This window comes from Mesobacillus maritimus (assembly GCF_023715205.1).
In the GTDB taxonomy this organism is placed as follows: Bacteria; Bacillota; Bacilli; order Bacillales; family Cytobacillaceae; genus Mesobacillus_B; species Mesobacillus_B maritimus_C.
The window spans coordinates 57,672-107,008 of the sequence record NZ_JAMBNR010000018.1 but is presented as its reverse complement, the minus strand read 5'-3'; the positions used below and the strand labels follow the sequence as shown (position 1 = coordinate 107,008).

The window sequence follows — 49,337 nt, the reverse complement described above, 5'->3', positions numbered from 1 at the left end:
GATGAGATTTCCTTTTAGCATTAGCTAAGTAAGATCCCTGAAAGATGATCAGGTTGATAGGTCAGAGGTGGAAGCGCGGTGACGTGTGGAGCTGACTGATACTAATCGATCGAGGACTTAACCAAAATAGTTATTTCGCTAACGCGAAAAAACTTAGATACTCAGTATTTACTTTACTTCTTACAAACATTATCTAGTTTTGAGGGAACAAAGACTTTTGCGAAAGTAAAAGATCTATCCTTAATTAAATAGTCTGGTGACGATGGCGAGAAGGTCACACCCGTTCCCATGCCGAACACGGTAGTTAAGCTTCTCAGCGCCGATGGTAGTTGGGGGATTCCCCCTGTGAGAGTAGGACGTCGCCAGGCATTACCCCTTACGGGGTATTTATTTTGGATTATCTCATTGGTAAATATTTCAATTGGCCCGTTGGTCAAGCGGTTAAGACACCGCCCTTTCACGGCGGTAACACGGGTTCGAATCCCGTACGGGTCACCAAAGTTTTTTCGCACTAGCGAAAATAACTCATAATGTGGAGGATTAGCTCAGCTGGGAGAGCATCTGCCTTACAAGCAGAGGGTCGGCGGTTCGAGCCCGTCATCCTCCACCATAATTTTTTCACAAAGTGAAAAAATATTGCCGGCCTAGCTCAATTGGTAGAGCAACTGACTTGTAATCAGTAGGTTGGGGGTTCAAGTCCTCTGGCCGGCACCACTTATTTTGAGCCATTAGCTCAGTTGGTAGAGCATCTGACTTTTAATCAGAGGGTCGAAGGTTCGAGTCCTTCATGGCTCACCAAAGTTTTTTCGCGGTAGCGAAAATAACTTACCACTTTTTTCACGATAGTGAAAATAATCATCCATTAATTCGCGATAGCGAAAATAACTTACCACTATTTTTCGATAGCAAAAATAACTTTCCATTGATTGTTATTATGCGGGTGTGGCGGAATTGGCAGACGCACTAGACTTAGGATCTAGCGCCGCAAGGCGTGGGGGTTCGACTCCCTTCACCCGCACCAAGATTTTTTCACGTTAGTGAAAATAATCTTCCTATAAATTGCGATAGCAAAAATAATCATCCTTCATTGTAATATAAAAGAATTAATCCTATATGCGGAAGTAGTTCAGTGGTAGAATACAACCTTGCCAAGGTTGGGGTCGCGGGTTCGAATCCCGTCTTCCGCTCTTTGTTCTAAGCCGGGGTGGCGGAACTGGCAGACGCACAGGACTTAAAATCCTGCGGTAGGTGACTACCGTACCGGTTCGATTCCGGTCCTCGGCACCATCATTTTTTTCACTTAAGCGAAAAAAATATAGAGTGTTTTCCAAATAGATTTATGCGCCCGTAGCTCAATTGGATAGAGCGTTTGACTACGGATCAAAAGGTTAGGGGTTCGACTCCTCTCGGGCGCGCCATTTCTTACGGGAAGTAGCTCAGCTTGGTAGAGCACTTGGTTTGGGACCAAGGGGTCGTAGGTTCGAATCCTGTCTTCCCGATATCTGTAAGAATTCCTTTTATGATGGGGCCTTAGCTCAGCTGGGAGAGCGCCTGCTTTGCACGCAGGAGGTCAGCGGTTCGATCCCGCTAGGCTCCACTTTTCAATATTTAAAATGGCGGTGTAGCTCAGCTGGCTAGAGCGTACGGTTCATACCCGTAAGGTCGGGGGTTCGATCCCCTCCGCCGCTATATATTTAATGGAGGAATACCCAAGTCTGGCTGAAGGGATCGGTCTTGAAAACCGACAGGCGGGTTAAACCGCGCGGGGGTTCGAATCCCTCTTCCTCCGCCATTAAATTTTAATACGATTATCGCGGGGTGGAGCAACGAGCGTTACTTCATTGAAACAACTGCGAGTTGTACCGGTCGAGCTTCTACTTGATTTAGCTTTCTGAGACCGGGACAGTTAGTGCTAACATAGAGCATGATCAAATCTATGTAAAATAATATTATCGCGGGGTGGAGCAGTTCGGTAGCTCGTCGGGCTCATAACCCGAAGGTCGCAGGTTCAAATCCTGCCCCCGCAACCAAATTTTTTAAACTATATATGGTCCGGTAGTTCAGTTGGTTAGAATGCCTGCCTGTCACGCAGGAGGTCGCGGGTTCGAGTCCCGTCCGGACCGCCATCATAATAAAACTTCAGCATGGTTTTTTTGCTGTTGATATAGATTATGCTGTGTGGCTCAGTAGCTCAGTCGGTAGAGCAATGGACTGAAAATCCATGTGTCGGCGGTTCGATTCCGTCCTGAGCCACCATTTTTATGGAGGGGTAGCGAAGTGGCTAAACGCGGCGGACTGTAAATCCGCTCCCTCAGGGTTCGGCGGTTCGAATCCGTCCCCCTCCACCATTTTTATTTTTAATCGTTAGTGCCATTATGGCGGTCGTGGCGAAGTGGTTAACGCATCGGATTGTGGCTCCGACACTCGTGGGTTCGATTCCCATCGATCGCCCCATAATATTGGGCTATAGCCAAGCGGTAAGGCACCGGACTTTGACTCCGTCATGCGCAGGTTCGAATCCTGCTAGCCCAGCCATTTTTTAGGCAGCATAGCCAAGTGGTAAGGCCAAGGTCTGCAAAACCTTTATTCACCGGTTCGAATCCGGTTGCTGCCTCCACTCATTTGTAGGACTTTGTTGCGGAATGAATGGTTTGTCAGTATGTTAACTTTTAAGTCATATCTTATAAAATGCGGGTGTAGTTTACTGGTAAAACCTCAGCCTTCCAAGCTGATGTAGTGGGTTCGATTCCCATCACCCGCTCCATTTTAAAATGGGCCTATAGCTCAGCTGGTTAGAGCGCACGCCTGATAAGCGTGAGGTCGGTGGTTCGAGTCCACTTAGGCCCACCATATATAGAATATTCTTTGTTCCGCAGTAGCTCAGTGGTAGAGCATTCGGCTGTTAACCGAACGGTCGTAGGTTCGAATCCTACCTGCGGAGCCATTTTTTTGTTTTCTGGGGAAGTACTCAAGAGGCTGAAGAGGCGCCCCTGCTAAGGGTGTAGGTCGGGCAACCGGCGCGAGGGTTCAAATCCCTCCTTCTCCGCCAGGAACTTTTGCGCCTTTAGCTCAGCAGGATAGAGCAACGGCCTTCTAAGCCGTGTGTCAGAGGTTCGAATCCTCTAAGGCGCGTTTGAACCATTACGTTTACCATAACAAAAAGGGAAGTCATCTTTTCTCAATTAAGAGAAAAAGAATGGCTTCCTTTTTTGTACGGGCGCAAGAGTCACAGCGACCCCCCGAATTTTCTTGTTTCACAAGCAAAATGTTCCATGAGTTTAGGCTCGGTCCTTCATTCGCTCGGGTAGGTCTTGGATGGATTGGACGACATTGTCGAGCTTAGCTTCAATTCGATATAGCAAGTACAATGTGACGACAATCGGAAAGCCTACTTCACTGATTAGGGGGATGAGCTCATCCATTTTTCTTTCCTCCTTTTGGGGTTCTTTTATTTAGAGAAAGGCCGGTTCCTGTGTAGAGGAACCGGCCTTTGCTGATTACACAATTTCGTATTCGGTGACATTTCGTTCTACGACGCGTGCACGGTCAACTGCGATTAAAGTGCCATTGGAATAGAAAGCATTTGATGCAATGATGGTTTCCATCGCAAGCTTAACAGCTGCTGGGTCAACCGGCTCAATTGGGTTGTCAACCGTGATTTTTGTCGTTTTCCCAAGGTCTGTAACGAACTGGAGTTCAAGGACTTTTGCCAAAAGAATCACCTCCTTTCTACTTTAAAGCTGGATAAAGATTAAAATACGTCGTGGTTGTCGGTACGCTCGATGGATGACAATACATGGGCACATAATCCACTAAGTGCAACTGCCGCCTGATGAAGTTGATCTGGTGTCACACTCATACGGATGGATGAATATGATTTTCCTTTAAAAATCGGTTCGCCTTTTTCGTCCAATCCTGTTTCATACATGAGGGTAAGGCGGGTATTCTTGATTACTTGTTGGGCCATGTTGCTCACCTCCTTTCACCTTCTATATAGAAGGAAAGGAGAAAAAAGGACAGGGTAGATCGTACTTTTTTCAAAGAAAGAACTGAAATTGCTTTTCTAGAGAAAGGTCAACTCAGCTACCCCTAAAGGCAGAACTCATAAGCCAGTGTTGTTTGTTTAAGGCTATTGCGGGTTTAAACGGTTAGTTGTTAGTCTATTAACTCACTTAAGCAAAGCAGGGGGTCTTTGCGGAGCTTTTCGAGTGCTCCCACTCGCCAGCCTTTGACAGTCGATACGCTAACGTTTTCGATTGCAGCAATCTCTTTGTTTTTTAGACCATGATGGCTGTAGTACAAAACCCACTTCGTTTGATTCTCGGTTAGCTTGTGATTCTGGCATAACGCGAGAATGGTATCCTCCTCATATAAAGGTGGGGTGTTTGTTGCTTCAAATGGTTCAAAAACTTCATCAGTGGCATAAAAATAGTGCTCGGTGTCTTTGGTCTCTTTGGTTAACTCTTGCATGAGTGACCCTCTGATGTAGGCATATGCGAATGCAGAGAAGCTTCCTTTCGCTGGATTAAAGCGTTGGTGAGCCTGCCAAAGAGCGATGAGGCCAACCTGAAAGAATTCATCTCTATTCTTATAAATCGATAACTTGCGCATGATGTGGTGAATCATCGGGGTAAAGGTTGTTTGCAATTCTTCAAAGCTTTCCATGTGGTTGTGGTTCCTTTCGGAAAGCGCGCTTTTTTGTTATATTCCCGGGTACCTTTAAAATACCGGGAAACTAGGCTGGCAGCGAACGAGGGAAAATCAGCTTTAAAGCGAAAATAGGGGGGGAGGTTTTTTTAGGGAGCTCATAATGACAAGTTGAGGCTGAAAATGCAAATTTGAGCAGGGATCCTGGTAATTTTTTAGAAATTCATTTGTTGTGACACCCCGGGTGGTGGTGGGACAAGGGACCTGTCCCTCTGTCTCATTCAAAAAGGGTGCCGGTTAATCCCGACACCCTTTCCTTATTTTTGGTTAGCGATAACAAACGGCACCAATGATAATCAAGAGGATAAACAACACGACAATTAGTGCAAATCCTCCTGCAAAGCCGCCACCGTAGCCATAGCCGCCATATCCACAACCTCCAAAGCCCATTGACAACTCTCCTAACTGAATTTTATGATTAGTAACCCCACCAAGATGCTCCAATGATGATCAGTAGAATAAATAATACGACTAACAAGGCAAAGCCGCCACCGTAGCCTACTCCTCCGCTCATAAATATCACCTCCATCACATTTAACATAGTATGCTAGATGACGATTAGGTGAATGGTTAGAATCATAATTTTTTTCAATTTCTCATAAATTTATCCCTCACCCCGCGAAGGAATGCCTTTTGACAACGCTTTTTTCGTAAAGGGTGTTGTTAAAAAATGAAAACCGATTTAACGAGAAATAAGCTTTTCTCTGCAATACTACTTAGTTTGTAAGCTCTTTTCTCACCTTGTAAACGATCTTTGGGCCCCATGAAAACATACTTCCGCAGAAACACTAGGGTGTCTGTCCACTCCTGATTTTTACCAAGAACTTGTGATTAAAATGAGTGGAGGGAAGAACGATGTCAATTGGTTATGATCAAGGGCAGCACCACGCCCAGTTTAGGAGGGGAAACACCGAAGAATACAATGGCCTTTTACACCTCGATTTAGGGACAAGGGCGGAGGGATTAGGCCTGTCCTTCCGCACCTTCGTCTTCCTCATCCTCAATAAAAATCTCTGTATATGGAGTGTTTTTCTCAGAAGGGCCCGAATCTACATCTGAGGAGGACTCTTCATCGAAAAAATCCTCTGAGTGACTTGTACCCGGTTGGTCCTTTTTCATATCCGCTTTCATATCCTTCATTTTTTCCATATCCTCTTTTACTTGATCGGTCACTTCTTTTGGGACGGCTCCTTTTCCATATGTCGCTCCGATATTTAACTCCCCACTCAAACTCTTAATTCCAAGCTGAGCAAAGTTATTGTTTTGCTCATATTTTTCTAAATAGAGCTTATCCACATAGATCGTTTGTAAAATTGGTTCTTCCTGCTTTATTGATTCTATCGTTTCGTCGGTGGAGTCCGGATCATTATGATTTTGTTGGAGCAGGTCGTCTAACCGTTTTAGCAGATCGGTCTGCACTTCATTGATTAATAATAAATTACGCTCTAACAATTGTACCCTCATGTCAATCTGCTGATAAAAGTCTTCCTTCTCCGCCCTTTCTTCATTTGGATGTTCACCTGTTGAAAAATCTTCAGATTCTATGTTGGGGGAAGCTACGGGGGGACTGAATCGATTTTCATGTAGGCCCGAAATCTGATGTTCTAAAATGTGAATTTTTTCAACCAACTGCTTTTCCCGTTCAAGATCAACCGCTCTTTTTTCTAAAATCAGTTGTTCGATAAACTGGATCATCCGTTCATCCAATTCCTGCGCAGGAGGGGTGACGGTAGTCTGATCATCGCGCTGTAGACCATCTTCCAATTGGGACACTCTTTGCCCCAGTTCGGTTATTTTGTTGTTGAGCATCTTAATCTTATGGGCAGTTTCGACGTTAGAATCCTTTTCTTTCGGCTTTCCTCGCTGTTGGGTTCTTTTTTCCTCACTGTTGTTTTGATACATCGTGTTTCGAACCTTTTTCTCAAACTCCAATAAGGATCTCATTTGAACTTCAAGCGAATTGATTCGTAAAATGTGCTTTTCCCATTCCGCTCGGTTTTTCTTTTGAGCTTTTTGATTGAACATTTTTTATCGACATCCTGTCTGCCAGATTAAATCAAATGGTCCCTTCATAAAACTTACTTAATAATTCCCGGTCCTTGATTAGACTTCTTCAATCATTTCTGAGTTCCTCAAAGACGATTACTCAATGTTTACCTGCTCTTCTTTCAAAAACTGCCGTTGGTAGGAAACATATAAAAGCCCATTCGTAAATTTAGCTCGAATCTGATCAGGAAACGTAGGCTCCGGGAGCTGGATTACCCGTTCAAAGGGGCCGTGATATCGTTCTTGTTGGATCACCTCTCCGGCCATCAGTTGGTGATTGTTTCCTTTGATTAAAAGCTTCGTTCCGGATACAGATAAGTGAATATGTTCCTTTACGTAGCCAGCTAAATCGAATAGGACTAAAATTTCTCCATCTGTGACGATAATATCGGTTGGAGGAAAATTTTTTCGTTTCTCTGATTTTCTAGCGGTATCACTCGACTGATTTGGATCAAATTGAGTTTTCATCCACTCATCAAAGGAGGATTGATCAAAGATCCCATCCCAAAAATCCCCGGTTTGGTATTTCTTTGCTAAATCCATCCATTGTGAGAACTTGTTCATATCCATGGTGGATCGTCCCCCTTGTCGTCTCGGTACATGTCTTCATCTATAACTAATCATATTTATGATTAAAAAAATCATTCATATAAAATGCTGGCAACATGGGAAGGTTCAAACCGTTTCCGTCTTGTCCAGGTTCTGAGAAATCATATTTCTTTGTTATCAGTCATATAGTGAAATAGTCTCGGAACAGGTAAAACTCCAACGAGGAAAGGGTCGTGATTTATGTTCTTTCTCCCAACCAACATAAATATTGCCGATATCAAACTTAATAATCTGGATCATGGTAGTTCGCTGTCTCTTAGTTCTACACTGAAACAAAATAGGAATGTAGCCGCAAAGAAAAATCAAGCTTTTGGTCAGCAATTCGGGGATGAGTGTTTAAGAATCTACACAAAAGGCACTACTTTCGATGATGACGTCGAGGATGCAAACGCGCAGAAGGGGATTGGTAAGCCTTTTTAAGATGGCTAGTTTCGTAAAGTTTGTTGTTAAAATCGTAAGGTTCATTTTAACGGAAAAGCAGCTATTTCTAGTTAGCAGGCTTTTTTCTCATTACTGATCGCAAGCAACCTTGTTTGGGTAAAAGCCTAAGTAATAAAAATGAGGAGGAAGTGAATGGTTGGTCCTGTTCCATATATTAATATCAATATCAATATCATAAAGGTGAATTCATTTGAGAATGCATCTGCGATCAATGTCGGTCAAAACCTTTTAGCAGAGTGGCATAATTCAGATAAAAAAAATCAGGGTCTCGGCCAAAATATGGGGGATGGAACCAATTTTATGGGGACGAGAAGCGCTGTCGATGACCGCGACCAAATTGATTCCAATTCTTCTTTTGAGACAGCGAATCTTCCTCGGCCATAAGGAGAGAGCATATGTCATTTGCACCGGTATCACTAAATATTTTAGGAATAAAGATCAATGCGGTTGACCATGCAGGGGTAGTCAATCTCGGCCCAAGTCAACATTTGGATCAATTTGTTTCCTATAAGCGGAATCAAGGGATAGGTGAACAAAACGGGGACCGTTCCCCCACGATCCTGTCGACTTCCTGGGTCAATGACCCGGATGTGTCAGATAGTAATGCCGTTAAAACAAGTCTCTTATAGCGCAAATGAAGGGTATGGTTGGCGAACAGTGCGAATGAACAAAAAGACAGGGGGATATACATGTTTTTTGTTTCACCAGTGGTAATCAATGCTCTTGGAATCAAGGTGAACACAGTTGATAATGGTGCCGTTGCCAATATGGGAACACTGCAAATCATTGACCAACTCGTCACCTATAAGCGAAACCAAGCCTTTGGCGAACTAAACGGGGATCTCTCCCCAGTAGCCGTTCCAGCCGCAACCGTCATTGACCCAGATGTGAGCGAGAGCAACTCCGTCAAAAACAGCGTCGTATAGTGGCGGGGGTGGTTTCCTTCTATGTCCCTGCTGCTTGTGGTGGGCTAAAGGAACCTTATCTAAGAGGGAAGCGGTGTCGGTAAAACTAGATCGTTCAGAGTTAGCCGGAATCTGCCAGAAAGTACAATAAGATACCATCTCTAAAAGGGGCAGGCATGTGCACTGTCCTTTTCGTCGTGGAAGGATTTCGGTTTCCCCACGAAGCAAGAATCCGCCGTCCTTAGTAGTCTTCATTAGGGAGGTCTGAGCAACAAAACCTGTCCCCGTGTCCCCCAAGCACCCAGTCTGACTGTATTTGTGTTATAATATTCTCATAATTTCCTATTTTAATAATGGAGGAATTGCATGGAGAATTCACTGACGCGAGAGATCGTTTTGGCGGAAGATTATAACGCTTCTGTTCATCAAGTCTGGAAGCGTTATCAAGAGCTCGGGCAATATACGGGGAGTGGAATTCGTGAGAGTATTATTGATTCATGGGAGGATTCTAAAAAACTTGGAGTCTGTCCTTTTCAAAATCGAAATCATGAGGTTATCCATGGGAATGACCTGGAAGAACGGCTGGAACGAAATGAGGAGTTGCTTTCGTTTGTAAAGCCTCAAATCAACCATTTAGCACCATTTTTTAATGAAACGAAAACGATGATTTCCATTGCTGATCGTCAAGGAACCGTTTTACAATCTTCTGGGGAACGGAATGTGCTAAAAAAGGCAGAGAAAATTCAAATTTATGATGGGGGCATTTGGACAGAGAAATCAGCGGGGACAAATGCAGTGGGGCTTGCTCTGAAAACGAAGCAATACGCCCAAGTGTTGTATTCCGAGCATTTCTGTGAGAAAAACCATGACTGGTTTTGTGCCGCATTTCCCATTCTATACCCTTATACGAATGAATTACTAGGCGTCATTAATATTGCCGGCGCCAATCATCAACTGAATCCAAACACCATACAGTACATCTTCTCAGAAGCAAATCAAATTTCGAAAACCATCCAACAATATTTTTCTAAACAAGCTTTACATAATCATTTATTTTTAAACACAGCGCTGGAAGGGATCACAGATGAAGTCTTAATCATCGATCGTGGAAAAAACGTTGTGGGAAAAAATCATGCCGCAAAGTCCCATCCAACCTTTAGTAAACTTGATACCACAGCAACAATCCCAACTTTAAACCACTTTGTTGAAAAAGTCCTACAAACAGGACAACCGATCATAAGGGAAGAAGCGAAGGTCGATCAGCAAAAACAAACATTTATTTTCTCAATTTATCCCGTCACTTACCAATCCAATCCACTTGGAGCGGTTGTATTTTTTAGAAAAAACACCGAACTCCCTGCTTTATCAAAGAAAACAACGAAATCGTCTCGACTAACGAAATCAAAAACAACACGCTATAGTTTTGATGATATGATCGGTTCTTCAAGCGAATTTGGCGCTGTTGTCAAGAAAGCGCAGAAAGCAGCGCGGATTGATTCGACTCTGTTTCTCTGCGGGGAAACCGGGACAGGGAAAGAAGTCTTTGCTCAATCGATTCATCAAGCAAGCGATAGGTGCCAACACCCATTTATCGCAATTAACTGTGGAGCGGTTCCGCACGGATTGCTTGAAAGTGAATTATTCGGCTATGAACCAGGCGCGTTTACCGGTGCGAAATCAAAAGGTCAACCTGGGAAATTTGAAATGGCACAGGGGGGAACCATTTTTCTTGATGAAATTGCCGATATGCCGTTAGAGTTGCAAGTTCATCTTCTTCGCATTCTCGAAGAACGGGTTGTGACCAGACTAGGCAGCGAAAAGACGATTCCACTAGATGTTCGTGTCATTGCCGCCACCCATAAAAATTTGGCGCAACTCGTTGATAAAGGTGAGTTTCGCGAGGACCTCATGTACCGCCTTCAGGTGATTCAATTAGAAATCCCGGCATTGCGTGAACGAAGCAGCGATGTTCCGGAACTGGTCCATCATTTTCTGCAAGAAATGGGCGGTGAGTTTGGGAAACAAGAGATCTTCGTTCAGGAAAAAGCAATGCAGTGCCTTACACAATATCCTTGGCCTGGAAATATTCGCGAACTCCGGAATGTAATTCAGCAGGCTCTTTTTAATATGGAGGGAAATGAGCTTTCATCTTCCGACCTTCCCTTGGAAGTTATTAACCACTCAGGAAAGGGTGAAAAGGAAAGGCTAATCGAAGCGCTCAGCCAAGAAAAAGGAAATGTCACAAGCGCAGCGAAGCGATTGAAGATTTCACGAGCGACGATGTATCGGAAAATGAACCAGTATCATCTGAAGTCGGAAGATTGGAAGGGGTAAACATCGGGATTTCCATGTATGTGCTCTGTACAGGATAAAGGTTGAGTGCCTTGAATTTATAATCAAGGCTGTTTTCGTAAAATTTGTTGTTAAAATCCTAAAGCCGATTTTAACGCGAAATAAGCTTTTCTCTACGTACTACTTAGTTTGGAAGCTCTTTTCTCATCTTATAATAAATCTTTGGAATAGAATCATAGCAAAATGATTCTTTATTTCCTTTAAAAAACAACAATCTCTGAGAAAAGAGCTATAAACAAAAAAGACGAACAAACCGGATGTCGATTTGTTCGTCTTTCGATTGTTTTACTTTTCGTTCGTTAACGTAGAAATATATTCTTTCACCACTTCATACACATAGCCTTGGTTCGCTGCTGCTGTATTTGGATTGTATTCCCCGTCATTTGTTTTGTTATTAGAGAGTACACGAATGCCAAGGAATGGTACCTCATAAGCGCCCGCGATTTGGGCAGCGGATGCCGCTTCCATTTCTTCTACACTTGTGCCAAAGTTGGTGTGGAACCAGTTGATGCGATCAACTTCGTTGTTCCAGAAATCGGCGGAACCAATTGTTCCTTCCACAACTTTCCCTTTTGTATAAGTGTCTTTCACTGCTTTGGCAGCTGCTAGTAAGTTTTCATCGCCTTCGAAATAACGAGCTTTCTCCGCATTTGGATCTTCGCCAGCGCTTCCTTCAGAAGCCATTAAATCCATCGGAATCCATTCGGTAGGAACAATTCCTTCGCCTTCTTCTTTAGTAGGTGTTTTTAATGCCCCGATATTTACGGTTCTTTCTCCTAAAACGATATCAAACACATTGAGACTTGGGTCGTGTCCGCCAGATGTTCCTTGGTTGATGATCGCGATTGGATCATACTTTTCAATTGCAAGCATCGTAGCGGCTGCTGTATTTTCCATTCCTTTTCCAGTTTTCGCTACAATTACTGGATAATCTTCAAGCGTTCCAATCCAAAACACAAAGTTTCCGGATGTTTCTTCTGTTACGTTTTCTAGTTTTTCAACAAGCTTTTCGCCTTCGATTGGCATTGGAGCTTGAATTAGAATTGGTTTCTGTGATTTTTCCTCTGTTGTTTGCTGTGTCTCATCTGTTGTAGCTTCTTCTGTTCCTTCAGACGCGGAAGAAGAACTGCACCCTACGACCGCAAATAATAGTAGTCCGATAATCAATAGAGTAAAAGATGATTTTCTTTTTAAAAATGTTTCTCTCATTCTGATCTCCTCCTGCTGTTTAGGTTTCTCTATTTTCTCAATATAAAAAGGTCCGGAAAATGTAGAATGTTTCTACCTTCCAGACCTACGAAGTCAAAGTATAAGCATAATTAAGCATCGGAAATATGCTAAATCATCCCGGGATGCTAGTTGCTCACTACCATCTTTATACTTCAACTCGTAGTCTAGTTCTTTCAATGGGAACCAGGTAGAAACACTCAGACCATATTACTGAGAATATACGAGTCATGATATGAAGAATGAATACGTTGTTACTATAACAAAGATAGAAACGGGAATCAACCCAAATATCGAACGTTATTTTAAAGATACAATAAAATTGTTCGTGTTTTTAGTAAAAAAGTCCCCGTTTTTCAGAAGGTAACTTATCTTTTTAAGGGAAATAGCCTTTTTTAGTGTTTAAAATGGTTCCCAAGCCTCAATTAATAAAATTCCCGCTATCACAACCATTCAATCTATTAAACTAGCCATCTGTTTTGAAAAGCAAGTTAACTCTATTTACCGTTATCTCACTTGAGACACTTGAGACACATGAGACAATCTGCGTCTCAATGAGACAGTTTGCCAAAGAGAAGGGATGTAAATGGGAGGAGCCAAGTGTTGAATTAACTGGATTTCTATTTTTTAAAAAAGTTGGCACGCTTCTTGCATCTTAAATCAGTGTAATCAACTTTCACTTTAAGACGAAAGCAAGGTGATGAAACCAAATGAAGGAATTTGACCTCATTGTCATTGGAGCAGGACCAGGGGGATATGTTCCCGCGATTCGTGCTGCCCAACTGGGTAAAAAGGTGGCCATTGTCGAACGGAAGAAGCTCGGTGGAACTTGCTTGAACGTCGGCTGCGTTCCTTCCAAAGCTCTTTTGAAACATAGTGAGCTTGTGGAAGAAATTCAAAAAGCCAACTCTTGGGGCATTCATACCGGCGAAGTTTCTATTGATTTTCAAAAATTAATGAAGCGAAAAGATCAAGTGGTCCGGACTTTGGCCGGCGGTGTGGAACATCTTTTAAACAAGAACAACATCGAGATTTTCCAAGGTGAGGCGTCGGTCACAGGTGATTTAATTGTCACTGTTGGCGCCGAAACACTACGGGGAAAGGACCTTTTGTTGGCAACAGGGAGCAGACCATTTATCCCGCCGATTAAAGGCTTGCACCAAGTTAACTATTTAACAACTGATACATTCTTTGATTTGAAAGAATTGCCGAAACAGTTGGTCATCATCGGCGGCGGAGTGATTTCCGTAGAGCTCGCCTTTGCGATGGCTCCACTGGGGACCAACGTTACCATCATCGAAGTGGCTCCTGACATTCTCTTAACCGAGGATGAGGATGCGCGCAAAGTAATTAAAAAGCATTTGAAGAAGAAAAAAATCAAGGCCATCACACTAGCGGAGATTCAGGAAGTGACAGACGGAAAAGTTCTGTTAACCGATCAAGAGATATCTTTTGATACCCTGCTCGTTGCGACAGGCAGACAGCCAAACCTTGAAGTGGCGACTGATTTGAATCTGAAACTAGATAGTGCGAACAAGTTTGTAGAAGTGAATGAGTTTTATGAAACAAGCAAAAAGCATGTATATGCCGTTGGGGATTTAATCGGTGGCTATCAGTTGGCACATGCGGCGAGTGCGGAAGGTCTCGTTGCGGTTCATAGGATGAATGGAGAAACGCCGCAACCGCTGAATCAAACAGAAATTCCACGCTGCGTCTATACCCATCCAGAAATTGCTTCGTTCGGACTGAGCGAAGACCAAGCGAGAAAAAGCTATGCTGATGTCCAAGTTACCGTCACGCCGCTAGCTGGAAATGCAAAAGCGATTGCCGAGGGAGAAACGGATGGCTTTGTGAAAATCATTTCGGACCAGCGCTACCAGGAAATTCTCGGCGCAGTGATTGTCGGGGCGAAAGCGACAGAGCTGATCGGCGAAATTTTAGCTGTGAAGCATGCGGAAGGTACAATGAGTGAGCTCGCAAGCCTTGTTCATGCCCATCCAGCGATATCCGAAGCAATCGGTGAAAATGCAAATGCTTTATATAAACAAGCGATCCATGCGTAGGTCACAAGTTTTACGGAGACAGGTTGTTGAAGTTTCCCACCATCTGCTTTTTTATAAAAGAAATGCCCTGTCAGAAAGCAAGATTGGTTTTATAAAAACGGCAAATACCTGAAATAGGCAGACTTCTAAGTTAGTGTCCACCCAGAAACCCAATCTGATTTTATATCAGCATGTGTTCTACCAGAAAGCGAATCTGCTTTTATAAATAAGTAGCTTACTAGAAAGCCAATCCAATTTTATCAAGGGAGGAATTATCAATGGAAAAGAAAGAAGTCCTTTGGATTTATCAGAAGATGAATGAAATCCGCTTTTTCGAAGAAGAAGTTCACCGTACGTTTGGAAAGGGATTGATTCCAGGGTTTGTTCACTTGTATGCCGGTGAAGAAGCGGTGGCGACAGGGGTTATGGCTTTGTTAGACGATGAAGATTATATTACCAGTACGCACCGTGGTCATGGTCATGCGATTGCAAAAGGCTGTGATATTCGAGGCATGATGGCGGAAATCATGGGCAAAAAGGATGGCCTTGGCGGTGGAAAAGGCGGCTCGATGCACGTGGCCGACGTGGAAAAAGGCATGCTTGGGGCCAATGGAATTGTTGGCGGTGGCTTCGGTTTAGCGGCAGGGGCAGCGCTTAGTATCAAAACATTAGGACGCGACAATGTTGCGGTTTGTTTCTTCGGTGATGGTGCTTCGAACGAAGGCACTTTCCATGAAGGCTTGAACCTTGCGTCAATTTTAAACTTGCCGGTTATTTTTGTATGTGAAAACAACCAATTTGGAGAAGGAACGCCGTTCAGATACGCGAGTGCTTCTGAAACGGTTGCGGAGCGAGCATCTGCTTATAATATGCCTGGCGTTCGTGTCGATGGAATGGATGTTGAAGCCGTTTATAACGCTACCAAAGAAGCGATTGTGAGAGCAAAAGCGGGGCAAGGTCCAACCTTAATTGAATGTGATACGTACCGGATGTTTGGCCACTTTGAAGGCGATGAACAAAAATACAAAACCGATCAAGATCCAAACCGTGATCGCGACCCGATTGTCGAACTTCGTGCAAAAGCGATTCAAAAAGGCTGGATGACGGAAACAGAAGCAAATGACATTGAAACAGCGGCAAAAGCAACGATTAAAGACGCTGTCGAGTTTGCGGAGGCAAGTCCATTACCAGACTTATCATCTTTATATACCGATATTTTTGCATAAGAATAGGAGGAATGAAAAATGACCAAAAGAGAAGTAACCTTTATGACTGCTATTACCGAAGCAATGGCACAAGCGATGCGAAAAGATGAAACCGTTATTTTAATCGGAACCGATGTAGCTGGAGGAGCAGAAGTCGACCATTTAGTCAAAGACGATGGCCGCTACGATGATGCTTTTGGTGGAGTTTTCGGATTATCAAAAGGATTGGTGACCGAGTTCGGGCGCGGACGCGTGATTGATACTCCAATTGCGGAGCATGGTTATTTTGGCGCAGCTGTTGGGGCAGCGGCGACAGGCTTACGCCCAATTTCGGAATTGATGTTTAATGATTTCATCGGGTTTGCGCTCGATCCAATTTTAAACCAAGGCGCAAAAATGCGTTATATGTTTGGCGGCAAAGCGAAAATTCCACTAACTGTTCGCACGGTCCACGGCGCAGGCGCAGGAGCTGCGGCACAGCATTCGCAAACATTATATGGATGGTTCGGCTCGATTCCAGGCGTGAAAGTGGTCGTTCCATCGAACCCATATGATGCCAAAGGTTTGATGTTGGCGGCGATTGAAGATGATAACTTGGTTGTTTTCTCTGAAGATAAAATGCTTTATGGCATGAAAGGGGATGTGCCAGAAGAATATTACACCATTGAAATTGGCAAAGCGAATGTTGTTCGTGAAGGAACGGACTTGACGATTGTTGCGATTGGGAAAATGGTTCAAGTGGCACAACAAACAGCGGAAACTTTACAGAAAGACGACATTTCCGTTGAAGTGATTGATTTAAGAACGGTTGCGCCATGGGATCAAGAAACAGTATTGAATTCAGTGAAGAAAACGGGTCGTTTGATCGTGATCGATGAATCGAATCCGCATAACAACACGGCAACCGATATTGCTTCTGTTGTCGCTGATAAAGCGTTTGATTATTTGGATGGTCCAATTAAAACCGTGTGCGCACCAAATACACCGGTGCCATTTGCGCACAATTTAGAGCAAGCGTATATTCCGGATGTGAAAAAAGTGTTAACCGTGGCAGAAGAATTAATTATTGATTTGCAGAAAAAAGCAGTTAGAGTTTAGGGGGTGAACTAGATGAGTGAAGTCATTGTAATGCCGAAGTTGGGAATGACCATGACAGAAGGAACGATTGTGGAGTGGCATAAAGAAGTCGGGGAACCAGTAAGTGAAGGCGAACCGGTTTTAACGATTAGCTCGGAAAAATTAACGCAAGAAGTCGAAGCGCCTGTTTCGGGAATTTTGCTCGTGAAAAATGCCGAAGTAGATGAGCAGTTAGAAGTTGGCGCGGCGATTGCGGTGATTGGGGAAGAAGGGGGAGCCGTTCAAGAAGTCGCGGCTGCGGCATCGGTAGCCGTTGTTGACAAGGTCGAAGCTGACACAGCTGTTGCGGCGCCGGCTCCTGTGCGAGAGGCCGCAACAAAGGTGCAAGGTGAACGTATTTTTATCACCCCATTGGCGAGAAAAATGGCGAAAGAACATCAACTAGATATTGCTTTAATTGAAGGAACAGGTGGAAACGGTCGGATTACGAAGCATGATATCGAGCGGGCATTGCAAGAGGGGACGGCGGCGAAAGCGGCAGTCGAAACAAAAGTTGAGGCTGCGCCGGCACACGTTTCTGTTTCACCAGTTAACGATGAAACCATTGGTGCTGGGCTTAATCCGATGCGAAAAGCGATTGCGCGGAACATGCGGAGAAGCTTAGGGCAAACCGCTCAATTGACGATCCATCGCAAGGTGAATGCCAATGCCTTAATCGACTTCCAAAACAGTTTGAAAAAGCAAGTTGCGGCGGCTGATTTAGACGTTAAGCTGACGATCACAGTTTTGGTCGCAAGAGCGGCTGTGCTCGCTTTACAAGAGATGAAACAAGTGAATTCTCACTATGTGGACGGCATGTTAACGGAATTTGATGAAGTGCATCTCGGGATTGCGACTGCTTTAGATGATGGCTTGGTCGTCCCTGTGGTCAAGAATGCGCATCAGAAAACGATTGGCACGCTTGCCAAAGAAATCAAAGACGTATCTGTAAAAGCAAGAAACGGCGAAGCAAGCGGCGACTTGCTGACAGGCTCCACATTCACGATTACCAACCTCGGTGCAAGTGGCATCGAATACTTTACGCCAATTTTAAACACACCAGAAACAGGCATTTTGGGCGTAGGTTCATTCCAAGACGAATTGGCTTTGGATGAAGAAGGCCAAGTGAAAATGATCAAGAAAATTCCATTCAGCCTTACGTTCGATCACCAAATCGTCGACGGCGCCACTGCAGCAGAGTTTCTTAACAAGCTGAGCAAGTATATCGAAACGCCTTATTTATTGGTGCTTTAAAAACTTTAGGTGATAGAGGATTGGTAGAGCGCACTTTTTGGGGAAAACACTTTTAGAGGATCGCATTGCTGCAATCCTCTTTTTTCTGTTATGAGAAATCTAGGTGTATCTATACCCAACTCGTTTTTATTCGTCATACACGGTGGCAACCCTACAAATCTCCTATTCAATGGAATACCAATAGGGTGCTCGCATGAAGCTTATGGCCTTCCTTTTACTAGAATAACTGACCATTCGCTTGGATAAAGAACTGCGATTGTTCATAGTTATACGAGACTTTAGAAAAGTCAAAAGGCTGACCATTTGTTAAGTGGAAAATAGATTCCACATAAAGCTTTGGTGCCCCTGTTTTCAGTTGCAAAAACCCAGCTTCTTCCTCGGTTAGCGTCCCAACATGTAAGTAAATATCTGAAAATCCAACCTTTAACCCTAACGCATCGCTAATATAGTTAAAAATCGAATCTTTGACGATTTCATGATTTAAGTAGGGAATAAGTGATTTATTGTAAAAGGATTCTTCGAGACAGAGCGTTTTCCCGTTCATAAACCGAACTCTTTTTACATAATAAACATCCTCTTCAAGGTTCATATTCAAATTGAGGGCAACCTCTTCTGTTGGCTTTTTTACCTCTAATTCAATGATTTCAGATGTTAAATCAAATTCCTCAAGGTCCCTGGCAAAGCCTTGGTTTGATAGCAGACTGATGTAGCCTTTTCGTTTATGGCGTCGAACGAAAATGCCACTTCCTCTTACTTGAAAAATAACCCCTTTTCTTTCCAATAAGTCCAAAGCCTTCGTAATCGTGCTTTTGCTTACCTGAAATTGAGCTATTAACGTTTCTAAAACGGGCAATTTTGTTCCTTGTTGAAGTGCATGATCTTCAATATATTTTTCAATGTCATTGGCAATTTGCTGATATTTTAACATGCTCATTCCTCTTTACTGTTTATTCCAAACATCAACCGAATTATAGCATTTTTAGGCTGAAAAATCACAAATGGTAAAAATTATTACGTCATTGATTAATTGTACCGGTACAATTATAATATGAGTGTACAAAATAAAAACTTATTCAGACAAAATGGATAGGATCATTCTTGACGTTAGGAATGTGGAACAAGGGAATCCTACATTGAAGAAATTACTTGCTCTTAAAATAAGGAGGAGTTCATCATGGCAAAATTACCAAAAGACTTTTTATGGGGTGGCGCGTTAGCAGCACACCAATTTGAAGGCGGTTGGAATGCTGGCGGGAAAGGGCCAAGTGTGGTCGATGTGATGACAGCGGGTGCCCATGGCGTGCCAAGACAAATTACCGAAACAATTGAATCCGACAAATTTTATCCAAACCATGAAGCCATTGATTTCTATCATCGCTATAAAGAAGATATTGCACTATTTGCTGAGATGGGCTTGAAATGTTTAAGAACCTCAATCGGCTGGAGCCGGATTTTTCCAAAAGGCGACGAAGTGGAACCGAATGAAGCAGGATTGCAATTTTATGATCATGTATTTGATGAATTATTGAAGCATGGAATTGAACCTGTTATTACACTGTCTCACTTTGAAATGCCGTTACATTTAGCAAGAGAATATGGTGGATTTCGAAACAGAAAGCTTGTTGACTTTTTTGTGAAATTTGCTGAGGTTTGCTTCGACCGATATAAAGATAAAGTGAAATACTGGATGACGTTCAATGAAATTAATAACCAAATGGATGTAAGCAATCCAATCTTTTTATGGACAAACTCTGGTGTTGTGGTTAAAGAAAACGAAAACGCAAGGGAAGTGATGTTCCAAACCGCTCATCATGAATTAGTTGCCAGTGCCCTAGCGGTTGCCAAGGGGAAGGAAATCAATCCTGATTTCCAAATCGGGGCGATGGTGTCACACGTGCCGATTTATCCTTATTCATCGAACCCTGAAGATGTGATGTTAGCGGAAAAATTAATGAGAGAACGCTACTTCTTCCCAGATGTACAAGTGCGCGGGTATTATCCAAGTTACGCTCTGAAGGAATTTGAGAAAGAAGGATACAACATCAAGTTCGAAGACGGCGACGAAGAAATTTTACGGAATGGAACTGTTGATTATCTAGGTTTTAGCTATTATATGTCTACGACGGTCAAGAGCGAGGTCGAGACAAAATATACAGGAGATATCGTGAATGGTGGATTGCCGAATAGCATCGAAAATCCGTACATTCGTTCCAGTGATTGGGGTTGGTCAATTGATCCAACTGGACTTCGTTATACATTAAATCGTTTTTATGATCGCTATCAAATTCCATTATTTATCGTCGAAAATGGCTTTGGTGCGGTCGATACATTGGAAGAGGACGGCTCTGTTCACGATTCAGAAAGAATTCAATACTTAAAATCTCATATTGAAGCATTAGAACAAGCGGTGAATGAGGACGGTGTCGACTTAATCGGTTATACACCATGGGGAATCATTGACATCGTGTCCTTTACAACAGGTGAAATGAAAAAACGCTACGGCATGATCTATGTAGACCGTGACAATGAAGGAAACGGAACTCTCGCAAGAAGCAAAAAGGATTCTTTCTATTGGTATAAAAAAGTGATTGAGAGCAATGGACAGGAGCTTTAAAAGGGACAAGGGACTTTTGGAGGCAGAACTTACTAAGCTTTTGGTGACGAGCTCAACTAAAGATAAATAACCAAACAGCCCGCTAATCTAGCGGGCTGTTTGGTTATCAAAACATTGTCGTAACATTCCGGATCTTTAGCGGAGATTTTCACTTGGTTATGGAAAAAAGCGAGGCCCTCCAACATGCTGATCAAAACGGTTTGCTCATTATTCCTAGTTAGACATTGTCGAAACGTCACAGGGACACCCCGGATTTTGTCGAACGAAGGAATATGATTGCACAGGGTGCTAGCGAATCACCACGGTAACCATGAACATGATGTAAAGACTCATGACAAAGAGGCAACTAAAAAGAAAGGTTAGAAGGATAGGTGCCTTTTTGAAAAACGATAAGCCTATGAGTCCCAGACATAAAATGGAGAGAAAGAAAAAGCTTACAGTACTTGAGTTCACAACAAAGCCAATGGTGCTCCCGGCATCAATGATGTCGCTATGAAAGAACCGGAATAATGGTGACACAGCCTCACTTGTTTTATAATGGCCATGTGGAGGTGATTGTTGGGAAAAAAACGCTGTAATCGCGAAAATCACAAATAAAATGAAGCCTTCTCCACGTATCCAAGGGATGGGGTTAAAGGAATCATCCTTAGTAAGTTTATATTTCACAATAAATCCATTGACCAAGGCATAAAAAACAAGTGGCAGCAGGAATAAATGTTTGATCAATAGCCCTTGTCCATACGAAACCATCCAAGAATCAATGTATCCTTCCACCAATATATCCATCAAAAACAAACCACTAAGAGCAGTAGCGACTAAACAGCCAATCGCAACCGTTGAAAACCAGCTTAAAAATTCAAGCCAATTTTTTTGATTGAGCGAGCACCAACCGATAATCAGCAAAATTCCAACCCAAACACTCACCGCTGCTAAATGAATAAAGTCACTGATGATGCCTAAGATGGGATCCATTGTGCTGGCATGGCTTGACCAAGCAACCGTAATGATTAATCCGGATGTTAAGAGAATCCCTAAGAAGGCGAAGGTGCGCTTTTCAGTAGACTTCGCCAAGGCAATGAGCAGCACTAACAGAATAGAACCAAGAAGAGTGAAATCCCACGCGGTTCCAACTGTATAAGTAGTTAAAACAATTTTTAACGATTCAAATAGACCCAGTCGAGGGGCTATATAGAGCGTAAGGTCAAGCACCGGGAAAAAGGCGAAAACAGGCAGTGCCAGGCTGGGAATCAGTAATAAAACTTTTGAAATTTTTAAATCTGGACGATAGTTGCTTGGGACTAATAGAAGAATAAAACTTCCTGTTAAGACAGAAAAGCATAAATATAACAGCGTTTGGCTAATGATGACGAAGATATCCATTCTTTATTTCTTTCTTTTAGTAAGAAAGAAGACACCACCTGCTACAACGATCACTAAAAGAACAATGAAAAGGATAGACATAGAAGATGATTCTTCCTCTGTTTCATCTGCTGCAGCCGCTTCTTCTTGGTCTTCTATTGAATGCTCAGCTGGTTCTGTTGTTTCTGATGGATCCGCTGTTTCTTCCACAGATTCAGGAGTTGCACGATCGACAGTGAACGAGAACTCGCCCTCTAATGGATGACCGTCTGCGCTAATAATGCTCCAATTTACTTGATAATCGTCATTTGGAAGTGTTTCGGCGAGCGTTCCTGTTAATGTCCCCTCACCAATGATTAAATCTTGTACATCAACAGCTTGTCCCTCTGACGTTGTAACGTCTATAAAACTACCTTGTTCAATATCACCATCAAATTCAAGAATAATTTCATTTAAAGGCTCCGTGACCACCTCACCATCTGTGGGATGGGTTCCTGATAAATGCGAGTGAGCAGATGCGCTCGTAGAAATCGTCATGGCTAGTAAAAACGCGACTGTTGCGGTAAAAATACGTTTCAACATCAATTCCTCCTTCAAGTCGGGTTGCTTATCCATTTTAACAACCTTCTTTTTTGATAAAGTCTCAAGCATTATGTTACCTTTTCCTAAAAATGATAGGCTGCCCTATTGATAGGAATGAACATGATTGCTCTGCCTTTAAAACATTATAATTACAATGAAAATATTAAATAATACCTCGAAAGAGTGATTTCATCTAAAAATGGTTAACAATATTTGAATAGATGTTAAAATATAGACACATTTTCGATTGAGAAAAAGGTGAAAGCTTGAAATACAAACAAATTAAATGGCTCATTTTGCTCCTTCCAACGATTACCATCGCTTTATGGGAATACATTCGTCATGAGTTCCTCCTTCCGTATATTTCAATGGAGATGGGAAATTATCTGTCTCCGATTTTCGTCTTTATCGTTACACTCGTTTTCTTACGACGCTTGTTTACTGTTTTAGAAAGAATGCAAGAAGAGCTTCGATCGGAAAAAGCGAAGAAAGCAGCGTTGATTGAACGAGAAAAGCTGGCAAGGGAACTTCATGACGGAATCGCCCAAACCCTCTTTCTCTTATCTGTCAAAATGAATAAGTTTGGGAGAAAGAATCAACTCGAACATGATCCGGACTTTCAAAAAATAAAACAAACCTTCCAGCATGTTCACGAAGATACTCGTCAAGCAATTACAAACTTAAAATACTTACCTATTGAAGAGCCTTTTAGTTGGACAGAAAGCATCTTTCAATATGTTACAGAACTGAAGAATCAGCATTTGGTGGATGTACACCTGCAATGGAATATTCAAGAGGATACGTTATCCCCAAAGGAAAAAGTGGAGTTGTTCGCCTGTATAAAAGAAGCCGTTGTGAATGTCATCAAACATGCAAAAACAAATCAAATCTGGATTGCCGCGACAGAACTAGAAAATGGATGGATTTGTCAGATTAAAGACCAAGGCATTGGTTTTACGGATGACGAGATTCAGTTGAGTAAGGGCTATGGATTACAAATCATTCGAGATCGAGCGAAGGATATGGAATGGGCATTCTCGATCAAGAGAATCGAGAATGAAACCATTATTACAATAAAAAAGGAGCGCAAGTAATGCAGCCTTTTCGAATACTTATTGTCGACGATCACTCACATGCAAGAGAAGCTATCCGAGAAATTTTAGAAGACTATAAGGACTTTCAAATCATCGGGGAAGCGAAGAATGGAGAAGAAGCGATTCAGCTTACCGAACAATACATGCCGGATATTATTTTGATGGATATTGACATGCCTGTAATGGACGGGTTAGAAGCAACGAAAAGAATCAAACTCAAATTCCCTTATGTAAAAATAGTGATGACCACCGTATCAGATGATATCACCGATTTATTTGATGCCTTAAAAAAAGGAGCTCAAGGCTATTTATTAAAAAACATTCAATCGGAAACATGGTGTGAACATTTACGAGCATTTGCTCTAGATGAAGTCCCGATGTCCAAGGAAATTGCCTTTCAAATCTTAAAGGAATTCCCTCAAAGGAAGGCTAGAACAGAAGAGAACGTTCCTTTGTCTACACGTGAATTAGAAGTCCTCCAATTAGTAGCCAAAGGTTTGTCAAATCGAGAAATTTCCGAGACGCTAATCATCTCGGAACATACGGTTAAAAGCCATCTAAAAAACATCTTAAGCAAACTTCATTTAGATAACCGAGTGCAGCTAACCTTATGCTTTTCAGCGGGGGATTGGTTTAGAAGCACTTACGTTCCAGTGGGAATGGACATGGTTAGTAGGGCCGGTCTATGGAGGGCGTCTATTTTCCGTGTGGGAGGAAAAAGGGTTTAGACCAGTGATAAAGAGTGCGTCTACATTTCCATGGCAGCATAAAAAGGTTTAAGACCGGTAACCAAGGAAGCGTTGATGTTTCCATGGAAGTGCAAGAGGTGTGAACAATGGTCACATAGCATGTCACTCTAGGAAGGGCAACTAGGGCAGAAGCGTTATCAAAGATTGATAGAAATTCACATTTTTGCAGGGTACTACGAAATATTTAATCGAAAAAGGGACAGCTCAGTGTGGATGATGAGCTGTCCCTTTTTTGTAGGGAGGGAATCGGTGATCGGAGCTAAAGCTTATCGCGGGAAAAGGCGTCGACTGTACCGTACAGGATTTGCCTGTGGAGAGATAGCCTAAAGGGAAAAGTGGCTTCCGCAACCTCCAATAAATAGCGCATAGAGCGGCTCCAAGTGTGCTGCTAAATCGGACGGGGGAATTTTTGCCCTCATTCATTCTTATTTATCTTGATTCATTTGGATGTTGCTAGGTTCACTGGCCAATATTATTCCTAGTTGTATAGTGTGAATTGGGGTGTCATCATCTGGTATAATATAGAGACAGAAAATAATAAGCATTCTATTTTTAGAAATCAATGCCTGGAATAGGATTAAAAGGAAGTGTTTGGTGTGTCAAAGTCATTGTTTGTGAAAACCGATGCCCAAAAAGAATGGCTGGAAAGATTAGCGGAGTATAAGGATTCTTTTCAACGTTATTCAAAAGAGGTGGATGAACAATCTCGTTTTCCAAAAGAGAATGTGGAAGCACTTGTTAAGCTAGGATACACGAAACTGACGGTACCGAAGGAATATGGCGGTGAAGGGCTGCGTGTGACGGACATGGTCCTGCTTCAGGAGACGATTGCAAGCTACGATAGCTCCACCGCTTTGGCGATTGGCTGGCATCAAAGTGTTGTTGGGGAACTGTATGAGAGTAAGCTTTGGGAAGAAAGCAAGCTTGATCTGTTTGCGAAGGAAATTTTAAAAGGTGCTTTGGTGAACCGAGCGGCGAGTGAGGCACAAACAGGCAGCCCAACGCGCGGGGGACGACCAGGAACAAGCGCAGTGAAGAAAGATGGGAAATGGGTGATTACTGGGCAAAAAACGTTTACGACGATGTCTCCAGTGTTAACGCATTTTCTTGTCTCCGCATGGGTCGAAGAGAAAGAAGCGATTGGGTTCTTTTTAATTGATCGTGACAGCAAAGGCTTATCCATTAAAGAAACATGGGACGTGATTGCGATGCGGGGTACGGAAAGCCATGACCTTATCCTCGATCACGTGGAAGTAGCCGAAGAACAGTTTGTGGAATTAAACCAAGGACCACGAGGCAACAAAATCAATGGCTGGCTCTTGCATATTCCAGCGTGTTATTTAGGGATTGCTCAAGCGGCACGGGATTATGCCGTTCACTACGCGACCGAATATTCGCCGAATAGCATTCAAGGGACGATCAGTGAATTGCCGAATGTGCAAAGTTTAATCGGTCAAATGGACTTGGAATTAATGAAGGCGCGCCATTTCCTTTATAGTGTGGCGGAAGCCTATGATGACGAAGCCCGCCGTCCGTTGCTCACCAACGAACTCGGCGTTGCCAAACACATCGTCACCAACTCCGCCATCACCATCGTCGACAAAGCCATGCGAATCGTAGGCGCCAAAAGCCTACAACTGTCTAATCCATTACAAAGACACTACCGCGACGTCCGCGCCGGACTCCACAACCCACCAATGGACGACATGACCATCTCCAAGTTGGCGCAGGCAGCAATCAATCAAATAAAGTCACAGTGACGCCCCGGATTTTGTCGAAAGGAATCCCCGGTTTTACGAAGAAAGCCTGGGTTTTGTCGAAAAAGTCACAGGGACGGCCCGAATAATCTTGTTTCACAGGATGTTCCACAAACAGAGGAAGAAGAGGGTTCTTCCTCTGTTTTTTTTGAACGGTGGAGCCTTCTTATGTAGATTAAAAAGTTTTTCTGCTGATTGGAAATCTAGTATTATTTAACAACTTGTTAACATCTATGACGCTAATCGTTTATATTTATAGGGTAGTCTAGTAACTAGTGGGGATAGCATGTGTGGCTATCATGGTACTTGGCGTAGGAGGAGCCGGTGCTATTAGGGAAAGGGTCCAATCCCTTTGCCCCTAAATCTAGGATGCTTTTGTCGGTAGATTTTTACGAATCTACTAGGAAGGTTTAAACAGGATTGTAACGTGAGTACATAGGATAAGCCCAGAGTTTAAAACTCTGGGCTTATTTATATGTGCGATGCCGCAATCCGTTGAGAATTTTGGCCAAAACTCTTTCGCTAGAGTTTGGTTTTCACGTTCATTAACTAGCTTTTCGTTTAAGAGCTGCTTCGGAAACTGGCAGCTTCTTTTTAGAGTAATTCATAATGATAATCCCAAATGCCACAAATCCAATTGCAACAATGATCATGAAATTCAAGCTCTCTCCTGGAACGAGCCACGCGGAAAGAATGGTCCCGAAAACTGGCGTAAGAAAATTGTAAATGCTCACTTCGCCGGCTTTGTTGTATTTTAAGACCGTGGTCCATAGAGCAAACGCGATGGATGAGAGGAAGGCAGCGTAAATTAACAATCCCCAGCCAAAGCCTGTAAACGTCATGGCGTTCTCGCTTAGCTGCGGGACGCCGATGAGAAGCAGGAGAATCGCGCCAATTGTCAACTGCCAGCCTGTCAAAGTAACCGGTGAAATATCGGTCGCTAATTCTTTCGTCATGATTGTCGCGATGGCACTGGTCAAGCCTGCTAGAATCATATAGCCTTCACCAGTCAATTGAAAACTAAACTGAAATTCTTGGCCCCAGTTGGCAATGATAATCCCCGCGAATCCCGCAAGAATCCCGATCGTTTTCTTCCAATTCATATGGTCATTTTTATAGTAAAAATGCGCTAAAATCACGGCAAGGAAGATTCCGCTTGATGAAAGAATCGCGCCTTGCATGCCAGACACATTCGATAAACCAATATAAAAGAAGTAATATTGCACGGCTGTTTGAATGATGCCGAACACAATTAAAAGCAACAGATGCGAACGTTTCACTTTTAATTGATGGCGGTTTGTGAAGAACAAAAAGACTAAAAGAATCAGCCCTGCTAATAAAAACCGCATCCCCGCAAAAACGATTTGTGCAATCGGGTCATTAGGTGCAATCTGCAGCTCCGTATTGCTTAATTTTAAAACAGGGAACGCACTCCCCCATAAGAATGTACAAATCACGGCGATTCCCAAAACGCCCCATTTATTTTGAAATAAAGATATCCAATTCAAACGAATCCATCTCCTATATAGAACTTAAACACAATGAGTAATCATAGCACAGCAACCATGAAAAAGAATAGCGGAAAGTTTAGGTAGGAAGTTGTTTGCGTGAAGTCGGCTTTTGTCGAAAAAGTCACAGGGACGCCCCGGGTTTTGTCGATAAAAAAAGGTTTATCGTTTGCTTGATTGTGGTAAAGGAGTATACTAAAAAATATCGTACGAAAAGGCAGCGCCGTTGAAAGATGGCTACGCAAAGCTATAGGGGCTAAGGTCTGTAGACTAAGCCAGCCAGTTACCGAATACTTTTCCCTCCGTACGGTGAACAAGGAGGAGCCATGGAGAAAATGAATCAAAACAACGGATTTGGGTTGATGACTAGCGTCCTACTCATTTGGTATCAATTGAACATCAAATACCATCAATTATGTTTACGAGGATGTATGTGTCCAACCTTAAGAGAGGAAATCATCAACAAAGTTGAGCAACACAGTTTTAAATTTAATGAGCTGAGAAGGGAGAATCTTCCTTCTTGATTACACATAGGACTAATAAAAGGAAGACCATTTTAACTGAAAAGTTGGATGGTCTTCCTTTTTTATTTGGATCAATACTAACCAGAATGATTTATTGTAGAGGGGAGGGGATGCAGGTCGCCAAGTAGTTGTTTCATTCGTAACAAATGAGTAGAAGGATGAGAGAATCTTATTAATATTCCACTACACATATTTGGAGAGCAATTGTTAAGTTTTACAGCTATTGACAGTTAGGCTGGCGATTGGTATTTTTATAGTAACGTTCTTAATATAGAACAGTAACTCTTCGAAAATGTACCGGTCTATTTGAGCAGAAAACAGGCGTTGGGACTGAGAGAACGATTAAAAAGGTAACTTAAATTCAATTAATCCGGGAGTGGTCATTCGTGGCATTTCAACAATTACCTAAGTCAGTCAAACGAACAATCCGTTATATTCATCAGGATGTTGATTCAATTGAAAAATTAGAGGAGTTACAAAAAATCATTAATTACTCTATCAATAAAAAGAAAAAGCGGTTAACGCTGGGGACTAAAAAGCTTATTTAATAGATAGGCAGGTTTGAAAGTGATTACCAGTAAGCAGGCCGCTGGGTGATTTGGGAATAAGTAAATGAACGATGAACGAAACTTTATGCCGGCCACTCGCTATAGCATAACAAAGCCCTATCCACTTAAAAGGCTTAGGGGATAGGGCATTATTAGTAGTACTCAGTCATAGGGATGGAGTTTTTATATAATCGATCATTGGTTATTTTAACGATTTTAAAAAATAGTCTTCTTCAATCGGTTTTATTTCCGAATCAAGCTATAAATCGAAGCTCCTACTAAATCGCCTGCTTCTTTTAGACGTTCGGCACTTAAATATTCCATCGTGTCTTGTGGTGTGTGGTAGTATGGCTCGAGTGCAGCTGTACCTGGTTCACGACGGATAAAGTTTACCGCAGGAATGCCTGCTTCATGAAATGCTTCATGATCAGAAGCGCCACGTTGATATAAAATCAACTCTGAAGGTGTTCCGATGCGTTCAGCGGTTTTTAAGGCCGTATCAGTCACGATATTGGCTTGACCATCAAGGGTGTTCATATAAATGGCGCTTGCATTTTCCCAAGATGTCCCGACCATGTCCATATTAAAGTTGGCGATGCTGCGCTTAAGTTCATCCTCACTTAAATTCTCCGCATAGTATTTCGACCCTAACAAGCCAATTTCCTCAGCCCCAACAAAGACAAACCGAACTTCTTTGTCGATTGGATAGCTCTTTAAGACGCGTGCCAATTCGAGTGCCACCGCTGTTCCGGAAGCATTATCACTCGCACCTGGCGCAAATTGAACGCTGTCGTAGTGGGCGGAGACGTGGACAATCTCATGGTTGTCACCTTTCTGTGGAGCTCGTGTGGCAATGATGTTTTGCGAGGTAACGTTTTTGAGCAGTTGAACATTGAAGTTCACCGTTTCGTTCTGTGCGACCACATCTTGTAATAACGCTTCGCCGCTTGCTTTTGTGATTCCGCCGACTGGGATGTCAAAGCTTGTCCCGCCAAGCGATGGATTTAACGGGGCCGACGCATCAACATTGTTGTAAATAATGACACCGATCGCACCGGCTTCTACGGCGTTTTGAACTTTTTCAACAAAAGTCAGCTCACCACGAGAAATCAGCGCGATCTTTCCTTTTGCTTCATCTGTAAAATTCTCAGGTTTCCCTAGTTTTGCATCAAACAATGGCGCCGTCATTCCTTCCTCGGACGTCCCACCAGAACCAGCAGGAATGGTAATCAGGACCTCGTTGTCATCGCTCGTATGCAGGTGTCCACCCCCTTTATCGGGAATACCGAACTCCTGTGTTTCCACTTCATACCCGAGAGAAGTTAGACGCTCCCGAATAAATTCTGCCGCTTGTTGTTCGGTTTCTGTCCCAGTGACTCGTGGACCAATGGTGTCCGCCAAATAGCTTGCATCCGCAAACATCCGCTCTTGGCTTACTCTTGCAATCACTTTTTGATCATGAGCTTTCGCGCTAGGATGGACCACCTTGTTCTCGGCCGCCGCCACAGGCTGTGCGAGTGGTGGAGCCACCACTGAGAAAGACGAAGCTAAAAGAATTGTAGATAAAACCGCAGCTGAACGCTTTTTCCCTTTATTCAAACTAAATACCCCCTAATGTTTGCTACCTCGAATATTCGCTCCCGGGAGATACAAACCTTTCACCTGCGAAAAAATGAATCCATCAACCTATAAAGCGCTTACATGTGTGGGTCGTTTTGCATACAAAGTCACAGGGACGCCCCGAATTTTCTTGTTTCACGGGAGTGTTCCACAGGTGAATTTTAATCATTCTTTTGAACTGATACTTGTAAAATTTTGCTATAATAAGAGGTATATAGGCTTGGTTTTATTCATTAAGAGGTCAAATTTAATAGAGTAGGTTGGTTTACTATGAAATGTCATCATTGTAATAGCTTTGATAGTATGCTTCGCCCCATGTATGTGGATAAAAACAACAATCTAGTCACAGAGAGCGAAAGAACGGCCTTTGAGGTTCTCCATCCAGAGGAGAAAGGGAATATTTATACAAAAATTGTTTTATGTGGGATTTGTTATCAGAAATTAAGTAAACAAACGAATCGGGTTTTTCAAAAAAAGAGGCCGCTTCAAACGACTTCCCAAAAAGGTTCTTCTATCCGTAAATCACAGAATTTTTACATCTGTCCATTTTGTAAAACAGCGAATGAACCACTGAGAAACACTTGTAAAAAGTGCGAGCGAATTTTGTTTAGCACGGAATATGAAACGAAGAGAGTTTCCTCCAAAAGTATGAAGGGAAACAAGAGGAAAAATTTTGATTTTAAAAAAGGATTGGTCCCAATCATTGTTCTTTTAGCGATTGCTTTTTTTACTAATAGAGGAACAGATGTAGGGCAGAAAGAGGTTGCTACTCCAGCGGGTCAAGTCAATCAGAACGAGACTCTAAGCGGGCAAAGCAGTTACAAGTGGCCGGATGGGACGAAATATACCGGGGAATTCAAAGGTGGCCAGCCTCATGGGAAGGGAACCATTATCTGGACAAACGGCCAAACATACACCGGTGACTTTTTTCAAGGACAAATGACCGGCTATGGTACGCTAAAATTTATCGATGGGTCAGCATATACCGGGAACTTTTACAATGGTAAGCCTCATGGTCAAGGGACCATGCGGTATTCAGATGGATCGGTCTATACGGGGAATTGGGTGAATGGAGATGTGGAGTAGCGAAATTGGTGCAATGAGCAAAATTGCCTCCTGGACTTCTAAAACAAGATACCTTAGTAAAATGTGAGGAATGGAAGAATCACAAACCCAACAACCTCAAAAACAACAACCCCTTCACTAATTCTCATTTGTTTACTCAATCCATTCTTAGGGTATTTAATGAAAAGTACTTCTTAGAGGAGGCAGGCCAATGACAAACCAAGAAATCCTTCATATTGTAGGTGTGTTTGACCGGGAAGCGGAGGCGGATGAGGCGGTAGAGGAGTTAAAGAAACAAGGTTATGCACCGAAAGATATTTCGGTGATTACGAATAATCGGGAAATGCTTGAAAAATTAGGGGTTGGCAGTGGGGATGGTCCTGTTCGCTCAAGGATGAATGAAGGAGCCAAAACAGGTGCTGCTACCGGAAGTTTAGTCGGCGGTTTAGCAGGACTGCTTGCTGGATTTGGCGCATTTACCGTTCCCGGAATCGGGCCGATTCTTGCAGCCGGTCCGATTGCCGCGGCGTTTGTTGGCGGAGCAGCAGGAATTGGTGTTGGCGGCATTGCCGGAGCCCTCGTTGGCTTAGGCATCTCTGAAGAAGACGCCAATCGGTATGAAGAGGAAATGCAAAACGGGAAAATCCTTGTGATGGTCAACAAAGCAGGAAAACCAATAAATACAACCATAGACCATACCGCCTCACAACGAGAAATAGCCGAAGTCGACCCCTCAAAAGAACAACCCAAACGAAACGCAATCGACCAGATTGATCCTAGCCGGTATTATTAAAAGCTGTTTTCGGAAAGATAGTTGTTAAAATCCAAAAGCCGATTTTAACGAAATAGAACCCATTTCGTATGTTTTATAAAGTTTGCATGCTCTTTTCTCATATATAAACTATTTTATTGTATAACCTAGTTCATTCAGATGTTTTTGGTGTCAAAAGAAATAACGGGTGAGTAAAGAGCCTATTAAAAGTCACAGGCACACCTCGGTTTTTGTCGAATCATTAGAAATAATCGAAGAACCCAAGAGTAGCTTACTATAATCTGCTTTTTGGGTTCTTTTTGTTTGACCACTTGTCGAAAAAGTCACAGGGACGCCCCGGGTTATGTCGAACGAAAGTCTAGAATCCTGTCAATCTTTCTGCTCGTAAGATATAGAATTTTCAAATAACACAGGCTATACTTATCGTAATACTGAATGGTTGGTATGTAATAAAGGATAAAGAACTAATCTAAAAGTTTTTTAGGAGGATTAGAGGGGGATGGGGATGTTAGTAAACAAGCAGCAAGTGAGTCCGTCTGAGTCCGTTCAGCAAGACCAGCCGGGGCATAAGGAGATGTTGAATTACGGGGTGGGGTTCTTTGGGGTCATCCTTACCTGGACGTTGGTTGGCACGTTTCTAACCTATTATTATACCGATGTAGCCGGCATCTCTGCGGGTGTGGTTGGTACCTTGATGCTCGTTGCTCGATTATTCGATGGCGTCACGGACATTGGAATGGGAACGCTGGTTGACCGAACGAAATCAAAACATGGGAAGGCACGACCATGGCTTCTATGGATGGGGGTTCCATTAGGTGTCACGACCTTTTTACTTTTCACCGTTCCAGAGTTGGGGACTGGCGGAAAAATTGTTTATGCATACGCGACTTATATTCTATTAATTTTTGTCTATACAGCGATGTCGATTCCGTACAAAACCTTGCTTGGCTATATGACACAAGAACCGCAAGGGCGTTCGGTTTTAAATATTTACACTGGTATTTTTACGATGCTAGCAACCCTTGTCATTACCATTCTCGCCCAACCGGTGGCAAGTGCCATTGGAGGCAAAACAGGGTGGGCCGTGGTTGCAGCGATTAGTGGCGGGACCATTATTGTCACGAGTTACCTCGCATTCCGTGCTACGAAAGAAAGAGTGGGGCAATCAAATGTTCAGGCAAAGGAGAAGGTGCAATTTAACGTTGGGTTAAAATCACTGTTCCTGAATAAATATTGGCTGATTATGACATTGTATTGTGTGATTACGTATACGTTAAATGCCCTTGTCACTGGGGCAGGATTGTATTATACAACGTACATTCTTGGAAATGCAGCTTATTTTTCCATCGCAAGTTTACTGCTGTTTATTCCTTCGATTATCGGATTCTTCTTTGCGGCAAAATTAACAGCAAAGTATGGAAAGCGAAACATCGCTTTCTTGGTTTCAATCATTGGAATCTTTGGTCCGATTATTAAGCTAATCGACCCTACAAGTTTACAAATATTCTTAACCGGAACGATTGTTCAAGGTTTCGGTTTAGTGCCGACGATTATCTTTATTTATGCGATGATCAATGACACTGCAGAATATGGGGAATGGAAATTTGGTTTCCGTACCCAAGGTTTAATCAACAGTGCCGCAAGCTTTGGCATGAAAGTAGGAGCAGGTCTTGGTGGGGCTCTAATCGGTTGGTTATTGGCATTTGGCGGGTATGTAGGCGGAGCTGCCGAACAAACCGACTCTGCTAACACAATGATTCTAGTCTTGAATATTTACCTTCCATTAGCATTAGCTGTTTTCCAAGCAATCCTAATGTGGATGTACAAGCTAGACCAACAATACTCGCAGATTCTCTCAGAATTGCATGCACGAAAGCGGAAGTAAGAACTAGCCATCGCGCGTTGTGTTAATTCGTATTAAAACAACTCATACAAGTAAAAGAATAAAAAGCGTAAGGAACCCTTGATGTGTGGGAACCTTACGCTTTTTTTGTCGAAAAAGTCACAGGGACGCCCCGGGTTTTGTCGATTCCTGTTTATGTTTTTCCAGGTAGCTAGAAAGAGCGGTTAACAGGTCTTTTTGTTTTTCAGATAGGGTGTCTTTTGCTTGCGATAAGGTTATCCAAATGCTTTCGAGAACCATCACTCGGGGGTAGTCGTTTTTTAGTTCGGAATAGATAAATTCGTATAGTTCTAGTTGTTTTTTAGCCGGGTCGTCTTTAAGAACGGTTTCGACCGCTTCAATTGCCTCCTCCGCAAGCATGGCTAGTGATTTTTCTTCACTTGATGTGTCCGCTGACGCCGTGGCGATCCAGTCGGTGAACAAAACCTCAGAAGGTTGCGGCTTTTGCTGAATCAGTGTCCTGACTTGTTTTAAAGCAAATTGGACGGCTTCGTTGGGTGAAAAGCAGGTGGAGTTCCGGATGCTTTTCACTTGTAAAACATGTTGCAGAATCCCTAAAAATGTCACCGCTTGGTCAAAAGCAATTTCCTTCGTCTCCTCGCCGTACAGCTGGATGAAACGCTGAGCAATCCAGCGAAGTTCATTTACATGCATGTTGATCATAAATTGGCGAAGTTCTTTATCATTCATAATCGTCGTCGTGGAAAACAAGGCCATGATGTTATGTTTTTGATCAATATGCAGTCGTGCGGAGACTTGTTCGGCAAAGACTTGCTCGTCGGCCAAGCTTTTCCCGATTAACAATTCTTTACGGATTTCTTCTGCCTCTTCTTTTACCACTTCTAAAATGCTAATCAAGCATTCATTTTTCGAAGTGAAATAGTTGTAAAACGTTCCTTTTGCGATTTTGGCTTCATCTAAAATGTCTTGAATCGATGTATTGGCAAAGCCTTTTTCGATAAAAAGTTTATGGGCAACTTCAATGATTTGTTTCTTCTTTTTATTCATGTCTCCTCCAAAGTAGAACGTTAGTCTATTTTAATTGTACTAGTGAAAACCCTTTATTTCAAATGTATTTCAATGGTAAGTGTGAAACTGTTGATTTTTTTAGACTGTGGGTATATTATTGGAAAGTAAATTTTAAGGGGATAGGAGTGTGCGTATGGTCGAAACATCACAAAATAAACCTCCATATGGGATGATTGCGATTTTATTTATTGGAGCGTTTGTAGCAATTTTAAATGAAACTTTATTGAATGTAGCGTTGCCATCGATCATGAACGAGTTTGAAGTGAGCCCGACTTCCGTTCAGTGGTTAACGAATGGATATATGTTGATTAACGGGATTTTGATCCCGGCCAGTGCGTTTTTTATTCAGCGGTTTAAAAATAAAAGCTTGTTTATGACCGCGATGACAATGTTTACAATCGGAACCTTGGTGGCAAGTCTAGCGCCTGTTTTTGAAGTGCTACTAGTGGCGCGCTTGATTCAAGCTGCCGGTTCTGCGGTGATGATGCCGTTGTTGATGAATGTCATGTTAACGGCGTTTCCAATTGAAAAACGTGGAACCGCGATGGGAATGTTTGGTCTTGTTATGGTCGTTGCACCAGCATTAGGACCAACTTTATCCGGTTGGGTTGTTGAACATTATGGCTGGAGAATGTTGTTTAACATTGTACTGCCATTTTCCGTTTTAACGATTGTATTAGCGATTTTTAAATTAAAAAATATTACGCAACAACGTGAGATCAAACTTGATGTCTTGTCGCTCGTATTATCAAGTTTTGCGTTCGGTGGATTGTTGTACGGATTTAGCTCAGCGGGAGATAAAGGCTGGAGCGATCCGATTGTTTATGGAACAATTGTTGTTGGCGCGGTATGCTTAGTGATTTTGATTTTGCGCCAGTTGCGCATGGATGATCCGATGCTGAAGTTCCAAATCTTTAAATATCCGATGTTTGCTTTGTCTTCGGCGATTTCGATTGTCATTTCGATCGCGATGTTCTCGGGAATGATTTTAATTCCGATTTATATCCAAACCATTCGCGGGATTTCCCCGTTTGAATCTGGTTTGTTAATGCTCCCAGGGGCACTCGTGATGGGCTTTATGTCCCCGATTACAGGCCGATTGTTTGATAAGTACGGTGCTCGAATGATGGCGATAATTGGGTTAGTGGTTGTCGTAGTGACGAATTACTATTTCACGCAATTGGATATGACGACATCGTATTTTAGCATTATGCTTTTATTTGCGGTGCGTAGTTTCGGGATGTCGATGACGATGATGCCAGTGATGACGAACGGATTAAACCAGTTGCCAATGATGGATAACCCACACGGAACGGCGTTGAACAACACCTTGCAGCAGGTTTCTGGTGCGATTGGCTCAGCGTTATTGATTACGGTTATGAACAACCGAACAGAGGCGAAAGCGGAAGAACTAGCGGCAGAAGCGATGGCCAACCCACCAGTGGGACTGTCCGAACAAGCAATGGCCGAAATGCAGACACAACTCATGAACCAGGCCATGCTCGAAGGCATCAACTTCGCCTTCCTCATCGCAACGTTCATCACCGTCGTCGCATTAATCCTAGCCTTCTTCATCAAACGCGTCACCCCAGCCACACAAACACCAGAAAACACAGTTGTGGCTGAAGAACAAACAGTATAAATAGCAGGGGTGGATTGGGATTTGTCGAAAAAGTCACAGGGACGCCCCGAGATATGTCGAAACCAAAAAGCTCTTTCGTTCTCGTAAACGAAAGGGCTTTTTTCTGTTGAAAGGTGGATATAGTTAGTAGAGAGGTTTGTGGTAGGGGAAAAACAAGATATTAGCGGGCCTTGAAGAATAGCTAAAAAATTAAACCGGCGAAGAAAACATAGCATACAAACAAATGGATAGAAAAATCACCAATACTTTTTTCATCCCAAATCCCTCCATTAATAATAGAGTATCAGTCTCTAAATCTTATCATAGAGAGCAGCCTATTTGCATGGTAGTAATTGGTTGTGTCGAAAGAGTCACAGGGACACCCCGGTTTTTGTCGAACATGAATATTCCTCGGACAACCATCATAAGGATGTACAAGGTGTGTTGGTTGAGAAAATGGGGTGGTTGATTGTTTGCTAGAGTGGCAGCGATGGTGATTGGGAGCATTCTGCTTGGGATTGGCATCAATGGATTTTTGGTTCCTCATCATTTGCTTGAGGGCGGAATTATCGGGATCGCGCTCATTCTCCATTATTATTTTGATTTTCATGCAGGTTTATTGTCCGCGTTGTTGAGCATCCCGTTAGTCCTTTATGCCTGGGTCAAGGACCGGGCGCAGTTTCATGGCAGTGTGTATGGGATGATTGTGACCGCTATTTTTATTGATCTTTTCGCGCCTTATCAGTTTTCCTTGCCGATTTGGTTGAGTGCGATTTTAGGTGGAGCCATTTGTGGAATTGGAGTCGGTTTAATGCTTCGTTATAAAACCAGTACCGGTGGCACCGATTTAATCGCCTATTTCATATCAAAGGCGACGCTACTAAATGTTGGACTCCTGATTGCGATTATGGATGTATTCATCGTGTTGCTAGGTTACCAAACATTAGGTCTCCAAAGTGTTGTCTATTCAGCGATTACGATTCTAGTTGCAGGGTATCTGGCATCGATTTGTTATGAGCGGTTTTAGCGTGTTTCGAGAATAAAAGAGTCTATCTGATTATGTGATGGACGTCCATAAAAACAAAGAAGGCCATACACTAGGATGAGTGTATGGTCTTTTTCCGTAGCAAGCATCTGTAAGAGTGTTTGCAAGTGTAGTATTTTGTGTGTCGGCGGTGAAGTTAAATGCCTCTATTAGGCGCTAACTCCGTATTTTCCGAAAGAGTTTCTTAATGAAATAGAGTACACCTCGTAGCCCTAAGTAAATAGCGAAAAACAACACGAATCCCCATATACTAATCACGGCGTCGTGAAACTCCATGTTGCCTCGACCGGTGATTCCTTGTTGAATCTCTATGGCAAACACCACAACCAAAACGACCGTGAAGGTATAGATAAAGGAAATCGCTGTTATGCTATATTGCGCTAAATACTTAAAAACTTTATTTACTACAAAAAAGGCAAGAATCCCCACAATCCCAAAAACCCATAAGTGCAAATCTTTATCCGTAAAGTTCCAACCCATTGACCTTGAAAAAGCAAAGATCAAATCATGCAACGTATTAATTATTTCCGCTATAAACAAAATAAAATCTTTCATCATCTTCTCCATCCATCATTTAATAGATTTTCAACATGGTAATGTCTCTATTATAAAACATCAATCAAGACAGCGGGGAATTTTAAAAAATGTCACTTGGGACACCCCGAGTTATGTCGAAAAAGTCACAGGGACGCTCCGCTTTTTGTCGATAACTAGATAGTAAGTTGCATAGAACTTGAAAGATGGTTGTAATCTTAAGGGAAAGGATGGGGCTCCGGGACTAGGTTTTTTCCTGTAAAATAGTAAGGTGGAATATGTTTACTATGTTAAAAGGCAGGGGATTTTACGTTCGTTCTCTGGTTCTAGATGCCTTTCGTATTTATGCCGTTGAGCAGGATCCAACATTTCGAAAGAAGAGGTCAATCCGTTTATTGATGATTTTCAGGAACAGAAAGGGAACGTTGTGAACTTCTCTCTCCTTCAAATGGAAGCAGGGGAGCTACCACAGCTGATGGAGGTTTGTTTGCTGCTAATTGCCAAGGAGCGCACGTGGACCATGACTGAGAGTATCGGTGATGGAGAAAAAAAGATTGTTATTAAAACCATCAATGATTTGGATTGGTACCAAACGTTGAATCAAGTCATTAAACAGATATAGGGTGAAAAAATGGAAACAGTAAATTACCGCAAAATCGTTATTTTTGGACGTTTGATCATTGCTGGCGGATTTGTTCTCACAGCGATTGGTCTAATTTTAGCAGGTTTATTTTTAGATGCATCATCTCTTCGTAAAGTCATCTCAGTTGTTGTTGGCGTAGTGGGAATTGTTTTCTTTGGAAGATTGCTGCTTTTAATGCTGATTCTCTTAATGAAGAATCCGCATATGTTCAGTTACGACGACGAGAAAATCAAGGTATCAGGACAAGAAATTGAGATAAAAAAGATTAAAAAGGTAGAATTACAATCTAGCGTTCCTACCGGTATATTAGGAATTAAAACACCAGCCTTCGTTCTCCATAAAAACGACTGCCAAACCATCAACATTCCAACTTTCTACGTCCTAACCAAAAAAGACGAACCCGCAATCCACAAAACCTTAAAACAAATCATCAGTGGCCAAGGAAAAAAGAAAGCCAAATAGGTTTAGACGATAAAGAAAAAGTCACAGCGACACCCCGAGTTATGTCGAAAAAGTCACAGCGACACCCCGAGTTATGTCGAAAAAGTCACAGGGACGCCCCGGAATTTGTCGAACAACAAAAAAACCAAGGAAACAACGATGCTGATCCGTTCCTTGGTTTATTTTGTGTTCTCTTCCGCAATGGTGAGGGCGAGGTAGAGGATGAGGAGTTGTTGAAGGTTGGTTGTGCTGAGACCGGTGATGTCTTTGACTTTCTTCAATCGGTAATGGAGTGTGTTGATGTGAATATGCAAAGCTTCGGCTGTGTTTTTCAACGAGTTGTTTTGATGGAACAACTCCTTAACGGTTTGCGTAAGTTCTTCTTCAGCTAACAGTGGTCCGATTGTTTTGCTCACAAATTCAGCTTTTGTTTGTGGCGAGAGGTCGTCAAGAATCATTTCCAATGTTAAATCTTCATCAAAGACAAGCTCACCCTCAGATGTTGCGACTTTTAAAGCGCGCTCTGCTTGACGATAGCTATCGATTAAGTGGTCTGGAGCGACAGCTTTTCCAACTCCTGCGGACAAAGCCGTTCCTAAACTAGCCTCTAAAAACTGAAAAAACTGCTGAATCTTCCCCCTCATATCGGCCCCGATACAGTCTGAGGCATCAAGCAATAAAACAATCCGGTTATTTCCCCACCGTAAAATGAAATCTTGGTCCTGTTTTCGCGGCCAAGCAAATAAATGAGACCAAATTTCTCTGCCGACATATTCATGAGGCTGTTTATATTCAACAATCACCATTTGCCGCGGCGCATCCAAAGAGATGTTTAATATTTTCGCGCGCTCAAAAAACGCCGCATCCCAGTCTTTTTTCTGGAGCCAATCAAACAGAAACCCCTCGAGCGCCCGCAACTGCCAGTCATACTGCTCGGCAAAATGACTTTCGCTAATTAAAAGCTCGGTCATTTTTCGGATGATTTCTCCAAACGGGGAGACGTCAACAGGATTGCCGGTTAGCCCAATCACGCCAATGACTTCCTGCTGAAAGAAAACCGGAAGATTGATGCCAGGCTTGACTCCTTGTAACTGGACCTGACTTTCAGCGGTAATGACCAATTTCTCGCGTTGCCGCGAAGCGATTTGGGCACCCTCATGGAATTGCCCAATCCGCCCGCGATCGGTGCTGGCAATGATGATTCCATCTGTATTCACCATAATAATATCTTCATCTAGATACTTTCTCACTTCACTAATAATCTTCTCTGCCAATTCAGGAGTCAACATGATATGTTCCTTTCTACGTTCGGTGGTGCCTATATCTTTAGTTTAATAAATTTTCAGCAAAACAAAACTAGATTCCCATCTAAAAGCAAATGGCCTGGGCAGTATCCACCCGGAACCTGCTATTCGCCAATATACTTCACTGAATAAATATGCGTTTTCGACAGCTCAATAACTTCATGGATGAATTCTTCTTGAGTTTCCTTGAAGCCGCTGCTTATCCAGTTTTGAATGAGCCCGTAAAAGCCATAAGCGGTATAGCGCTTAAAATAATCCATGTTAACGGGGACATGGTTAATCGTTTCAAACTCAAACTTCTCCTGGTAAATCTTTAAAATCGTCCGTGGAAATTTTAAATGTAAACCAGGCAAAGTGTCATCGTAATTGATTAGTTCGAAAAAGTTCCGATGCTTATATATGTAGGCAATGATATTAAATGATGGCGGATGGAGCTTAGTGGTATACACTTTTTGTCCAGGGGCGTAAGGTTCCCCGGCTGCATCTTCTAAGCCTTGAAGCATAGAAAAAAGCAAATCCTCCGCGAGTTCTATTTTATCAAGGTAATGAATGTAAAACGTGCTGCGATTATAGGCGGCCCGATTCACAATGTCTTTCACGGTGACGGAATGGTAACCGTTTTCTTTTATAAGGTCAATGAAGGCAAGTTTGAAATGTTCCTTTGTTCGGTTCTGTCGAGGAGTATTCTGCTCCATTTTCATAAAAAAACCTCCCAGTAATTAGACAGATTTTTTAAAAGTGTCTAGTAAGTAGACACTTAATGATAACTTAATGATTGTGAAAAGAAAATGAAAGAGTGACAATTAAATTGTGAACAAAAACGCACAATTAGTAGATGATTAGGATGTGTGTTTAGTCACTGACATCATATACAGGGGGATTGGCATATGAAGAAATTGCAGAACAAAGTCGCAGTCATTACTGGTGGTGCCTCTGGAATTGGCGCAGCAACCGCACGTTTATTCGTATCTGAAGGAGCCAAAGTGGTTCTTGTTGATTTAAATGAAGAAAAAGGAAAGAGTTTTGAAGCAGAATTGAAAGCGCTTAATGCGGAAGCTCTGTTTATCAAAGCCAATATTACAAGTGAACAAGACGTTGCCGATCTTTTTAAGCAAACGGTTGAAGCATTCGGCAAAGTCGATATCGTCTTTAACAACGCTGGAATTGGCCGCGTTCAACCTTCGCATGAATTAGAGTATTCTGAATGGCGCAATACAGTAAACGTTGACTTGGATGGAGTATTCTTAGTTGCACGTGAAGCTATTCGTGAAATGTTAAAAACTGGAGGCGGTACGATTGTCAATACAGCTTCGATGTACGGGTGGGTTGGGTCACCTGGATCGGCTGCCTATAATGCGGCAAAAGGTGGCGTCATCAATTTAACACGTTCGCTGGCACTTGAATACGCAGAACAAAACATTCGCATTAACGCACTCTGCCCTGGATTTATTGATACTCCGATTATTCCAGAGGAAAGCAAGCAAGTCTTATCCGCAGCAACTCCAATGAAACGTCTTGGAAAAGCGGAAGAAATGGCAAAAGCGGTTCTGTTTATGGCATCTGATGATTCGTCGTTCATGACCGGAAATGCTTTGACCGTTGATGGTGGATATACGGCTCAATAATCGGGCATTCTATATCAGGTTGGTAAAAGCACGTAATAAGTAAATGCCTTTAAATAGTAAAAAATAATATTCTTCATGTAAACAAAAGGAGGAAAACATCATGAACAATCGTTTTGATGATAAAGTCGTTTTAATTACTGGTGGAGGCTCTGGTTTAGGCCAATCTGCTGCATTGCAAGTAGCGAAAGAAGGAGCAAAGCTCGTTCTTGTTGATTTAAATGAGGCTTCATTAGAAGAAACAAAACAGAAAGTATTGGAAGTTGCTCCAAACGCAGAAGTGTTGCTGATTACGGCAAATGTAGCGGATGAAAAAGCAGTTGAAAACTATGTGAATCAAACAGTTAAAACGTTCGGGAAAATTGATAGTTTCTTCAACAATGCCGGTATTGAAGGCAAGCAAAACCTGACAGAAGACTTTGGCATTGAAGAGTTCCAGAAAGTGGTGAACGTGAACTTAAACGGTGTATTTTATGGTCTAAAATACGTCTTGAAAGTCATGAAAGAACAAGGATATGGTTCTGTTGTTAATACGGCTTCTGTTGGTGGAATCCGCGGTGTTGGGAACCAGTCTGGTTATGCAGCAAGTAAGCACGGCGTTGTCGGCTTAACGAGAAACTCTGGAATTGAATACGGTCAATACGGAGTCAGCGTCAAAGCGATTGCACCAGGTGCAATCATGACGCCGATGGTTGAAGGCTCATTAAAACAAATGGATCCAGACAATTGGGAAGAAGTCGGCAAGCAATTTGTGCAACCTAACCCAATGAAGCGCTTTGGAAAGCCAGAAGAAGTCGGATATTTAGCCGCATTCTTACTTTCTGACCAAGCCAACTTCATCAACGCCACTGTTATTCCGATTGATGGTGGACAATCTTATAAATACTAATTCTAGCATATCGGGTAGCGATCTATTCGACAGAAAGGCTGTAGACAAACTTCTACAGTCTTTTTATTTCTCGGGGAATATTTTTAAAATTTTGACCGATATTAACATAGATTTACAGTCAATTTATATGAGATTCATAAAAACTGTCTATACTTGTCCTCATTGATAACCAATCTGTTGCTTTCGCGGATTCAATTCTAAATCAACATAAGAACAATTTCTCTTACAGGAATGATGGATCGCACACCTCGCTAGGGAATGTGGCCACTGAGAAGAATTTATCCCATAAATCTATGGAAATATAAGGTTTTACCAGAAAAGGAATAGTGGAAGATGAGCAGCGTTATGATCGGTTCGTACAATATTCACATGGAAACGCCAATGGACAGCGGAGAGCTTTGGAAGGACCGACGAGAGAATGTTTTTAAGGTTTTGCAAGACTATGATTTTGATCTAATCGGACTGCAGGAAGTGAGCGGAAATCAATTACGGGATGTGGGCACATTAACAGCGTATAGTTATTTTGGAAATGGACGTTCTTTTGATGAAAACAATGAATACAATCCAATTTTATATAAAAAAAACAAGTTGGACTTGTTACAAGCGGGGACGTTTTGGTTGTCAGAGTCTCTTTCATATGAAGAAGGAGAAAAAAGCTGGGAAGCTCAGCACCCGCGTATCTGTACGTGGGGCCATTTTCAGGTAAAAGCGACGGGGGAAGAGTTTTATCTCTTTAATACCCACTTTGATCGGAGAAGTGAAGAAGCTCGCTATCATTCTGCTAAACTCTTATTGGAACAAACCGCTTTGGTGCGAGAATCAGAAAATCCGATATTTATCGTGGGAGATTTAAATGGAACAGAGGCGGAGCGGTACTATGTCAAACTTCGGTCTAAGTTCGTCGATGTGGTCAAAAAATCCCCGCATCATATCGGCCCAATGGTAACCTGCACCATGATCGGATTCGACCACGAACGAAGCTGGGACCACTACCAACGAACCGACTACATCTTCGCCAGCCCACACATCAAAATCAACCGAACCCAAATCATCACCGACCAATTCAACCGAAAATACCCCTCCGACCACTTCCCAGTCAGCCTAGAAGCAACATTTTAAGTTCTTGTCCATGTCGAAAGTCCCCGAAAAAGTCACAGGGACGCCCCGGGAATTGTCGAAAAAAGACCAACTCCACTTCCAGCAACAGTAGCCTATGTTGGAAATGGAATTGGTTTAAACAGATTGTATAAGAAATTTTGAGACTTCTTTAGTGCCTACTTTCCACAGCCTCAAGCAACAAATCAACAATATGCACCGCACGCATTTTGTCGCTCAACCCTTCGCGCTCGATGCCGAGTTTCATTTGCAACAAGCAACCTGGGTTGGCGGTGACAATCGTGGTTGCGTGGGTGGCTTTTGTTTGGGCCATTTTATAATCGAGAATTTGCATCGACATTTCCGATTCGACGATGTTGTAAATTCCCGCGGAACCACAGCAACGGTCGGCATCTTTCATCTCGCGGAACTCCACACCTTGAATGCTCGCCAGCAAGGCACGCGGAGCCGACGCGGTTTTCATCACATTGCGCAAGTGACAAGAATCTTGATACGTGATCACTTGGTAAGGGAGCTGCATGTTCACCTTTTTATGAAAATCCAATTCATATAGTATTTGCGAAATGTCCTTGATTTTAGCGGTAAACGCAACAGCACGTTCGCTCCAAGCCGGATCATCTTTCAATAAATGATCATAATCAACGAGAAACGCACCACAGCCACCCGCATTGGTAATAATATAATCCACATCTAAATCTTCGAACGCTTGGATATTGCGTTTCGCGAGTTCTTTCGCGGAAGCTTTTTCACCACTATGGCCGTGAAGCGCGCCGCAGCAAGCTTGATTCTTCGGCGTAACAATTTCACAGCCAGCATGTTGCAGCAGTTTCATCGTCGCGTTATTGGTTTCCAAGAACATCGTATCCATTAAACAGCCGCTAAAAAACGCCACTTTTTTCGTTTGCGTGCCGATTGCCGGCAAATGTTCAGGACGGTTTTTCATTTCTTTCAAGGTCGGCACTTTCGGAAGGACTTTCTCCATTGAAGCTAAACTGTCTGGGAATAGCTTCATTATTCCAGTTTTCCGAGTAACGGTTTGCAAACCGGAACGTTGATAAAAGCCGACAAGCCCCATCGCCATTCTCATTCGGTCTTGGTGGGGGAATAACCCTTCAAACACCGTTTTACGCACTAATTTTACTGGCGCAGAATGCTTTTTGTTTTGCTGAATAATGTCGCGCGCTTCTTCTAGTAAAAATCCATATTTTACACCAGACGGACACACCGGTTCACATGCACGGCAGCCGAGACAAAGATCCAGCGAGCGTTCAACTTCTTCATCTGGTTCAATTAGGCCATCGACTACGGCCTTCATCAAAGCAATCCGTCCGCGCGGGGAATGGCTTTCTTTGTGACCAGATTCGATATATGTTGGACAAGTTGGCAGACAGAAACCGCAACGCATGCAGTTTAACAGCTCATCTTGGTCCATTCGTGCTTGGAATTCTGTTTGAATACTTTGTTGTTCTTTCACAGATGTCATTGAGAAACCACCACTCTTTTTCGCGTTTCTTTCGCAAACACTTTGCCTGGGTTCATAATATTGTTCGGATCCAAGCTTTGTTTAATTGCTTTCATTACACCGATGCCTTCTTTGCCAAGTTTCCATTCCAAGTATGGAGCTTTCATAACGCCAACACCATGTTCGCCGGTAATCGTACCGCCAAGGTCAATCGCCAGTTCAAAGATTTCAGCGAACGCTTCTTCAACACGTTCCATTTCCTCATGATCACGTGCGTCGGTTGGAACGGTTGGATGAAGATTGCCATCGCCAGCATGACCGAATGTACAAATGTTCAACTGATATTTTTCAGCAATTTTATTAATGCCGCGCACCATCCGAGCAATTTCGGACCGGGGCACGGTGGCATCTTCTAAAATCGTTGTCGGTTTCAAGCGCGCACAAGCAGATAACGCCGCACGTCTAGCGGTCATCAACGCTTCTGCTTCGGCATCTGTTTCCGCAACCTGAACAAACACAGCTTGTTCCGCTTTACAGAGTTCCGCCATTTTCTGCATATCGCGAGCTACGACTTCAGGGGGACCGTCTTGTTCGATCAACAACACCGCTTGCACATCGGTTGGCAAGCCAATTTGCGCAAAGTCTTCCACCACTTTCAACGTAGGCTGGTCGAGAAATTCCATCGTTGCCGGTATGATTTTATGCGCAATAATCGATGACACCGTGCGTGCCGCGGCTTCGAGGTCTTGATAATGCGCCAGCATCACTTTTTTCGTTTCTGGTTTCGGCACTAATTTTAACGTCGCTTCCGTAATCACTCCTAATGTTCCTTCTGAACCAACGTACAAACGCGTTAAATCGTAGCCGGCAACATCTTTCGCCAGTTTGCCGCCAGTACGGACGATGTCGCCGTTCGGCAGGACCACTTCAAGCGCCAACACATAGTCGCGGGTAACGCCGTATTTCAAGCCGCGCAAGCCACCAGAGTTTTCGTTAATATTGCCGCCAATCGTGGAAATCTTCATAGAAGATGGATCTGGCGGGTAAAATAACCCTTTTGCTTCCACGGTGTTGATGATATCGAGCGTGATGGCTCCTGGTTGGACGGTCACCGTGAGGTTTTCTTCATCCAATTCAAGAATTTGGTTCATATGTTTAAACAGCAACACGATTCCGCCTTCAATCGGACAAGTGCCCCCGCAAAGGTTCGAACCAGAGCCTCTTGGCACAATCGGAATTTTGTGTTCGTTGCAAAGTTTCACAATCTCCGAAACTTCTTTTGTGTTGCGCGGGCTCAGCACTGCATCTGGTAACGCTTGCATATCTGGGGTCGCATCATACGAATAAACGAGACGGCTCACTTTTGAGTCTTCATAGTTTTCCGCGCCTACAATTGCGATTAATTTATCTTTCACGTCATGTAATCCCATTCAACATCTCTCCCAATCTATCGATATCTTTAGTATAAAAAAAGAACGGGAGGAAGTGCTATGTAGTTTTATCCAAAGTTTTAAAAGAAATATTTTTAGATATTGTATGTTCCTACAAATTGAGATGTGTAAACGGATGTAGCCATTTAAACTTTGAAAGAGTAGAAATCTTTTAAACTATTTTTTCGTTGTGAAATTTTAATAAATATGTCAATATAATGATAAGGTCATCTGATGACCTGACACCTTATTGTATTTGTAAACGCTTAAAAACTATTAAACACTCAGACAACTAGGGGGAAATTTATTGATGTTATTGCTGGTCGCATTAAGTGCTATTATTGCTCCGTTTCTGTTCCTTGTGCTGTTAAGAATGCCAGCTGCAAAAGGAATGACAATCAGTTCTATTATTGTGATTTTGTTAGCGCTTACGGTTTGGGGGATGGAAGGACAAGTTGTGCTTTCGTCTGTTTTTCAAGGAGTACATAAAACATTCACGATCCTATGGATCTTATTTGGGGCATTGGTTCTACTGAATACGCTGCGAAATACCGGAGCGGTGGTGCGCATTAATCAAGGTTTTCAAAGCATTTCAGGTGACATGCGGGTGCAAGTCATTGTTGTTGCGTTTTTATTTGGAGCGTTAATTGAAGGCGCAGCAGGATTTGGAACACCAGCGATGGTGACGGGGCCATTAATGGTTGCGTTGGGATTTCAGCCGATTGCCGCGGCAACGATTGCTTTGATCGCGGATAGTACGTCGGTGATGTTTGGGGCGGTTGGAACGCCAGTAGCCGTTGGGTTAAGCAATATCCCTGGTGCCGACACACCTTTTTTCCAAGATATTGCGGTTACAGTGACAAGTCTTGATTTATTAGCGGGTACATTTATTCCATTTATTTTAATGGTGATTTTAACAGTGTTCTTTGGAAACGGTATCAAGGATGCATGGCCGATGCTGCCATGGACACTGATGATCGGGATCGTCTATACAGGAAGTGCGTTTTTGGCAGCAAGTTTGTTTGGACATGAGTTTGTTTCGATTTTAGCGGCGCTGTTTACACTGATTGTCGCGACTTTGACGGCAAAGAAAGGCTTCTTACTTCCAAAAACAGAATGGAAAGAAGCGATGCGAAAAGACTTTAAAATTGCAACGGAAAAATCAAACATGGGCATTGTGACAGCATGGTCGCCATACATCATGGTCGTTCTCTTATTGTTGCTAACACGAATTGTAGCACCACTCAAAGAGTTCACAACGAAGGCCATCGATTTAACTTGGCGCAATATTTTAGGAGTTGAAGGGGTAACATCTTCTTGGGAATTTCTGTATTCACCAGGAACGATTTTAACGATTGCAGCAATTTTGGCGTTTATCTTCCAACGTAAATCGCATCAAACGTTTGTCAATGCAGCGAAAGAGTCGTTATCCACGATGAAAATGACAGCGATTTCCTTAATTGCTACGCTTGCCATGGTACAGGTATTTGTAAATTCAGGGATTAACTTGAACGAGCTTGTGAGTATGCCGCAACATATTGCGGAATCATTTGCTAGTTCGCTCGGGTCAGTATGGATTTTCGTTGCGCCATTCCTTGGGGAATTAGGAGCGTTTATTACCGGAAGTGCAACGGTGTCGACACTCACATTCTCGCCGATTCAGTACAATGTTGCGAATTCCGTTGGATTAGAGTCCAACATTGTGTTAGCGGTTCAACTCATTGGTGCTGCCGCGGGTAATATGATTTGTGTGCATAATGTTGTTGCGGCGAGTGCGGTTGTAGGCTTGTCTGGGAAAGAAGGCGAAATTATCCGCAAAACATTAATCCCGGCGATTCTTTACGGACTGCTTGCGGGTGTAGCTGGGTTTATCTTTTTAAATCTTCTATAAACTGGAAAAAGCAGCGAACATCTTATGACTATAGCAAATCTCTGTATAATAGAGAAGGTAGATGGGAGCTGAAACGTTATGCCATATAAACGAGTTCGTGTGAAAAAGGTGTATGAACAAGTTGCAGATAGTTTAATTGAGTTAATTAAAAATGGTGAATTAAAACCTGGTGATAAATTAGATTCGGTTGAAAAATTAGCGAAAAACTTCGAAGTCGGAAGCTCGACGATTCGCGAGGCGTTAAGTGGACTACGGACAATGGGGCTTGTGGAAATGAGGCAAGGTGAAGGGACTTATGTGAATACCTTTGA

The 49,337-nt window shown here is 42.7% G+C and carries 46 protein-coding genes, 24 tRNA genes, 2 rRNA genes, 1 pseudogene and 2 riboswitches (1 of these 75 only partly in view); of the genes and pseudogenes, 53 read left to right on the top strand and 20 right to left on the bottom strand.

The features are described from left to right. The 26 genes from M3182_RS21780 to M3182_RS21655 form a co-directional block, all read left to right on the top strand. Nucleotides 1-125: ribosomal RNA gene (locus M3182_RS21780) — 23S ribosomal RNA — on the top strand; the annotation flags it as partial. Between the two features lie 127 nt (nucleotides 126-252). Beyond that, a 5S ribosomal RNA gene (gene rrf, locus M3182_RS21775) occupies nucleotides 253-368 on the top strand. A gap of 55 nt (nucleotides 369-423) precedes the next feature. Then, a tRNA-Glu gene (locus tag M3182_RS21770) sits at nucleotides 424-498 on the top strand. Between the two features lie 36 nt (nucleotides 499-534). After that, a tRNA-Val gene (locus M3182_RS21765) sits at nucleotides 535-610 on the top strand. A 28-nt stretch (nucleotides 611-638) separates the two neighbouring features. Continuing rightward, a tRNA-Thr gene (locus M3182_RS21760) sits at nucleotides 639-714 on the top strand. Between the two features lie 8 nt (nucleotides 715-722). After that, nucleotides 723-798: transfer RNA gene (locus tag M3182_RS21755), tRNA-Lys, on the top strand. Nucleotides 799-936: 138 nt separating this feature from the next. Further along, nucleotides 937-1,021, top strand: a tRNA-Leu gene (locus M3182_RS21750). A gap of 94 nt (nucleotides 1,022-1,115) precedes the next feature. Next, a tRNA-Gly gene (locus M3182_RS21745) sits at nucleotides 1,116-1,187 on the top strand. An 11-nt stretch (nucleotides 1,188-1,198) separates the two neighbouring features. Then, nucleotides 1,199-1,287, top strand: a tRNA-Leu gene (locus M3182_RS21740). A gap of 54 nt (nucleotides 1,288-1,341) precedes the next feature. Next, nucleotides 1,342-1,418: transfer RNA gene (locus tag M3182_RS21735), tRNA-Arg, on the top strand. Nucleotides 1,419-1,425: 7 nt separating this feature from the next. Beyond that, nucleotides 1,426-1,499, top strand: a tRNA-Pro gene (locus M3182_RS21730). 25 nt (nucleotides 1,500-1,524) lie between these two features. Next, a tRNA-Ala gene (locus M3182_RS21725) sits at nucleotides 1,525-1,597 on the top strand. An 18-nt stretch (nucleotides 1,598-1,615) separates the two neighbouring features. Then, nucleotides 1,616-1,689, top strand: a tRNA-Met gene (locus M3182_RS21720). A gap of 10 nt (nucleotides 1,690-1,699) precedes the next feature. Then, nucleotides 1,700-1,792, top strand: a tRNA-Ser gene (locus tag M3182_RS21715). A 161-nt stretch (nucleotides 1,793-1,953) separates the two neighbouring features. Further along, nucleotides 1,954-2,030, top strand: a tRNA-Met gene (locus M3182_RS21710). Between the two features lie 19 nt (nucleotides 2,031-2,049). Continuing rightward, a tRNA-Asp gene (locus M3182_RS21705) sits at nucleotides 2,050-2,126 on the top strand. Between the two features lie 54 nt (nucleotides 2,127-2,180). Further along, a tRNA-Phe gene (locus tag M3182_RS21700) sits at nucleotides 2,181-2,256 on the top strand. Nucleotides 2,257-2,263: 7 nt separating this feature from the next. Beyond that, nucleotides 2,264-2,348 (top strand) — tRNA-Tyr (locus tag M3182_RS21695). Nucleotides 2,349-2,378: 30 nt separating this feature from the next. Then, nucleotides 2,379-2,454 (top strand) — tRNA-His (locus M3182_RS21690). Between the two features lie 6 nt (nucleotides 2,455-2,460). Then, nucleotides 2,461-2,535: transfer RNA gene (locus M3182_RS21685), tRNA-Gln, on the top strand. Between the two features lie 7 nt (nucleotides 2,536-2,542). Next, nucleotides 2,543-2,617: transfer RNA gene (locus M3182_RS21680), tRNA-Cys, on the top strand. Between the two features lie 73 nt (nucleotides 2,618-2,690). Further along, a tRNA-Gly gene (locus M3182_RS21675) sits at nucleotides 2,691-2,764 on the top strand. A 9-nt stretch (nucleotides 2,765-2,773) separates the two neighbouring features. After that, nucleotides 2,774-2,850 (top strand) — tRNA-Ile (locus M3182_RS21670). 19 nt (nucleotides 2,851-2,869) lie between these two features. Continuing rightward, nucleotides 2,870-2,944, top strand: a tRNA-Asn gene (locus M3182_RS21665). A gap of 14 nt (nucleotides 2,945-2,958) precedes the next feature. After that, nucleotides 2,959-3,049, top strand: a tRNA-Ser gene (locus M3182_RS21660). Between the two features lie 9 nt (nucleotides 3,050-3,058). Then, nucleotides 3,059-3,132, top strand: a tRNA-Arg gene (locus M3182_RS21655). Between the two features lie 146 nt (nucleotides 3,133-3,278). Here the strand turns inward: M3182_RS21655 and M3182_RS21650 are convergent. From M3182_RS21650 to M3182_RS21615, 8 genes are all read right to left on the bottom strand, one after another. Beyond that, nucleotides 3,279-3,422, bottom strand: coding sequence for a YvrJ family protein (locus M3182_RS21650; protein WP_251437344.1), 144 nt, complete (start codon nucleotides 3,420-3,422; stop codon nucleotides 3,279-3,281). Between the two features lie 75 nt (nucleotides 3,423-3,497). After that, nucleotides 3,498-3,713 (bottom strand): DUF2922 domain-containing protein, encoded by a 216-nt coding sequence (locus tag M3182_RS21645; RefSeq protein ID WP_251437346.1) that lies wholly within the window; start codon nucleotides 3,711-3,713, stop codon nucleotides 3,498-3,500. Nucleotides 3,714-3,751: 38 nt separating this feature from the next. After that, nucleotides 3,752-3,967 carry a DUF1659 domain-containing protein gene (locus M3182_RS21640; RefSeq protein ID WP_251560046.1) on the bottom strand — a complete coding sequence of 72 codons (216 nt, stop codon included), beginning with the start codon at nucleotides 3,965-3,967 and terminating at the stop codon, nucleotides 3,752-3,754. A gap of 188 nt (nucleotides 3,968-4,155) precedes the next feature. After that, nucleotides 4,156-4,665: a sigma-70 family RNA polymerase sigma factor gene (locus M3182_RS21635; RefSeq protein WP_251437349.1), complete on the bottom strand. Its 510-nt coding sequence runs from the start codon at nucleotides 4,663-4,665 to the stop codon at nucleotides 4,156-4,158. 309 nt (nucleotides 4,666-4,974) lie between these two features. Further along, nucleotides 4,975-5,097, bottom strand: coding sequence for a YjcZ family sporulation protein (locus M3182_RS21630; RefSeq protein WP_251437359.1), 123 nt, complete (start codon nucleotides 5,095-5,097; stop codon nucleotides 4,975-4,977). A 28-nt stretch (nucleotides 5,098-5,125) separates the two neighbouring features. Beyond that, complete coding sequence (locus M3182_RS21625) at nucleotides 5,126-5,221, bottom strand: YjcZ family sporulation protein (protein ID WP_251437369.1); 96 nt, start codon at nucleotides 5,219-5,221, stop codon at nucleotides 5,126-5,128. A 449-nt stretch (nucleotides 5,222-5,670) separates the two neighbouring features. Beyond that, entirely contained in the window at nucleotides 5,671-6,732 is a 1,062-nt protein-coding gene (locus M3182_RS21620; RefSeq protein ID WP_251560038.1) for a hypothetical protein, read from the bottom strand. A gap of 117 nt (nucleotides 6,733-6,849) precedes the next feature. Beyond that, entirely contained in the window at nucleotides 6,850-7,323 is a 474-nt protein-coding gene (locus M3182_RS21615) for an Hsp20/alpha crystallin family protein (RefSeq protein WP_251437373.1), read from the bottom strand. 219 nt (nucleotides 7,324-7,542) lie between these two features. On the opposite strand from M3182_RS21615, the gene M3182_RS21610 reads away from it, so the two are divergent. The 5 genes from M3182_RS21610 (at nucleotide 7,543) to M3182_RS21590 (ending at nucleotide 11,042) form a co-directional block, all read left to right on the top strand. Further along, a complete protein-coding gene (locus M3182_RS21610) occupies nucleotides 7,543-7,782 on the top strand; it encodes a hypothetical protein (RefSeq protein WP_251437375.1) in 240 nt (79 codons plus the stop codon). A 153-nt stretch (nucleotides 7,783-7,935) separates the two neighbouring features. Then, nucleotides 7,936-8,187 (top strand): hypothetical protein, encoded by a 252-nt coding sequence (locus M3182_RS21605; protein WP_251560036.1) that lies wholly within the window; start codon nucleotides 7,936-7,938, stop codon nucleotides 8,185-8,187. An 11-nt stretch (nucleotides 8,188-8,198) separates the two neighbouring features. Beyond that, nucleotides 8,199-8,432, top strand: a complete 234-nt coding sequence (locus M3182_RS21600; protein ID WP_251437387.1) for a spore germination protein — start codon at nucleotides 8,199-8,201, stop codon at nucleotides 8,430-8,432. Between the two features lie 60 nt (nucleotides 8,433-8,492). After that, nucleotides 8,493-8,729: a hypothetical protein gene (locus M3182_RS21595; RefSeq protein ID WP_251437389.1), complete on the top strand. Its 237-nt coding sequence runs from the start codon at nucleotides 8,493-8,495 to the stop codon at nucleotides 8,727-8,729. Between the two features lie 345 nt (nucleotides 8,730-9,074). Beyond that, nucleotides 9,075-11,042 (top strand): sigma-54-dependent Fis family transcriptional regulator, encoded by a 1,968-nt coding sequence (locus M3182_RS21590; RefSeq protein ID WP_251560035.1) that lies wholly within the window; start codon nucleotides 9,075-9,077, stop codon nucleotides 11,040-11,042. Nucleotides 11,043-11,345: 303 nt separating this feature from the next. On the opposite strand, the gene M3182_RS21585 is transcribed toward M3182_RS21590, so the two are convergent. Continuing rightward, nucleotides 11,346-12,269, bottom strand: coding sequence for a 5'-methylthioadenosine/S-adenosylhomocysteine nucleosidase (locus M3182_RS21585; protein ID WP_251560033.1), 924 nt, complete (start codon nucleotides 12,267-12,269; stop codon nucleotides 11,346-11,348). Nucleotides 12,270-12,430: 161 nt separating this feature from the next. Then, nucleotides 12,431-12,534: riboswitch (purine riboswitch) on the bottom strand. Nucleotides 12,535-12,997: 463 nt separating this feature from the next. Between M3182_RS21585 and lpdA the strand changes: the two genes are divergently transcribed. The 4 genes from lpdA to M3182_RS21565 all read left to right on the top strand — a co-directional run bounded on the left by lpdA (nucleotide 12,998) and on the right by M3182_RS21565 (nucleotide 17,904). Next, the gene (lpdA, locus tag M3182_RS21580) at nucleotides 12,998-14,350 is read left to right on the top strand and encodes a dihydrolipoyl dehydrogenase (RefSeq protein WP_251560031.1); all 1,353 of its coding nucleotides are present in this window, start codon (nucleotides 12,998-13,000) and stop codon (nucleotides 14,348-14,350) included. Between the two features lie 257 nt (nucleotides 14,351-14,607). After that, a complete protein-coding gene (locus tag M3182_RS21575; RefSeq protein ID WP_251560029.1) occupies nucleotides 14,608-15,555 on the top strand; it encodes a thiamine pyrophosphate-dependent dehydrogenase E1 component subunit alpha in 948 nt (315 codons plus the stop codon). Between the two features lie 18 nt (nucleotides 15,556-15,573). After that, nucleotides 15,574-16,632, top strand: coding sequence for an alpha-ketoacid dehydrogenase subunit beta (locus M3182_RS21570; protein WP_251437397.1), 1,059 nt, complete (start codon nucleotides 15,574-15,576; stop codon nucleotides 16,630-16,632). A 12-nt stretch (nucleotides 16,633-16,644) separates the two neighbouring features. Then, nucleotides 16,645-17,904, top strand: a complete 1,260-nt coding sequence (locus tag M3182_RS21565) for a dihydrolipoamide acetyltransferase family protein (protein WP_251560027.1) — start codon at nucleotides 16,645-16,647, stop codon at nucleotides 17,902-17,904. Nucleotides 17,905-18,121: 217 nt separating this feature from the next. Here M3182_RS21565 and M3182_RS21560 read toward each other — a convergent pair whose 3' ends face one another. After that, nucleotides 18,122-18,832: a GntR family transcriptional regulator gene (locus tag M3182_RS21560; protein ID WP_251560025.1), complete on the bottom strand. Its 711-nt coding sequence runs from the start codon at nucleotides 18,830-18,832 to the stop codon at nucleotides 18,122-18,124. A gap of 246 nt (nucleotides 18,833-19,078) precedes the next feature. On the opposite strand from M3182_RS21560, the gene bglA reads away from it, so the two are divergent. Continuing rightward, on the top strand, nucleotides 19,079-20,518 hold the full coding sequence (gene bglA / locus M3182_RS21555) for a 6-phospho-beta-glucosidase BglA (protein ID WP_251437409.1): 1,440 nt from the start codon (nucleotides 19,079-19,081) through the stop codon (nucleotides 20,516-20,518). 288 nt (nucleotides 20,519-20,806) lie between these two features. Here bglA and M3182_RS21550 read toward each other — a convergent pair whose 3' ends face one another. Continuing rightward, complete coding sequence (locus tag M3182_RS21550) at nucleotides 20,807-21,898, bottom strand: copper resistance D family protein (protein ID WP_251560023.1); 1,092 nt, start codon at nucleotides 21,896-21,898, stop codon at nucleotides 20,807-20,809. Nucleotides 21,899-21,901: 3 nt separating this feature from the next. Beyond that, the gene (locus M3182_RS21545; protein ID WP_251560021.1) at nucleotides 21,902-22,459 is read right to left on the bottom strand and encodes a copper resistance CopC family protein; all 558 of its coding nucleotides are present in this window, start codon (nucleotides 22,457-22,459) and stop codon (nucleotides 21,902-21,904) included. Between the two features lie 266 nt (nucleotides 22,460-22,725). Here M3182_RS21545 and M3182_RS21540 point away from each other — a divergent pair, with 266 nt between their 5' ends. The 3 genes and pseudogenes from M3182_RS21540 to M3182_RS21530 all read left to right on the top strand — a co-directional run bounded on the left by M3182_RS21540 (nucleotide 22,726) and on the right by M3182_RS21530 (nucleotide 26,062). After that, nucleotides 22,726-23,553 (top strand): sensor histidine kinase, encoded by an 828-nt coding sequence (locus M3182_RS21540; protein ID WP_251560019.1) that lies wholly within the window; start codon nucleotides 22,726-22,728, stop codon nucleotides 23,551-23,553. After that, a pseudogene (locus tag M3182_RS21535) lies at nucleotides 23,553-24,183 on the top strand (response regulator); the annotation flags it as partial. The gene M3182_RS21540 and the pseudogene M3182_RS21535, both read left to right, overlap by 1 nt. A gap of 715 nt (nucleotides 24,184-24,898) precedes the next feature. Beyond that, nucleotides 24,899-26,062: an acyl-CoA dehydrogenase family protein gene (locus M3182_RS21530; protein WP_251560015.1), complete on the top strand. Its 1,164-nt coding sequence runs from the start codon at nucleotides 24,899-24,901 to the stop codon at nucleotides 26,060-26,062. Between the two features lie 542 nt (nucleotides 26,063-26,604). On the opposite strand, the gene M3182_RS21525 is transcribed toward M3182_RS21530, so the two are convergent. Beyond that, a complete protein-coding gene (locus tag M3182_RS21525; RefSeq protein ID WP_251437414.1) occupies nucleotides 26,605-27,567 on the bottom strand; it encodes a DMT family transporter in 963 nt (320 codons plus the stop codon). 206 nt (nucleotides 27,568-27,773) lie between these two features. Continuing rightward, a riboswitch (cyclic di-GMP riboswitch) is annotated at nucleotides 27,774-27,858 on the top strand. 35 nt (nucleotides 27,859-27,893) lie between these two features. Here M3182_RS21525 and M3182_RS21520 point away from each other — a divergent pair. Both M3182_RS21520 and M3182_RS21515 read left to right on the top strand, forming a co-directional pair. Beyond that, nucleotides 27,894-28,091: a hypothetical protein gene (locus tag M3182_RS21520; RefSeq protein ID WP_251437416.1), complete on the top strand. Its 198-nt coding sequence runs from the start codon at nucleotides 27,894-27,896 to the stop codon at nucleotides 28,089-28,091. Nucleotides 28,092-28,477: 386 nt separating this feature from the next. Beyond that, complete coding sequence (locus M3182_RS21515; RefSeq protein ID WP_251437418.1) at nucleotides 28,478-28,639, top strand: LytR family transcriptional regulator; 162 nt, start codon at nucleotides 28,478-28,480, stop codon at nucleotides 28,637-28,639. 243 nt (nucleotides 28,640-28,882) lie between these two features. Here M3182_RS21515 and M3182_RS21510 read toward each other — a convergent pair whose 3' ends face one another. Then, a complete protein-coding gene (locus tag M3182_RS21510; RefSeq protein ID WP_251560013.1) occupies nucleotides 28,883-30,238 on the bottom strand; it encodes a M20/M25/M40 family metallo-hydrolase in 1,356 nt (451 codons plus the stop codon). 291 nt (nucleotides 30,239-30,529) lie between these two features. On the opposite strand from M3182_RS21510, the gene M3182_RS21505 reads away from it, so the two are divergent. From M3182_RS21505 to M3182_RS21495, 3 genes are all read left to right on the top strand, one after another. After that, nucleotides 30,530-31,345, top strand: a complete 816-nt coding sequence (locus M3182_RS21505) for an MORN repeat-containing protein (protein WP_251560011.1) — start codon at nucleotides 30,530-30,532, stop codon at nucleotides 31,343-31,345. 190 nt (nucleotides 31,346-31,535) lie between these two features. After that, nucleotides 31,536-32,117, top strand: a complete 582-nt coding sequence (locus M3182_RS21500) for a general stress protein (RefSeq protein ID WP_251560009.1) — start codon at nucleotides 31,536-31,538, stop codon at nucleotides 32,115-32,117. Between the two features lie 484 nt (nucleotides 32,118-32,601). After that, nucleotides 32,602-33,981 (top strand): MFS transporter, encoded by a 1,380-nt coding sequence (locus tag M3182_RS21495; protein WP_251560007.1) that lies wholly within the window; start codon nucleotides 32,602-32,604, stop codon nucleotides 33,979-33,981. Nucleotides 33,982-34,098: 117 nt separating this feature from the next. On the opposite strand, the gene M3182_RS21490 is transcribed toward M3182_RS21495, so the two are convergent. Beyond that, nucleotides 34,099-35,007 carry a TetR/AcrR family transcriptional regulator gene (locus tag M3182_RS21490; protein ID WP_251560005.1) on the bottom strand — a complete coding sequence of 303 codons (909 nt, stop codon included), beginning with the start codon at nucleotides 35,005-35,007 and terminating at the stop codon, nucleotides 34,099-34,101. A 154-nt stretch (nucleotides 35,008-35,161) separates the two neighbouring features. Here M3182_RS21490 and M3182_RS21485 point away from each other — a divergent pair, with 154 nt between their 5' ends. Together M3182_RS21485 and M3182_RS21480 are read left to right on the top strand one after the other, a co-directional pair. Continuing rightward, nucleotides 35,162-36,670 (top strand): DHA2 family efflux MFS transporter permease subunit, encoded by a 1,509-nt coding sequence (locus tag M3182_RS21485; RefSeq protein WP_251560003.1) that lies wholly within the window; start codon nucleotides 35,162-35,164, stop codon nucleotides 36,668-36,670. Nucleotides 36,671-37,118: 448 nt separating this feature from the next. Continuing rightward, nucleotides 37,119-37,676 (top strand): YitT family protein, encoded by a 558-nt coding sequence (locus M3182_RS21480; RefSeq protein WP_251426543.1) that lies wholly within the window; start codon nucleotides 37,119-37,121, stop codon nucleotides 37,674-37,676. 174 nt (nucleotides 37,677-37,850) lie between these two features. Here M3182_RS21480 and M3182_RS21475 read toward each other — a convergent pair whose 3' ends face one another. Continuing rightward, nucleotides 37,851-38,252, bottom strand: a complete 402-nt coding sequence (locus M3182_RS21475) for a hypothetical protein (RefSeq protein ID WP_349774420.1) — start codon at nucleotides 38,250-38,252, stop codon at nucleotides 37,851-37,853. A 403-nt stretch (nucleotides 38,253-38,655) separates the two neighbouring features. On the opposite strand from M3182_RS21475, the gene M3182_RS21470 reads away from it, so the two are divergent. Beyond that, nucleotides 38,656-38,850, top strand: coding sequence for a hypothetical protein (locus M3182_RS21470; RefSeq protein ID WP_251560001.1), 195 nt, complete (start codon nucleotides 38,656-38,658; stop codon nucleotides 38,848-38,850). A gap of 9 nt (nucleotides 38,851-38,859) precedes the next feature. Next, nucleotides 38,860-39,333: a DUF5381 family protein gene (locus tag M3182_RS21465; protein ID WP_251559999.1), complete on the top strand. Its 474-nt coding sequence runs from the start codon at nucleotides 38,860-38,862 to the stop codon at nucleotides 39,331-39,333. Between the two features lie 158 nt (nucleotides 39,334-39,491). Here M3182_RS21465 and M3182_RS21460 read toward each other — a convergent pair whose 3' ends face one another. Both M3182_RS21460 and M3182_RS21455 read right to left on the bottom strand, forming a co-directional pair. Further along, on the bottom strand, nucleotides 39,492-40,601 hold the full coding sequence (locus M3182_RS21460; protein WP_251559997.1) for a CdaR family transcriptional regulator: 1,110 nt from the start codon (nucleotides 40,599-40,601) through the stop codon (nucleotides 39,492-39,494). Between the two features lie 119 nt (nucleotides 40,602-40,720). After that, the gene (locus M3182_RS21455) at nucleotides 40,721-41,317 is read right to left on the bottom strand and encodes a TetR/AcrR family transcriptional regulator (protein ID WP_432806575.1); all 597 of its coding nucleotides are present in this window, start codon (nucleotides 41,315-41,317) and stop codon (nucleotides 40,721-40,723) included. Nucleotides 41,318-41,503: 186 nt separating this feature from the next. Here M3182_RS21455 and M3182_RS21450 point away from each other — a divergent pair, with 186 nt between their 5' ends. The 3 genes from M3182_RS21450 (at nucleotide 41,504) to M3182_RS21440 (ending at nucleotide 44,246) form a co-directional block, all read left to right on the top strand. Then, nucleotides 41,504-42,241, top strand: coding sequence for an SDR family NAD(P)-dependent oxidoreductase (locus tag M3182_RS21450; RefSeq protein ID WP_251559995.1), 738 nt, complete (start codon nucleotides 41,504-41,506; stop codon nucleotides 42,239-42,241). Between the two features lie 100 nt (nucleotides 42,242-42,341). Continuing rightward, the gene (locus tag M3182_RS21445; RefSeq protein ID WP_251426531.1) at nucleotides 42,342-43,127 is read left to right on the top strand and encodes an SDR family oxidoreductase; all 786 of its coding nucleotides are present in this window, start codon (nucleotides 42,342-42,344) and stop codon (nucleotides 43,125-43,127) included. Between the two features lie 333 nt (nucleotides 43,128-43,460). Continuing rightward, on the top strand, nucleotides 43,461-44,246 hold the full coding sequence (locus M3182_RS21440; RefSeq protein ID WP_251559993.1) for an endonuclease/exonuclease/phosphatase family protein: 786 nt from the start codon (nucleotides 43,461-43,463) through the stop codon (nucleotides 44,244-44,246). A 148-nt stretch (nucleotides 44,247-44,394) separates the two neighbouring features. Here M3182_RS21440 and M3182_RS21435 read toward each other — a convergent pair whose 3' ends face one another. Together M3182_RS21435 and glcD are read right to left on the bottom strand one after the other, a co-directional pair. Beyond that, a complete protein-coding gene (locus tag M3182_RS21435; protein ID WP_251559991.1) occupies nucleotides 44,395-45,726 on the bottom strand; it encodes a (Fe-S)-binding protein in 1,332 nt (443 codons plus the stop codon). Next, complete coding sequence (gene glcD, locus M3182_RS21430) at nucleotides 45,723-47,135, bottom strand: glycolate oxidase subunit GlcD (protein WP_251559990.1); 1,413 nt, start codon at nucleotides 47,133-47,135, stop codon at nucleotides 45,723-45,725. Before glcD ends, M3182_RS21435 begins: the two co-directional genes overlap by 4 nt. A gap of 310 nt (nucleotides 47,136-47,445) precedes the next feature. On the opposite strand from glcD, the gene M3182_RS21425 reads away from it, so the two are divergent. Further along, nucleotides 47,446-49,026 (top strand): L-lactate permease, encoded by a 1,581-nt coding sequence (locus tag M3182_RS21425; RefSeq protein WP_251560044.1) that lies wholly within the window; start codon nucleotides 47,446-47,448, stop codon nucleotides 49,024-49,026. Between the two features lie 78 nt (nucleotides 49,027-49,104). Next, nucleotides 49,105-49,337 carry the start of a FadR/GntR family transcriptional regulator gene (locus tag M3182_RS21420; RefSeq protein ID WP_251426522.1) on the top strand. The gene runs 475 nt beyond the window's last position, so the window shows 233 of its 708 coding nt (coding positions 1-233); its start codon is at nucleotides 49,105-49,107; the stop codon falls past the right edge of the window.

Coding starts and splice junctions, on each gene's coding strand:
- M3182_RS21505 (WP_251560011.1), top strand. CDS start 30,530: ATGAAATGTCATCATTGTAATAGCTTTGATAGTATGCTTCGCCCCATG.
- M3182_RS21500 (WP_251560009.1), top strand. CDS start 31,536: ATGACAAACCAAGAAATCCTTCATATTGTAGGTGTGTTTGACCGGGAA.
- M3182_RS21560 (WP_251560025.1), bottom strand. CDS start 18,832: ATGTTAAAATATCAGCAAATTGCCAATGACATTGAAAAATATATTGAA.
- M3182_RS21545 (WP_251560021.1), bottom strand. CDS start 22,459: ATGTTGAAACGTATTTTTACCGCAACAGTCGCGTTTTTACTAGCCATG.
- M3182_RS21445 (WP_251426531.1), top strand. CDS start 42,342: ATGAACAATCGTTTTGATGATAAAGTCGTTTTAATTACTGGTGGAGGC.
- M3182_RS21650 (WP_251437344.1), bottom strand. CDS start 3,422: ATGGATGAGCTCATCCCCCTAATCAGTGAAGTAGGCTTTCCGATTGTC.
- M3182_RS21490 (WP_251560005.1), bottom strand. CDS start 35,007: ATGAATAAAAAGAAGAAACAAATCATTGAAGTTGCCCATAAACTTTTT.
- M3182_RS21435 (WP_251559991.1), bottom strand. CDS start 45,726: ATGACATCTGTGAAAGAACAACAAAGTATTCAAACAGAATTCCAAGCA.
- M3182_RS21455 (WP_432806575.1), bottom strand. CDS start 41,317: ATGAAAATGGAGCAGAATACTCCTCGACAGAACCGAACAAAGGAACAT.
- M3182_RS21450 (WP_251559995.1), top strand. CDS start 41,504: ATGAAGAAATTGCAGAACAAAGTCGCAGTCATTACTGGTGGTGCCTCT.
- M3182_RS21600 (WP_251437387.1), top strand. CDS start 8,199: ATGTCATTTGCACCGGTATCACTAAATATTTTAGGAATAAAGATCAAT.
- M3182_RS21615 (WP_251437373.1), bottom strand. CDS start 7,323: ATGGATATGAACAAGTTCTCACAATGGATGGATTTAGCAAAGAAATAC.
- M3182_RS21635 (WP_251437349.1), bottom strand. CDS start 4,665: ATGGAAAGCTTTGAAGAATTGCAAACAACCTTTACCCCGATGATTCAC.
- M3182_RS21550 (WP_251560023.1), bottom strand. CDS start 21,898: ATGGATATCTTCGTCATCATTAGCCAAACGCTGTTATATTTATGCTTT.
- M3182_RS21565 (WP_251560027.1), top strand. CDS start 16,645: ATGAGTGAAGTCATTGTAATGCCGAAGTTGGGAATGACCATGACAGAA.
- M3182_RS21590 (WP_251560035.1), top strand. CDS start 9,075: ATGGAGAATTCACTGACGCGAGAGATCGTTTTGGCGGAAGATTATAAC.
- glcD (WP_251559990.1), bottom strand. CDS start 47,135: ATGGGATTACATGACGTGAAAGATAAATTAATCGCAATTGTAGGCGCG.
- M3182_RS21440 (WP_251559993.1), top strand. CDS start 43,461: ATGAGCAGCGTTATGATCGGTTCGTACAATATTCACATGGAAACGCCA.
- M3182_RS21595 (WP_251437389.1), top strand. CDS start 8,493: ATGTTTTTTGTTTCACCAGTGGTAATCAATGCTCTTGGAATCAAGGTG.
- M3182_RS21425 (WP_251560044.1), top strand. CDS start 47,446: ATGTTATTGCTGGTCGCATTAAGTGCTATTATTGCTCCGTTTCTGTTC.
- bglA (WP_251437409.1), top strand. CDS start 19,079: ATGGCAAAATTACCAAAAGACTTTTTATGGGGTGGCGCGTTAGCAGCA.
- M3182_RS21585 (WP_251560033.1), bottom strand. CDS start 12,269: ATGAGAGAAACATTTTTAAAAAGAAAATCATCTTTTACTCTATTGATT.
- M3182_RS21475 (WP_349774420.1), bottom strand. CDS start 38,252: ATGATGAAAGATTTTATTTTGTTTATAGCGGAAATAATTAATACGTTG.
- M3182_RS21495 (WP_251560007.1), top strand. CDS start 32,602: ATGTTAGTAAACAAGCAGCAAGTGAGTCCGTCTGAGTCCGTTCAGCAA.
- M3182_RS21570 (WP_251437397.1), top strand. CDS start 15,574: ATGACCAAAAGAGAAGTAACCTTTATGACTGCTATTACCGAAGCAATG.
- M3182_RS21610 (WP_251437375.1), top strand. CDS start 7,543: ATGTTCTTTCTCCCAACCAACATAAATATTGCCGATATCAAACTTAAT.
- M3182_RS21605 (WP_251560036.1), top strand. CDS start 7,936: ATGGTTGGTCCTGTTCCATATATTAATATCAATATCAATATCATAAAG.
- M3182_RS21625 (WP_251437369.1), bottom strand. CDS start 5,221: ATGAGCGGAGGAGTAGGCTACGGTGGCGGCTTTGCCTTGTTAGTCGTA.
- M3182_RS21485 (WP_251560003.1), top strand. CDS start 35,162: ATGGTCGAAACATCACAAAATAAACCTCCATATGGGATGATTGCGATT.
- M3182_RS21575 (WP_251560029.1), top strand. CDS start 14,608: ATGGAAAAGAAAGAAGTCCTTTGGATTTATCAGAAGATGAATGAAATC.
- M3182_RS21620 (WP_251560038.1), bottom strand. CDS start 6,732: ATGTTCAATCAAAAAGCTCAAAAGAAAAACCGAGCGGAATGGGAAAAG.
- M3182_RS21460 (WP_251559997.1), bottom strand. CDS start 40,601: ATGTTGACTCCTGAATTGGCAGAGAAGATTATTAGTGAAGTGAGAAAG.
- M3182_RS21640 (WP_251560046.1), bottom strand. CDS start 3,967: ATGGCCCAACAAGTAATCAAGAATACCCGCCTTACCCTCATGTATGAA.
- M3182_RS21465 (WP_251559999.1), top strand. CDS start 38,860: ATGGAAACAGTAAATTACCGCAAAATCGTTATTTTTGGACGTTTGATC.
- M3182_RS21630 (WP_251437359.1), bottom strand. CDS start 5,097: ATGGGCTTTGGAGGTTGTGGATATGGCGGCTATGGCTACGGTGGCGGC.
- M3182_RS21520 (WP_251437416.1), top strand. CDS start 27,894: ATGGAGAAAATGAATCAAAACAACGGATTTGGGTTGATGACTAGCGTC.
- lpdA (WP_251560031.1), top strand. CDS start 12,998: ATGAAGGAATTTGACCTCATTGTCATTGGAGCAGGACCAGGGGGATAT.